General features: G+C 70.9%; 57 protein-coding genes, 1 rRNA gene and 1 riboswitch. Of the genes, 35 read left to right on the forward strand and 23 right to left on the reverse strand.

Annotated features, from left to right (window positions below):
- The 11 genes from rrf to AC07DO_RS35760 form a co-directional block, all read left to right on the forward strand.
- Positions 1-91 (forward strand): 5S ribosomal RNA (gene rrf / locus AC07DO_RS35710); the annotation flags it as partial.
- 151 nt (positions 92-242) lie between these two features.
- On the forward strand, positions 243-851 hold the full coding sequence (gene clsA, locus AC07DO_RS35715; RefSeq protein WP_479065931.1) for a cardiolipin synthase ClsA: 609 nt from the start codon (positions 243-245) through the stop codon (positions 849-851).
- A 117-nt stretch (positions 852-968) separates the two neighbouring features.
- The gene (locus AC07DO_RS35720) at positions 969-3,464 is read left to right on the forward strand and encodes a sugar phosphate nucleotidyltransferase (protein ID WP_479065932.1); all 2,496 of its coding nucleotides are present in this window, start codon (positions 969-971) and stop codon (positions 3,462-3,464) included.
- Positions 3,465-3,552: 88 nt separating this feature from the next.
- The gene (locus AC07DO_RS35725; protein WP_479065933.1) at positions 3,553-4,452 is read left to right on the forward strand and encodes a DUF881 domain-containing protein; all 900 of its coding nucleotides are present in this window, start codon (positions 3,553-3,555) and stop codon (positions 4,450-4,452) included.
- Positions 4,449-4,781, forward strand: coding sequence for a small basic family protein (locus AC07DO_RS35730; RefSeq protein WP_003988855.1), 333 nt, complete (start codon positions 4,449-4,451; stop codon positions 4,779-4,781). Before AC07DO_RS35725 ends, AC07DO_RS35730 begins: the two co-directional genes overlap by 4 nt.
- A 5-nt stretch (positions 4,782-4,786) precedes the next feature.
- Positions 4,787-5,629 (forward strand): DUF881 domain-containing protein, encoded by an 843-nt coding sequence (locus AC07DO_RS35735; RefSeq protein ID WP_479065934.1) that lies wholly within the window; start codon positions 4,787-4,789, stop codon positions 5,627-5,629.
- Between the two features lie 82 nt (positions 5,630-5,711).
- Positions 5,712-6,680 (forward strand): FHA domain-containing protein, encoded by a 969-nt coding sequence (locus tag AC07DO_RS35740; protein ID WP_479066419.1) that lies wholly within the window; start codon positions 5,712-5,714, stop codon positions 6,678-6,680.
- Between the two features lie 46 nt (positions 6,681-6,726).
- Positions 6,727-7,470, forward strand: coding sequence for a transcriptional regulator FtsR (gene ftsR / locus AC07DO_RS35745; protein ID WP_479065936.1), 744 nt, complete (start codon positions 6,727-6,729; stop codon positions 7,468-7,470).
- A gap of 74 nt (positions 7,471-7,544) precedes the next feature.
- A complete protein-coding gene (locus tag AC07DO_RS35750; protein WP_063795355.1) occupies positions 7,545-8,018 on the forward strand; it encodes a bifunctional nuclease family protein in 474 nt (157 codons plus the stop codon).
- A gap of 169 nt (positions 8,019-8,187) precedes the next feature.
- The gene (locus tag AC07DO_RS35755; protein WP_479065938.1) at positions 8,188-8,814 is read left to right on the forward strand and encodes a MerR family transcriptional regulator; all 627 of its coding nucleotides are present in this window, start codon (positions 8,188-8,190) and stop codon (positions 8,812-8,814) included.
- Positions 8,815-8,851: 37 nt separating this feature from the next.
- Positions 8,852-10,276 carry a DNA polymerase IV gene (locus AC07DO_RS35760; protein WP_479065940.1) on the forward strand — a complete coding sequence of 475 codons (1,425 nt, stop codon included), beginning with the start codon at positions 8,852-8,854 and terminating at the stop codon, positions 10,274-10,276.
- 6 nt (positions 10,277-10,282) lie between these two features.
- On the opposite strand, the gene AC07DO_RS35765 is transcribed toward AC07DO_RS35760, so the two are convergent.
- Positions 10,283-10,675 (reverse strand): PRC-barrel domain-containing protein, encoded by a 393-nt coding sequence (locus tag AC07DO_RS35765; RefSeq protein WP_479065942.1) that lies wholly within the window; start codon positions 10,673-10,675, stop codon positions 10,283-10,285.
- A 144-nt stretch (positions 10,676-10,819) separates the two neighbouring features.
- A riboswitch (glycine riboswitch) is annotated at positions 10,820-10,918 on the forward strand.
- Positions 10,919-11,105: 187 nt separating this feature from the next.
- Between AC07DO_RS35765 and gcvP the strand changes: the two genes are divergently transcribed.
- Entirely contained in the window at positions 11,106-13,994 is a 2,889-nt protein-coding gene (gene gcvP / locus AC07DO_RS35770) for an aminomethyl-transferring glycine dehydrogenase (RefSeq protein WP_479065944.1), read from the forward strand.
- Between the two features lie 131 nt (positions 13,995-14,125).
- Here gcvP and AC07DO_RS35775 read toward each other — a convergent pair whose 3' ends face one another.
- Complete coding sequence (locus tag AC07DO_RS35775; protein ID WP_356265958.1) at positions 14,126-14,332, reverse strand: DUF5999 family protein; 207 nt, start codon at positions 14,330-14,332, stop codon at positions 14,126-14,128.
- Positions 14,333-14,641: 309 nt separating this feature from the next.
- Positions 14,642-15,226: a hypothetical protein gene (locus AC07DO_RS35780; protein ID WP_479065946.1), complete on the reverse strand. Its 585-nt coding sequence runs from the start codon at positions 15,224-15,226 to the stop codon at positions 14,642-14,644.
- 483 nt (positions 15,227-15,709) lie between these two features.
- On the opposite strand from AC07DO_RS35780, the gene AC07DO_RS35785 reads away from it, so the two are divergent.
- Entirely contained in the window at positions 15,710-17,230 is a 1,521-nt protein-coding gene (locus tag AC07DO_RS35785) for a glutamate-cysteine ligase family protein (protein ID WP_479065948.1), read from the forward strand.
- Positions 17,231-17,258: 28 nt separating this feature from the next.
- On the opposite strand, the gene AC07DO_RS35790 is transcribed toward AC07DO_RS35785, so the two are convergent.
- Positions 17,259-19,034: a substrate-binding and VWA domain-containing protein gene (locus tag AC07DO_RS35790; protein ID WP_479065950.1), complete on the reverse strand. Its 1,776-nt coding sequence runs from the start codon at positions 19,032-19,034 to the stop codon at positions 17,259-17,261.
- A 168-nt stretch (positions 19,035-19,202) separates the two neighbouring features.
- On the opposite strand from AC07DO_RS35790, the gene AC07DO_RS35795 reads away from it, so the two are divergent.
- Entirely contained in the window at positions 19,203-20,006 is an 804-nt protein-coding gene (locus tag AC07DO_RS35795; protein ID WP_479065952.1) for a CPBP family intramembrane glutamic endopeptidase, read from the forward strand.
- Between the two features lie 93 nt (positions 20,007-20,099).
- Here the strand turns inward: AC07DO_RS35795 and AC07DO_RS35800 are convergent, their stop codons facing one another.
- The 3 genes from AC07DO_RS35800 to AC07DO_RS35810 all read right to left on the reverse strand — a co-directional run bounded on the left by AC07DO_RS35800 (position 20,100) and on the right by AC07DO_RS35810 (position 22,511).
- Complete coding sequence (locus AC07DO_RS35800) at positions 20,100-20,921, reverse strand: PhzF family phenazine biosynthesis protein (RefSeq protein ID WP_479065954.1); 822 nt, start codon at positions 20,919-20,921, stop codon at positions 20,100-20,102.
- Positions 20,922-21,075: 154 nt separating this feature from the next.
- Positions 21,076-21,441: a darcynin family protein gene (locus tag AC07DO_RS35805; RefSeq protein WP_479065956.1), complete on the reverse strand. Its 366-nt coding sequence runs from the start codon at positions 21,439-21,441 to the stop codon at positions 21,076-21,078.
- A 107-nt stretch (positions 21,442-21,548) separates the two neighbouring features.
- Positions 21,549-22,511: an NAD(P)H-binding protein gene (locus AC07DO_RS35810; RefSeq protein ID WP_479065958.1), complete on the reverse strand. Its 963-nt coding sequence runs from the start codon at positions 22,509-22,511 to the stop codon at positions 21,549-21,551.
- Positions 22,512-22,617: 106 nt separating this feature from the next.
- Between AC07DO_RS35810 and AC07DO_RS35815 the strand changes: the two genes are divergently transcribed.
- Complete coding sequence (locus tag AC07DO_RS35815) at positions 22,618-23,595, forward strand: LysR family transcriptional regulator (protein WP_479065960.1); 978 nt, start codon at positions 22,618-22,620, stop codon at positions 23,593-23,595.
- A 198-nt stretch (positions 23,596-23,793) separates the two neighbouring features.
- The gene (locus AC07DO_RS35820) at positions 23,794-24,450 is read left to right on the forward strand and encodes a PadR family transcriptional regulator (protein WP_479065962.1); all 657 of its coding nucleotides are present in this window, start codon (positions 23,794-23,796) and stop codon (positions 24,448-24,450) included.
- Positions 24,451-24,600: 150 nt separating this feature from the next.
- Here AC07DO_RS35820 and AC07DO_RS35825 read toward each other — a convergent pair whose 3' ends face one another.
- Positions 24,601-25,029 (reverse strand): type II toxin-antitoxin system Rv0910 family toxin, encoded by a 429-nt coding sequence (locus AC07DO_RS35825; RefSeq protein ID WP_479065964.1) that lies wholly within the window; start codon positions 25,027-25,029, stop codon positions 24,601-24,603.
- Positions 25,030-25,371: 342 nt separating this feature from the next.
- On the opposite strand from AC07DO_RS35825, the gene AC07DO_RS35830 reads away from it, so the two are divergent.
- Positions 25,372-26,283 (forward strand): putative protein N(5)-glutamine methyltransferase, encoded by a 912-nt coding sequence (locus tag AC07DO_RS35830; RefSeq protein ID WP_479065966.1) that lies wholly within the window; start codon positions 25,372-25,374, stop codon positions 26,281-26,283.
- Here AC07DO_RS35830 and AC07DO_RS35835 read toward each other — a convergent pair.
- Entirely contained in the window at positions 26,280-26,468 is a 189-nt protein-coding gene (locus AC07DO_RS35835) for a hypothetical protein (RefSeq protein WP_190537747.1), read from the reverse strand. The genes AC07DO_RS35830 and AC07DO_RS35835 overlap by 4 nt on opposite strands.
- A gap of 219 nt (positions 26,469-26,687) precedes the next feature.
- Between AC07DO_RS35835 and AC07DO_RS35840 the strand changes: the two genes are divergently transcribed.
- The 3 genes from AC07DO_RS35840 (at position 26,688) to AC07DO_RS35850 (ending at position 29,645) form a co-directional block, all read left to right on the forward strand.
- Positions 26,688-27,260: a peptidase gene (locus AC07DO_RS35840; RefSeq protein ID WP_479065968.1), complete on the forward strand. Its 573-nt coding sequence runs from the start codon at positions 26,688-26,690 to the stop codon at positions 27,258-27,260.
- A gap of 98 nt (positions 27,261-27,358) precedes the next feature.
- Positions 27,359-28,363 (forward strand): EamA family transporter, encoded by a 1,005-nt coding sequence (locus AC07DO_RS35845; RefSeq protein ID WP_479065970.1) that lies wholly within the window; start codon positions 27,359-27,361, stop codon positions 28,361-28,363.
- A 151-nt stretch (positions 28,364-28,514) separates the two neighbouring features.
- Positions 28,515-29,645, forward strand: a complete 1,131-nt coding sequence (locus AC07DO_RS35850) for a DMT family transporter (protein ID WP_479065972.1) — start codon at positions 28,515-28,517, stop codon at positions 29,643-29,645.
- A gap of 538 nt (positions 29,646-30,183) precedes the next feature.
- On the opposite strand, the gene AC07DO_RS35855 is transcribed toward AC07DO_RS35850, so the two are convergent.
- A complete protein-coding gene (locus AC07DO_RS35855; RefSeq protein ID WP_479065973.1) occupies positions 30,184-30,825 on the reverse strand; it encodes an FMN-binding negative transcriptional regulator in 642 nt (213 codons plus the stop codon).
- The gene (locus AC07DO_RS35860; protein ID WP_479065975.1) at positions 30,825-31,532 is read right to left on the reverse strand and encodes a pyridoxamine 5'-phosphate oxidase family protein; all 708 of its coding nucleotides are present in this window, start codon (positions 31,530-31,532) and stop codon (positions 30,825-30,827) included. The genes AC07DO_RS35855 and AC07DO_RS35860 overlap by 1 nt, the downstream gene beginning before the upstream one ends.
- Positions 31,533-31,651: 119 nt before the next feature.
- Between AC07DO_RS35860 and AC07DO_RS35865 the strand changes: the two genes are divergently transcribed.
- Positions 31,652-32,983, forward strand: coding sequence for an aminotransferase class I/II-fold pyridoxal phosphate-dependent enzyme (locus AC07DO_RS35865; RefSeq protein WP_479065977.1), 1,332 nt, complete (start codon positions 31,652-31,654; stop codon positions 32,981-32,983).
- A gap of 61 nt (positions 32,984-33,044) precedes the next feature.
- On the opposite strand, the gene AC07DO_RS35870 is transcribed toward AC07DO_RS35865, so the two are convergent.
- Positions 33,045-34,118 carry a DMT family transporter gene (locus AC07DO_RS35870; RefSeq protein ID WP_479065979.1) on the reverse strand — a complete coding sequence of 358 codons (1,074 nt, stop codon included), beginning with the start codon at positions 34,116-34,118 and terminating at the stop codon, positions 33,045-33,047.
- 38 nt (positions 34,119-34,156) lie between these two features.
- Here AC07DO_RS35870 and AC07DO_RS35875 point away from each other — a divergent pair, with 38 nt between their 5' ends.
- Entirely contained in the window at positions 34,157-35,059 is a 903-nt protein-coding gene (locus AC07DO_RS35875) for a LysR family transcriptional regulator (protein ID WP_479065981.1), read from the forward strand.
- Positions 35,060-35,121: 62 nt separating this feature from the next.
- Here AC07DO_RS35875 and AC07DO_RS35880 read toward each other — a convergent pair whose 3' ends face one another.
- The gene (locus AC07DO_RS35880; RefSeq protein WP_479065983.1) at positions 35,122-35,922 is read right to left on the reverse strand and encodes a bestrophin-like domain; all 801 of its coding nucleotides are present in this window, start codon (positions 35,920-35,922) and stop codon (positions 35,122-35,124) included.
- A 160-nt stretch (positions 35,923-36,082) separates the two neighbouring features.
- Entirely contained in the window at positions 36,083-36,559 is a 477-nt protein-coding gene (locus AC07DO_RS35885; protein WP_479065985.1) for a pyridoxamine 5'-phosphate oxidase family protein, read from the reverse strand.
- Between the two features lie 136 nt (positions 36,560-36,695).
- Here AC07DO_RS35885 and AC07DO_RS35890 point away from each other — a divergent pair, with 136 nt between their 5' ends.
- Positions 36,696-37,349, forward strand: a complete 654-nt coding sequence (locus AC07DO_RS35890) for a cysteine hydrolase family protein (RefSeq protein ID WP_479065987.1) — start codon at positions 36,696-36,698, stop codon at positions 37,347-37,349.
- Here AC07DO_RS35890 and AC07DO_RS35895 read toward each other — a convergent pair.
- On the reverse strand, positions 37,336-37,761 hold the full coding sequence (locus AC07DO_RS35895) for a Rieske (2Fe-2S) protein (RefSeq protein ID WP_479065989.1): 426 nt from the start codon (positions 37,759-37,761) through the stop codon (positions 37,336-37,338). The genes AC07DO_RS35890 and AC07DO_RS35895 overlap by 14 nt on opposite strands.
- A 53-nt stretch (positions 37,762-37,814) precedes the next feature.
- On the opposite strand from AC07DO_RS35895, the gene AC07DO_RS35900 reads away from it, so the two are divergent.
- The 6 genes from AC07DO_RS35900 (at position 37,815) to ung (ending at position 43,229) form a co-directional block, all read left to right on the forward strand.
- The gene (locus AC07DO_RS35900) at positions 37,815-38,603 is read left to right on the forward strand and encodes a HipA family kinase (protein ID WP_479065991.1); all 789 of its coding nucleotides are present in this window, start codon (positions 37,815-37,817) and stop codon (positions 38,601-38,603) included.
- Positions 38,600-38,998 carry a DUF3037 domain-containing protein gene (locus tag AC07DO_RS35905; RefSeq protein WP_479065993.1) on the forward strand — a complete coding sequence of 133 codons (399 nt, stop codon included), beginning with the start codon at positions 38,600-38,602 and terminating at the stop codon, positions 38,996-38,998. The genes AC07DO_RS35900 and AC07DO_RS35905 overlap by 4 nt, the downstream gene beginning before the upstream one ends.
- Positions 38,999-39,180: 182 nt before the next feature.
- Entirely contained in the window at positions 39,181-39,942 is a 762-nt protein-coding gene (gene fabG, locus AC07DO_RS35910; RefSeq protein ID WP_479065995.1) for a 3-oxoacyl-ACP reductase FabG, read from the forward strand.
- Positions 39,943-39,965: 23 nt separating this feature from the next.
- Positions 39,966-40,721, forward strand: coding sequence for an SDR family oxidoreductase (locus tag AC07DO_RS35915; RefSeq protein WP_479065997.1), 756 nt, complete (start codon positions 39,966-39,968; stop codon positions 40,719-40,721).
- 208 nt (positions 40,722-40,929) lie between these two features.
- Positions 40,930-42,465, forward strand: coding sequence for an ABC transporter substrate-binding protein (locus AC07DO_RS35920; RefSeq protein WP_479066421.1), 1,536 nt, complete (start codon positions 40,930-40,932; stop codon positions 42,463-42,465).
- Between the two features lie 80 nt (positions 42,466-42,545).
- The gene (ung, locus tag AC07DO_RS35925; protein ID WP_479065999.1) at positions 42,546-43,229 is read left to right on the forward strand and encodes a uracil-DNA glycosylase; all 684 of its coding nucleotides are present in this window, start codon (positions 42,546-42,548) and stop codon (positions 43,227-43,229) included.
- 2 nt (positions 43,230-43,231) lie between these two features.
- Here ung and AC07DO_RS35930 read toward each other — a convergent pair whose 3' ends face one another.
- On the reverse strand, positions 43,232-43,642 hold the full coding sequence (locus AC07DO_RS35930) for a DUF3224 domain-containing protein (protein ID WP_479066001.1): 411 nt from the start codon (positions 43,640-43,642) through the stop codon (positions 43,232-43,234).
- A 100-nt stretch (positions 43,643-43,742) separates the two neighbouring features.
- On the opposite strand from AC07DO_RS35930, the gene AC07DO_RS35935 reads away from it, so the two are divergent.
- Entirely contained in the window at positions 43,743-44,705 is a 963-nt protein-coding gene (locus AC07DO_RS35935; protein WP_479066003.1) for a helix-turn-helix transcriptional regulator, read from the forward strand.
- 97 nt (positions 44,706-44,802) lie between these two features.
- Positions 44,803-45,291, forward strand: coding sequence for a hypothetical protein (locus AC07DO_RS35940; protein WP_479066005.1), 489 nt, complete (start codon positions 44,803-44,805; stop codon positions 45,289-45,291).
- An 18-nt stretch (positions 45,292-45,309) separates the two neighbouring features.
- Here AC07DO_RS35940 and AC07DO_RS35945 read toward each other — a convergent pair whose 3' ends face one another.
- Together AC07DO_RS35945 and AC07DO_RS35950 are read right to left on the reverse strand one after the other, a co-directional pair.
- Positions 45,310-45,825, reverse strand: a complete 516-nt coding sequence (locus AC07DO_RS35945) for a hypothetical protein (protein WP_479066006.1) — start codon at positions 45,823-45,825, stop codon at positions 45,310-45,312.
- A gap of 179 nt (positions 45,826-46,004) precedes the next feature.
- Complete coding sequence (locus AC07DO_RS35950) at positions 46,005-46,598, reverse strand: TetR/AcrR family transcriptional regulator (RefSeq protein WP_479066008.1); 594 nt, start codon at positions 46,596-46,598, stop codon at positions 46,005-46,007.
- Positions 46,599-46,680: 82 nt separating this feature from the next.
- On the opposite strand from AC07DO_RS35950, the gene AC07DO_RS35955 reads away from it, so the two are divergent.
- Positions 46,681-47,901 (forward strand): FAD-dependent monooxygenase, encoded by a 1,221-nt coding sequence (locus AC07DO_RS35955; RefSeq protein ID WP_479066010.1) that lies wholly within the window; start codon positions 46,681-46,683, stop codon positions 47,899-47,901.
- 49 nt (positions 47,902-47,950) lie between these two features.
- Positions 47,951-48,859 carry a Gfo/Idh/MocA family protein gene (locus AC07DO_RS35960; RefSeq protein WP_479066012.1) on the forward strand — a complete coding sequence of 303 codons (909 nt, stop codon included), beginning with the start codon at positions 47,951-47,953 and terminating at the stop codon, positions 48,857-48,859.
- On the opposite strand, the gene lnt is transcribed toward AC07DO_RS35960, so the two are convergent.
- The 4 genes from lnt to AC07DO_RS35980 all read right to left on the reverse strand — a co-directional run bounded on the left by lnt (position 48,780) and on the right by AC07DO_RS35980 (position 52,519).
- Complete coding sequence (lnt, locus tag AC07DO_RS35965; protein ID WP_479066014.1) at positions 48,780-50,726, reverse strand: apolipoprotein N-acyltransferase; 1,947 nt, start codon at positions 50,724-50,726, stop codon at positions 48,780-48,782. The genes AC07DO_RS35960 and lnt overlap by 80 nt on opposite strands.
- 105 nt (positions 50,727-50,831) lie before the next feature.
- Positions 50,832-51,374 carry a nuclear transport factor 2 family protein gene (locus tag AC07DO_RS35970; RefSeq protein WP_479066016.1) on the reverse strand — a complete coding sequence of 181 codons (543 nt, stop codon included), beginning with the start codon at positions 51,372-51,374 and terminating at the stop codon, positions 50,832-50,834.
- A 76-nt stretch (positions 51,375-51,450) separates the two neighbouring features.
- Positions 51,451-51,600 carry a hypothetical protein gene (locus AC07DO_RS35975; RefSeq protein WP_479066018.1) on the reverse strand — a complete coding sequence of 50 codons (150 nt, stop codon included), beginning with the start codon at positions 51,598-51,600 and terminating at the stop codon, positions 51,451-51,453.
- Positions 51,601-51,673: 73 nt separating this feature from the next.
- The gene (locus tag AC07DO_RS35980) at positions 51,674-52,519 is read right to left on the reverse strand and encodes an AraC family transcriptional regulator (protein WP_479066423.1); all 846 of its coding nucleotides are present in this window, start codon (positions 52,517-52,519) and stop codon (positions 51,674-51,676) included.
- Positions 52,520-52,689: 170 nt separating this feature from the next.
- On the opposite strand from AC07DO_RS35980, the gene AC07DO_RS35985 reads away from it, so the two are divergent.
- On the forward strand, positions 52,690-53,484 hold the full coding sequence (locus tag AC07DO_RS35985) for an alpha/beta fold hydrolase (RefSeq protein WP_479066020.1): 795 nt from the start codon (positions 52,690-52,692) through the stop codon (positions 53,482-53,484).
- On the opposite strand, the gene AC07DO_RS35990 is transcribed toward AC07DO_RS35985, so the two are convergent.
- Positions 53,481-53,921, reverse strand: coding sequence for a VOC family protein (locus AC07DO_RS35990; RefSeq protein WP_479066022.1), 441 nt, complete (start codon positions 53,919-53,921; stop codon positions 53,481-53,483). The genes AC07DO_RS35985 and AC07DO_RS35990 overlap by 4 nt on opposite strands.
- Before the next feature lie 486 nt (positions 53,922-54,407).
- On the opposite strand from AC07DO_RS35990, the gene AC07DO_RS35995 reads away from it, so the two are divergent.
- Positions 54,408-54,563, forward strand: coding sequence for a hypothetical protein (locus tag AC07DO_RS35995; protein WP_479066024.1), 156 nt, complete (start codon positions 54,408-54,410; stop codon positions 54,561-54,563).
- Positions 54,564-54,639 lie beyond the last annotated feature (76 nt).

Consider the following 54,639-nt stretch of genomic DNA (forward strand, 5'->3'; position numbering starts at 1 on the left):
GCCCGGTTACATTCCGAACCCGGAAGCTAAGCCTCACAGCGCCGATGGTACTGCAGGGGGGACCCTGTGGGAGAGTAGGACGCCGCCGAACTTTTCTTATAGCCGTGGTCCCTGGATTCAATTCCAGGGACCACGGCTTTTTTGTTTTCCCGGCGTCCTGCCACCCCTCTGCACCCCCGAGGTGCCACTGAGGGTAAGGTCAGGAGGCATCATTGGTTCTTTTCCCCACAGGAGGCCCCCGGGTGGAGGTCCAGGAGACGCGTGTCCAGACGGACCGTGTCCTCACCATCCCGAACATCCTCAGCATGGCGCGCCTCGCCGGCGTGCCCCTCTTCCTGTGGCTGATCCTCAGGCCCGAGTTCGGGGGACCCAACAGCGACGGATGGGCGCTGCTGGTCCTGGCGCTGAGCGGAGTCAGTGACTACCTCGACGGCAAGCTCGCGCGCCGCTGGAACCAGATCAGCAACCTGGGCCGGCTCCTCGACCCCGCGGCCGACCGGCTCTATATCCTCTCCACCCTGGTCGGACTCACCTGGCGGGAGATTCTTCCGCTCTGGCTGACCGCGGCACTGCTGCTGCGTGAGATGGTCCTCCTGGTGATGGTCGGGATCCTCAGGCACCACGGCTATCCGCCACCGCAGGTGAACTTCCTGGGCAAGGCCGCGACCTTCAACCTGATGTACGCCTTTCCACTACTGCTCCTCAGTGATGGAAGCGGTCCGCTCGCCACACTCGCTGCTATTTTCGGATGGGCGTTCGCAGGTTGGGGTACAAGTCTGTACTGGTGGGCAGGGATCCTGTATGTGGTTCAGGTCCGCCGACTTGTCAAGGTGGACAAGCCAGCCGATTGAGCTCGCCGTTATGGCGGCCGCAGAGGCTCCAAGGCTCTCATCCGAGCAATGATGGCAAGCCCATCCCGGTGAGCTGTGTCGGCTGGTTCGTCGTCTAATGAGGAGGACGTTTCCGACATGAAGGCCGTCGTGATGGCCGGCGGTGAGGGCACCCGCCTTCGCCCCATGACCTCGAGCATGCCCAAGCCGCTCCTTCCCGTGGCCAACCGGCCGATCATGGAGCACGTGCTGCGCCTGCTGAAGAGGCACGGGCTCACCGAGACCGTAGTGACAGTGCAGTTCTTGGCGTCGCTCGTCAAGAACTACTTCGGCGACGGCGAAGAGCTGGGAATGGAGCTCACCTATGCCAACGAGGAAAAACCGCTCGGGACCGCGGGCAGCGTGAAGAACGCCGAGGAAGCGCTGAAGGACGACGCCTTCCTCGTGATCTCCGGCGACGCGCTCACCGATTTCGACCTCAGCGAGCTCATTTCCTTCCACAAGGAAAAGGGCGCGCTCGTCACCGTGTGTCTCACGCGCGTACCCAACCCGCTGGAATTCGGCATCACCATCGTCGACGAAGAAGGCAAGGTCGAGCGCTTCCTGGAGAAGCCGACCTGGGGGCAGGTCTTCTCCGACACGGTGAACACGGGCATCTACGTGATGGAGCCCGAAGTATTCGACTACGTCGACCCCGATGTGCCGGTCGACTGGTCCGGGGACGTCTTCCCGCAGCTCATGAAGGAAGGCAAGCCGGTCTACGGCTACGTCGCCGAGGGCTACTGGGAGGACGTCGGTACGCACGAGAGCTACGTCAAGGCGCAGGCCGACGTGCTCGAGGGCAAGGTCGACGTCGAACTCGACGGCTTCGAGATCTCCCCCGGTGTATGGGTGGCCGAAGGGGCCGAGGTGCACCCCGACGCCGTACTGCGCGGTCCGCTGTACGTCGGCGACTACGCCAAGATCGAAGCAGATGCCGAAATCCGCGAGCACACCGTCATCGGCTCGAACGTCGTGGTGAAGAGCGGCGCGTTCCTGCACAAGGCCGTCGTGCACGACAACGTCTACATCGGGCAGCACAGCAATCTCCGTGGCTGTGTCGTCGGCAAGAACACCGACATCATGCGCGCCGCGAGAATCGAGGACGGCGCGGTCATCGGGGACGAGTGCCTGGTCGGTGAAGAATCGATCGTCCAGGGCAACGTCAGGGTGTATCCGTTCAAGACGATCGAGGCCGGCGCGTTCGTCAACACCTCGGTCATCTGGGAGTCCCGGGGCCAGGCGCACCTGTTCGGCGCGCGTGGAGTCTCCGGAATCCTGAACGTGGAGATCACGCCCGAGCTCGCCGTGCGCCTCGCGGGGGCGTACGCGACGACCCTGAAGAAGGGCTCCACCGTCACCACCGCGCGTGACCACTCGCGTGGTGCGCGTGCGCTGAAGCGTGCGGTGATCTCGGCGCTGCAGGCCAGCGCCATCGACGTACGGGACCTGGAGAACGTGCCGCTGCCGGTCGCGCGGCAGCAGACGGCCCGGGGCAGCGCCGGAGGGATCATGATCCGGACGACGCCCGGTGTGCCGGACTCCGTCGACATCATGTTCTTCGACGGGAACGGAGCCGACCTGTCACAGGGGAGCCAGCGCAAGCTCGACCGGGTCTACGCGCGCCAGGAGTACCGGCGGGCCTTCCCGGGCGAGATCGGTGACCTGCACTTCCCGTCCAGCGTCTTCGACTCGTACACCGGGTCGCTGCTGCGGAACGTGGACACCACCGGTGTCGCCGAGTCGGGGCTGAAGGTCGTCGTCGACGCGTCCAACGGAAGCTCCGGACTCGTACTGCCGAGCCTCCTCGGGAAGCTCGGAGTGGACGCGCTGACGATCAACCCGGGGCTCGACGAGTCGCGGCCCACCGAGACGGCCGACGCCCGCAGGTCCGGGCTCGTACGGCTCGGGGAGATCGTGGCGTCAGCGCGGGCAGCCTTCGGCGTGCGGTTCGACCCCGTGGGCGAGCGCCTCTCGCTCGTGGACGAGAAGGGGCGGATCGTCGAGGACGACAGGGCCCTGCTGGTCATGCTCGACCTGGTGGCCGCCGAGCGGCGGAGCGGGCGGGTGGCGCTGCCGGTGACCACCACGCGTATCGCCGAGCAGGTCGCCGCGTACCACGGCACTCAGGTGGACTGGACGACCACGTCGCCCGACGACCTGACGAGGGTGGGGCGGGGCGACTCGACCATCTTCGGCGGCGACGGGCGCGGCGGGTTCATCGTGCCCGAGTTCAGTGGCGTCTTCGACGGAACCGCCGCATTCGTGCGGCTCGTCGGGCTGGTCGCGCGGACGCAGCTCACGCTCAGTCAGATCGACGCGCGGATCCCGCGGGCGCACGTGCTGAAGCGTGATCTCGCTACGCCGTGGGCGGTCAAGGGACTCGTGATGCGGCGTGTGGTCGAGGCCGCCGGTGACCGGTCCGTGGACACCACCGACGGCGTGCGGGTCGTGGAGGCCGACGGGCGTTGGGTGCTGGTACTGCCCGACCCGGCCGAGGCCGTCACGCACCTGTGGGCCGAGGGCCCCGACGACGCGTCCGCGCAGGCGCTGCTCGACGAGTGGGCCACAGTGGTGGACAGCGCCGGTCGCTGACCTTCCCGGGCGCCGGGCAGCAGCCGCAACAGGTGCTGCCCGGCGCGCCGGTGGGGCCATTCGGAGGTAACGCCCGCGACGTGCGACGATGTGCGGCATGCCGCAGCAGCCCCCCGTTCGGAGCACCCCCTCGCGCCCCCGGCGCCCGGACGCCTCCATGTCGCTGCTCACCACCGTCATGGACCACAGTCTGGACGAGGGGTACGCGGAGGCGGCGGCCCGCAAGAAGGCCAGAGGGGACAGTGGTGTGCCGCGTCCGCTGCGGGCCAAACTGGGCCTCGCGGCCGGTCTGGTGCTGGCGGCCCTGGTGGTCACGGTGGGCGCCGCGCAGGCGCGCATAGAGGCACCTGTGGTGGCCAAGGAGCGCGAAGAGCTCATCGATCGCGTCGAAGAGGCGACGGCGGGCGCCGACGCGCTCGAGGACGACGTGGACAAACTCCGCGACGATGTCGGAGAGCGTCAGGAAGCCGCGCTGAAGAGGCACGGCGGCAGCCAGGGCGAGTTGGTGGGGCTCCTCTCGGGCGCCACGGAAGTCCACGGACCCGGCGTGCAGCTCGTCGTGAACGACAAGAAAGAAGCGGAACAGGGCGGCGGCGGTCCGCGCGAGAGTGCCGGTTTCTCCGACACGGGGCGTGTACGTGACCGGGACATGCAGCGTGTCGTCAACGGCCTGTGGCAGTCCGGCGCCGAAGCGATTTCCATCAACGACCAGCGTCTCACCGCGCTGTCGGCGATCAGGGCCGCCGGCGACGCGATACTGGTCGACAACCGGCCGCTGGTGCCGCCGTATACGGTGCTCGCGGTGGGAGACGGCAAACGCTTGAGCACCCGGTTCCAGAACAGCCGCGACGGTCAGTACCTGCATGCTCTGCAGGAGAACTTCGGCATCCGGACCGGCATCTCCGTGTCGGACGAGCTCCGGCTGCCGGCAGCGCCGAGCGTGACCGTACGAACAGCAGAGCCGAAGGCAGGAAAGGGCACATCGTGATCGCCGTACTGGGCCTCGTCGTGGGAGTCGTGGCCGGATTGTTGGTTCGGCCCGAGGTTCCGGCGGTGGTCGAGCCGTACCTTCCGATCGCCGTGGTCGCGGCTCTCGACGCCGTGTTCGGAGGGCTGCGGGCCATGCTCGACGGGATCTTCGACGACAAGGTGTTCGTGGTGTCGTTCCTGTCGAACGTGGTGGTGGCCGCACTCATCGTGTTCCTGGGCGACAAACTGGGCGTGGGCGCCCAGCTGTCCACCGGTGTGGTGGTCGTCCTCGGCATCCGGATCTTCTCCAACGCCGCGGCGATCCGTCGGCACGTCTTCAGGGCGTGACGCCGATGAGTGCCGACGAGAGCCCCGACTACAACCGGCGCAAGGAACTCCCCGCGGAGGTCCCCCACGTGCCCGGTGCCGGCGCGCCCGAGACGCCCGCGTCCGAGTCCCCGGGGAAACCGCAGCTCACCGGCCGTCAGCGGCTGGCTCAGGGCCTGTGGCCGCCCCGCGTGACCCGGCCCCAACTCATCGTCGCCCTGCTGCTGTTCGTGCTCGGCCTCGGCCTGGCCATCCAGGTGCGGTCCAACAACGACAGCAGCGCGCTGCGGGGCGCACGGCAAGAAGATCTCGTACGCATCCTCGATGAACTGGATGACCGAACTGAGCGTCTGGAAGAGGAGAAGCGTCGCCTCGAAGAGCAGCGGACCGGGCTGGAGAACAGCTCGGACCAGGCCGAGGAGGCCCGCAAGCAGACGGTCGAGCGGGAACGGCAACTCGGCATCCTGGCAGGCACGGTGGCGGCCCAGGGGCCCGGCATCCAGCTGACCATCGAGGACACGAAGGGGGCGATCGAGGCGGACATGCTGCTCGACGCCATTCAGGAGCTGCGCGCCGCGGGGGCGGAGGCGATCCAGATCAACGACGTGCGCGTCGTCGCCGACACGTATCTGTCGGACGCCGGCGGCGGTGGCGTCCGTGTGGACGGCCACAAGGTCGGTGAGCCGTACCTCTTCAAGGTGATCGGCAAGCCGCAGGATCTGGAACCTGCGCTGAACATCCCGGGAGGCGTGGTGCAGACTCTGGAGAAGGAGCAGGCCACAGTCACTGTGGAACGCTCGGAGAAGATCGTTGTGGACGCCTTGCGACCTGCGAAGCGGCCTGACTACGCTCGGTCGTCCTCCCAGTGACGGGCGGACGCATGGGTGTCGTCGGGCGGGGGCATGAGGTTGCGGGGGGTCGGCGCACCGGAACTACGGTGCGTGGTGGAAACTGTTTGGTGGTCACGGACGTTGTGAGGATGTCTGGCTCACCGACGAATGCCGGTGTGTGCAATCAGGGTTCGTCCTGCCCCACGGGCGGGTCTGTTTCGGTCAAGGGGAATCGCCCGTGAAGTTGTTTGCGAAGTTGTTCGGCAAGAGCGCACGTGAGGACAGCGGCAATCCGGCCACTGCCCGGCACCGTGCCCCGCGCCATGGAGATGCCGAGGAGCAGGGCGCCGGGCGCCCGATGTTCCGCGATCAGGTCGCTGGTCCAGGTGGTGACAATTCGGGCGGACAGGGCGCGTCGTCTGTTGACCCTGCCGGTCCCGGCCGCATAGGTTTCGGGGAACCTTCAACCTCAGGTACGGGTGGAGGGTTCACCCCCGGCCCGTACGGATCGAATGCCCCCGCGGGGCAGCCACGGCAGGAGGACCCGTCCATGGCCCTGGTGTGTACGAGGTGCGGGAACCGCAACGCCGAGGCGAGCCGGTTCTGCTCCAACTGCGGTGCGCCGCTGCGGGCCGGAGCCACTCCGGAGCGCGCGTCCGAGACCACCTCGACGATCTCGATCTCGGGTCTGGAGGCCTACGACGCCGAGGTGACGGGCCAGAACCCGTCTCCCGCGCTCTCCCCGGAGGCGCAGGCGGCCGTCGACGCCCTGCCGCTCGGCTCGGCGCTCCTCGTGGTGCGCCGCGGTCCGAACTCGGGAAGCCGCTTCCTGCTGGACGGCGAGCTGACCACGGCCGGCCGTCACCCGCAGAGCGACATCTTCCTCGACGACGTGACCGTGTCGCGTCGCCACGTGGAGTTCCGTCGGGTCCAGGACGGTTCCTTCACCGTCGCGGACGTGGGCAGCCTCAACGGCACGTACGTCAACCGGGAGCGGATCGACTCGGTCTCGCTCTCGAACGGCGACGAGGTGCAGATCGGCAAGTACCGGCTGGTCTTCTACGCGAGCCAGCGGGCCGTCGGCCTCTGACCCTCCCCCAGGCACCGTCTGGGGGTACAACCCCCAGGGAAGGTCCATGCTTCAAACACCGAGGGGCGGTGCCGGGAACGGCACCGCCGCAGCGGACCGTCGGCTGATGAGCATCGGTACCGTGCTGAACGAACTGCGCGACGAATTCCCCGAGGTCACGATCTCGAAGATCCGCTTCCTCGAGGCCGAGGGGCTCATCGAGCCGCAGCGCACGCCTTCCGGCTACCGGAAGTTCAGCCCGGAGGATGTCGAACGGCTCGGTCACGTCCTGCGGATGCAGCGGGACCACTATCTGCCGCTCAAGGTCATCCGTGAGCACCTCGAGGCGCTGGAGCGCGGTGAGAGGCCCCCGCTGCCGTCCCTGGGGCGTCAGCGGGAGGACGGCGACGGTCAGGGCCAGGACGAGGCCGAGGGGCCTACGGCGGCCCGTGTGGGCCGTGACGAACTGCTGGCCGCGGCCGAGATCGATGAAGGACAGCTGCATGAGTGGGAGGCGTACGGCCTGGTCGCGCCGTTGCCGGACGGCGGGTACGACGCGGAGGCCGTCACGGTCGCCTCACTCGTGGTCGAGCTCGGCCGGTTCGGTATCGAGCCCCGCCACCTGCGGGCCATGAAGGCCGCCGCGGAGCGGGAGGCCGGCCTCGTCGACGCGGTGGTCGCGCCGCTGCGCAGGCACCGCAACCCGCAGACCAGGGCCCATGCCGAGGCCCGTACCAAGGAGCTGGCGGGTCTCACGGGAAGGCTGCATTCGGCGCTCGTGCAGACCGCGCTCGGCATCAGATTGCCCTGACTCGGCCGCACCCGGCCGGTACTCGACGGGTGCCCGACTACCCAAACCTGCCAGCCACGTCCTAGGGTTGCTGTGTGAACGAGCTCGACGTCGTAGGTGTCCGGGTCGAAATGCCCTCCAACCAGCCGATCGTGCTCCTGCGTGAAGTGGGAGGCGATCGGTACCTCCCCATCTGGATCGGACCAGGTGAGGCGACCGCCATCGCCTTCGCGCAGCAGGGCATGGCACCTGCACGGCCGCTGACCCACGACCTTTTCAAGGACGTGCTGGAGGCGGTCGGCCAGGAGCTCTCCGAAGTGCGCATCACCGACCTGCGGGAAGGTGTCTTCTACGCGGAGCTGGTCTTCGCCAGCGGTGTCGAGGTGAGTGCGCGGCCGTCCGACGCCATAGCGCTTGCGCTGCGGACCGGCACGCCGATCTTCGGGAGCGACGGCGTGCTGGACGACGCCGGCATCGCCATTCCGGACGAGCAGGAGGACGAGGTGGAGAAGTTCCGCGAGTTCCTCGACCAGATCTCGCCCGAGGACTTCGGTACCAACAGCCAGTGAGCCGTGTCCGGAGGTCCGGTTTCGGACCATTCGGATAGCCTTTCCCCGGTTGAGGTACGGGAAACCACTCTCAGGGTGATTATCACTCGGCGTGCCGAGTGTGGCGATCGTTGACGAGCCCCTGGCGACTGCCTACCGTCGAGAAGGCAGGTCAAGGAGGGAGGTCGGCGTGAGAAGCAGCGGCGACGGTACGGCGATGGGCGGTCCGTACCCGTTCCACGGCGGTGCGGTCGATCACTCTCCGAACCGACCGATGGCGGTCCAGGGGAGCGGGGACGCCATGTCCGAGGACGTGGAACAAGCAGAGCACGTCGGCTACCGCGGCCCCACCGCGTGCGCGGCCGCGGGCATCACCTACCGGCAGCTGGACTACTGGGCCCGTACCGGCCTGGTCGAGCCCAGTGTGCGTGCGGCCGGGGGCTCCGGGACGCAGCGGCTCTACAGCTTCCGCGACGTCGTCGTCCTCAAGATCGTGAAACGGTTCCTCGACACAGGTGTGTCTCTGCAGAACATCCGCACCACCGTCCAGCACCTGCGGGAGCGCGGGTTCCGCGACCTCGAGCGCATGACGCTGATGAGCGACGGCGCGACCGTGTACGAGTGCACGACGTCCAGCGAGGTCCACGAACTGCTCCAGGGCGGGCAGGGGGTCTTCGGGATCGCCGTGGGAGTTGTCTGGCGCGACGTCGAGGCCGCCTTGTCCCAGCTGCACGGCGAGCGCATCGACACCGGGGAGACGCTCATCGGGCACAACCCCGCCGACGAGCTGGCCAGAAGGCGCAACAGGGCTGTCTGAGGCCGCGTTGTCAGTGGCGTAGGGCAGCATCAGAGGTGTGAGAAGCGCGCCGACGATCCTGCATCTGGACATGGATGCCTTCTACGCGTCCGCAGAGCAGGCCGCGAAGCCCAGTCTGCGTGGGAAAGCCGTGATCGTGGGCGGTCTCGGGCCGCGGGGTGTGGTGGCGACCGCTTCCTACGAGGCGCGGAAATTCGGTGTGCACTCGGCGATGCCCATGGGGCAGGCGCGCAGGCTGGCGCCCAACGCCGCCTATCTCGTGCCGCGCTTCGGGTTGTACCGCGAGATCAGCGAACAGGTCATGGAACTGCTGCGGGGGCTGTCGCCGCTGGTGGAGCCGCTCAGCCTGGACGAGGCCTTCGTGGACCTGGAGGCGGGTGGCGTCGCGGATTCCGCCGAGTCGGCCAGGGCGGTGGGGGAGCGGTTGCGGGCGGACATCAGAGCGGTGACGGGGCTCTCCGCGTCGGTGGGACTCGCTGCGTCCAAGATGCTGGCGAAGATCGCCTCGGAGGAGGCCAAGCCGGACGGGCTCAGGCTCATAGCGCCGGGGACGGAGCGTGCGCTCCTCGGGCCGATGTCGGTGCGGACGCTGCCCGGGGTGGGGCCCGCCACGGGGGACCACCTGCGGCGGGCCGGGATCCTCACGGTCGCCGAGATCGCGGAGGCGGGTGAGGACGAGCTCGTACGGCTCCTGGGCAAGGCCCACGGAGGCTCTCTGTACGCGATGGCGCTCGCGCGGGACGAGCGGCCCGTCGTGGCGGAGCGGGAGTCGAAGTCGGTCAGTGTCGAGGACACGTACGACGTGGACATCCACGACCGGGTGCGGGTCAGGGCGGAGGTCGCGCGGCTCGCCGAGCGGTGTGTGCAGCGGCTGCGGGCGGCGGGGCACTCGGGGCGGACCATCGTGCTCAAGGTGCGGCGGTTCGACTTCTCCACGCTGACGCGGTCCGAGACGCTGCGCGGGCCCACGGACGACCCAGGGGTGGTCCAGGAGGCCGCGGCGCGGCTTCTGGAGGCCGTGGACACCACAGGGGGCGTCCGGCTCCTGGGAGTGGGCGTCACGGGCCTCGCGGACTACACGCAGGAAGATCTCTTCGCGCAGGCCCAGGCGGAGGCGCAGGCGCAGACCGCGAGCGCGGAGGGAGTGTCCCTGGCGAAGAGCGGGGAGGCCGGGCCGGGGGAGGCGGTGGGGCCGGTGGGTCCGGAGCCGGAGCGTGCCGAGGAACCGGTGGCGCCGGCGCAGCGGCGTTGGGTCGCCGGGCACGATGTGCGGCATGCCCAGTACGGGCACGGGTGGGTGCAGGGAAGCGGCCTCGGGCGGGTGACGGTGCGCTTCGAGACGCCGCTGTCGGCGCCGGGGCGGGTGCGGACGTTCCGTACGGACGACCCGGAGCTGGCGCCCGCGGAGCCGCTGCCGCTGGTCGCCGCGCCGGCGCCGGCCGCACGGCCCGTTTCCGGCTGAGGTGCGTCAGGGGCTCTCCGTGCCCGCGACGCGGCCGAAGTCCTGGTCCGGGGGTGGCACGGAGGAGGGCGGGGGCTGTGGGGGTGTCGTGTCCAGGCCGTAGTGGTGGTAGAGCTGGAGTTCCTGCTCGGGGGAGAGGTGGCGCCCCACTCCGAAGTCCGGGGCGTCCTTGATCAGGTCGCGGTCGAAAGGGATGCGCAGGGTGCCGTCCTCGACGAGTTCGCTGGGTTCCAGGGGGACGAAGGCGTCCCGGCTGAAGAGACCGGTGCGTATGGCGGCCCACTCCGGGGCGCCGGTCGCATCGTCGAGGTAGACCTCGTCGACCGTGCCGATCTTCGCCCCGTTCCGGTCGAACGCCTTGCGGCCGATCAGGTTGCGCGGATCGATATCGGTCTGCACGGGCCCTCCAGCTGGTCGCGGCTTGTCGAAAACGGGCGTAACTCATCCTTAATCATTCGTAGTCACTACGAAAGAGCACTTCGGGGCAGGCGGCCACTCGAGGGATCGGGCATGGTCCTCGCTGGTACGCTGGCGCCTGGCCGCTGACCCCGTGCGGGAGAGCTCTCCGGATCACACATCCGGAGGCGCCGAAGGAGCAAATCCTCCCCGGAATCTCTCAGGCACCCGTACCGCACGGACGAGGTCACTCTGGAAAGCAGGGCGGGCGTCGGGCGGGCACGTTCGGAACCCTTCCTCACCGACGGTGAAAGCAGATCTGTCGCGAGACGGGCCTGTGAAGCTCTCAGGTTGACATGACAGAGGGGGAGGCCGTCCGGGTACCCGCGCCGTGGTACCCCTCGCAGGTCGTGCAGACCAGGAGGCCTCCGCAATGACTGCCACCAATCGCATCCCGCTCTCCGAGCTCGAGCAGGGCATCCCCTTCGAGCAGCGGCACATAGGGCCCGATGCGGAAGCGCGGGCCAAGATGCTCGCCCAGGTCGGGTACGGCTCGCTCGACGAGCTGACGGCCGCCGCGGTACCGGATGTGATCAAGAACGCCGAGGCGCTGAACCTGCCCGGCGCGCGCACCGAGGCCGAGGTGCTGGCCGAGCTGCGCTCCCTCGCCGACCGCAACCAGGTCCTCGACTCCATGATCGGACTCGGGTACTACGGGACGTTCACGCCGCCGGTCATCCTGCGGAACGTGATGGAGAACCCGGCCTGGTACACGGCCTACACGCCGTACCAGCCCGAGATCTCGCAGGGCCGTCTCGAGGCGCTGCTCAACTTCCAGACGATGGTCGCCGAGCTGACCGGTCTGCCCACCTCCGGGGCCTCGCTCCTCGACGAGGGCACCGCCGCCGCCGAGGCCATGGCGCTGTCGCGGCGCATGGGCAAGGTCAAGAACGGCGTCTTCGTCGTCGACGCCGACGCGCTGCCCCAGACCGTCGCCGTCATCCAGACCCGCGCCGAGCCGACCGGTGTCGAGATCGTCGTCGCCGATCTGAGCCAGGGCATCCCGGCCGAGGTCGCCGAGCGCGGGGTCGTGGGCGTGCTCGTCCAGTACCCGGGCGCCTCCGGTGTCGTACGGGACATCAAGCCGCTGATCGACGAGGCCCACGAGCTCGGCGCGGTCGTCACCGTCGCCGCCGACCTGCTCGCGCTGACCCTGCTCACCTCGCCCGGCGAGCTCGGCGCCGACATCGCCGTCGGCACGACGCAGCGCTTCGGCGTGCCGATGGGCTTCGGCGGCCCGCACGCCGGCTACATGGCGGTCCGTGAGAAGTTCGCCCGCAGCCTCCCCGGCCGCCTCGTCGGCGTCTCCGTCGACGCCGACGGCAACAAGGCCTACCGCCTCGCCCTCCAGACCCGCGAGCAGCACATCCGGCGCGAGAAGGCCACCAGCAACATCTGTACCGCACAGGTGCTGCTCGCCGTCATGGCCGGAATGTACGCCGTGTACCACGGGCCCGAGGGCCTGAAGTCCATCGCGCGCCGCACGCACCGGTACGCGACGCTCCTCGCGGCCGGGCTCACCGCCGGTGGCGTCGAGGTCGTCCACGGTGCGTACTTCGACACGCTGACCGTGCGCGTCGAGGGCAAGGCCGAGCAGCTCGTCTCCGCCGCCCGCGAAGCCGGCGTGAACATCCACCGGGTCGACGCCGACCACGTCTCCCTCTCCTGTGACGAGACCACGACGCGCGCCCAACTGGCCGCCGTCTGGGGTGCGTTCGGAGTGGACGCCGACATCGAGGCGCTGGACGCCGCCACCGCGGACACGCTGCCCGCGGGCCTGCTGCGCGGCGACGACTACCTGACGCACCCCGTCTTCCACCAGCACCGCTCCGAGACCGCGATGCTGCGCTACCTGCGCAAGCTCGCCGACCGCGACTACGCGCTCGACCGCGGCATGATCCCGCTGGGCTCCTGCACCATGAAGCTCAACGCGACCACCGAGATGGAGCCGGTCACCTGGCCCGAATTCGGCCAGCTGCACCCCTTCGCCCCCGCCCAGCAGGCCCAGGGCTACCTCACGCTCATCCGCGAGCTGGAGGAGCGTCTCGCCGAGGTCACCGGGTACGACAAGGTCTCCCTGCAGCCCAACGCCGGATCGCAGGGCGAGCTCGCCGGGCTCCTCGCGGTCCGCGGCTACCACCGCGCCAACGGCGACGCGCAGCGCACCGTCTGCCTCATCCCGTCCTCCGCGCACGGCACCAACGCCGCGAGCGCCGTCATGGCGGGCATGAAGGTCGTCGTCGTGAAGACCGCCGACGACGGCGAGATCGACGTCGAGGACCTGCGCGCCAAGATCGAGAAGCACCGTGACGAGCTGTCCGTGCTGATGATCACCTACCCCTCGACGCACGGTGTCTTCGAGGAGCACGTCGCCGACATCTGCGCGTCGGTGCACGAGGCGGGCGGCCAGGTGTACGTCGACGGCGCCAACCTCAACGCCCTGGTGGGCCTCGCCAAGCCGGGCCACTTCGGCGGCGACGTCTCGCACCTCAACCTGCACAAGACGTTCTGCATCCCGCACGGCGGCGGCGGCCCCGGCGTCGGCCCGGTCGGTGTCCGCGAGCACCTCGCGCCGTACCTGCCCAACCACCCGCTGCAGCCCGCCGCGGGCCCCGAGACCGGCGTCGGTCCGATCTCCGCGGCGCCGTGGGGCTCCGCCGGGATCCTCCCGATCTCCTGGTCGTACGTCCGCCTCATGGGCGGCGAGGGCCTCAAGCGCGCCACGCAGGTCGCGGTGCTCTCCGCCAACTACATCGCCAAGCGCCTGGAGCCGCACTACCCGGTGCTCTACACCGGTCCCGCGGGCCTCGTCGCGCACGAGTGCATCGTGGACCTGCGGCCGCTCAGCAAGGCGACCGGCGTCAGCGTCGACGACATCGCCAAGCGCCTCATCGACTACGGCTTCCACGCGCCGACCATGTCGTTCCCCGTCGCCGGCACGCTGATGATCGAGCCGACGGAGAGCGAGGACCTGAACGAGATCGACCGGTTCTGCGAGGCGATGATCGCCATCCGCCGTGAGATCGAGAAGGTCGGCTCGGGCGAGTGGGCCGCCGACGACAACCCGCTGCGGAACGCCCCGCACACCGCCGCCGCGCTGAGCGGCGAGTGGGAGCACGGCTACAGCCGCGAGGAGGCCGTCTTCCCGGCCGGAGTCGTCGCGGCGGACAAGTACTGGCCGCCGGTGCGCCGCATCGACCAGGCGTACGGCGACCGGAACCTGGTCTGCTCCTGCCCGCCGCTGGATGCGTACGAGGACTGATGCGGGCGCCCGCTTCGAGCGGGCATGCGTCGGGGCCGGTTCGGAGAGTTTCCTCCGGGCCGGCCCCTCGTCGTTCCGTGGTGCTCTGGCGCTGTGCGCGGTGCCGTGCGGTCGTGCGGATGTGCCGGCGGTCAGGCGGCCGTCATGATCTGATCGGTGCCCAGCGGTCGGTGCGGGGCGATGATCTGGCCGTCCGGCAGCAGCTCACCGGTGTCCTCGAAGAGCAGGACGCCGTTGCACAGCAGGCTCCAGCCCTGCTCCGGGTGGCTGGCCGCGAGGAGCGCGGCTTCCCGGTCGGCGGAGTCGGCTGTCGGGCACGGTGGTTGGTGCTGGCACATGGAAGGGTTCTTTCGCTGCGATGTGATGGCTGTGACGTCGGTCCTGTGGCTCGATGCGGTATTCATAACCGCCCCCCGTTGTAGTCGGTCCGATCCCAGTGTTGCCCTACGAGCGTCAATCCGCAGGGATTTTGCCGCAGCGGCTCCTACTGCTTAATGACGTATCACCCGCCCGGACGGTTCAGCCCAACTTCCCTGTCCCTTCGGGTGGTTCGGGGTGGCCTGACCGGGCTAGTCCACTCGCGGCCGGTGGGCAGCGCTGTGCCCCGCGGCCGGTGGGCGGCGGGGCACAGGAGCGTGACGGCGCTGTCAGGCGGGTGAGCTCAGCAGCGGTGCCGGTGTCAGGCGGTGGTTGAGCATCGGCAGGAGCTCGGCGACGCGGTGCGGGCGGTGTGCCGCGATGCCGGGCGGGGCGGGCGCGAGCGGCACGAGCAGATCGGAGGCGGCCAGTGAGCCCTCGGCGCCGTCGTCCGTGCAGTCACGGTGGAGCCAGAGCGTGAGCATATACAGCTCGGGTACGGAGAGCAGCCGCGGTTGGCACGGCATCGGCATGGCCTCCGCGTGCCGCAGGGCGCGCTCCGTCGACGTGATGTAGGGCCCTTCGAAGAAGTGGGAGAACGCCCATCCGTCCGGCGTGAGGACCGTGTCGGCGGCGGCGACGGACCGCTCGGCGCAGCGGATGAGGAAGCGCCAGCCGGCCAGCCGGGTGGGCGAAGTGGCCTGCGGGGTGATGTGGTCCAACACGTGGACCGGCAGCGGGAGTTCGGGGCTTGCGGGTCCCTGTGCGGTACGCAGGGACGGTGTGCGGGCCTCACGCACGGCGGTGGGGGAACCGAGTGCGGTGAGGACGCAGCGAAGGGCGGGCGCGGGAGCCGGGGGGACATGCAGCGGCATGGTGGGTCGCCTCTCTCATTCGACAGGCACAGTGGAGCGGGGGCAGGTGCGTGACGGCGCTGTCAGCTCTGGGTCAGAGGGGCGGGGGCTGGGGCCGCGAGCGCCAACTCTCTGCCTAGATTGCGGAGTTTATACGAGCCGTGTTCGAGCGGTGTTTCGTCTAGACGAACCGTATATTGCGAGCAAGGACTTATCGCGCCGTCCTTGTGCGGGCCTTTACACCGATTTTGTACGGGCCCCGACGTCATGACCTCGTATTCCCTGTTCCGCGCGGTCGGCCAAATTCTGCCGGTGCTTTTGACCAGACGCTTCGGAACGGAATCTTCACCGTGCCGCATGCCTGGTGAATGTGCCCGACTCGCGGCGCGTCGAGCGTACTGGTCGGCGGCCCCTCGCGGGGCGTTATCGATCACATTGCCTGGGCATCATCCCCCGTACACAGCGGCCGGATCGTTGGCTGCCCGTTCGAGGAGGGACGCTTCGATGGGGGAGAAGGTCGTGGCGGGCACGTTCGACCTGGCCGACAGGCACCACTACCGAGGCAAGCTCCGAGAGTGTCTCGCGGGGCTGGAGCGGATGCTGGAGGAGGGGCGATTCGACAGGCCCAAGAATCTGATGGGCATGGAGATCGAGCTGAATCTCGCCGGGCCCGACGGACTGCCGAGAATGTTGAATGCGCAGGTACTCGAGCGCATCGCGAGTCGGGATTTCCAGACGGAACTCGGAATGTTCAATCTCGAAGTCAACATCGCCCCGCACCGGCTCGGCGGACGCGTTCTCGACCGGCTCGCGGAGGAACTGCGCACGGGCCTCAACTATGCACACAGGAAAGCGGCCGAGCTCTCCGCCGGCATTGTCATGATCGGAATTCTGCCGACCCTGAACCGCGCCGATCTGGTCTCCGCGAACCTCTCCGACGTCGATCGGTACGCCCTCCTGAACGACCAGATCGTGGCGGCACGCGGCGAGCACTTCGCGCTGGACATCCAGGGCGTGGAGCGGCTGACCTGCACCTCGACGTCGATCGCGCCCGAAGCGGCCTGTACCTCCGTGCAGTTGCACCTCCAGGTCACACCCGGCCGGTTCGCCGACGTGTGGAACGCGGCGCAGGCCATCGCCGCCGCACAGATCGCCGTCGGCGCCAACGCGCCCTTCCTGTTCGGGCATGAGTTGTGGCGCGAGTCGCGCCCGCCGCTGTTCCTGCAGTCCACGGATACGCGGCCGCCCGAGCTGCAGGCCCAGGGCGTGCGGCCGCGCACCTGGTTCGGGGAGCGCTGGATCACCGAGCCGCTCGAGCTCTTCGAGGAGAACCTGCGGTACTTCCCCGCGCTGCTGCCCCTGATGGAGGAGGAGGACCCGCTGGGCGTCCTCGACGCGGGCGGCGTGCCGCGGCTCGGCGAACTCGTCCTGCACAACGGCACCGTGTACCGCTGGAACCGCCCGGTGTACGGCATCGCCGACGGCGTCCCGCACCTGCGGGTGGAGAACCGCGTCCTGCCCGCGGGCCCCACCATCACCGACGTGATCGCCAACGCCGCCTTCTACTACGGGCTCGTGCGGGCGCTCGCGGAGGAGGCACGGCCCGTGTGGTCCCGGCTGCCCTTCGAGACCGCCGCCCGCAACTTCGACATCGCGTGCCGCCACGGCATCGACGCCACCCTGCAGTGGCCGCGGCGCGGCAGGCTCGGCGGCACCACCGAGGTGGCGGCCGTCCACCTCGTACGCGACGAACTGCTGCCGCTCGCCGCGGCGGGCCTGAACGCGTGGGGTGTGGAGCCCGCCGACCGCGACCTGTACCTCGGGGTGATCGAGGAACGGTGCAGACGGCGGGTCAACGGAGCGTCCTGGCAGGCGACGACGTACCACCGGGCCCGGGACGGCGGCATGTCCAGGGAGGAGGCGCTGGCCGCGACCACCAAGCGGTACAGCGAGCTGATGCACACCGGGGAGCCGGTGCACACGTGGCCGGTGGGGCTGCGGGAGCCCGCGGTGCCGCGCCGCTGAGCTCCGGCAGGCGGGCCGGTCGGGACGGTCAGCCCTGGTTGCTGCCCGCCTCCATGATCGCCTTGAGGATGACCGCGTGGATCTGGGCCGGGTCGTCGACCTGGTGCCCGGAGCCGCCGGTCGCCTCCGCGATCTGCTGGACCTCGTCCTTGTCCGCCTCGGGGCCGACCGCGATGGCGATGATCGGCACCGGGTGCGCACGGTCGGAGATCTCCTCCAGCTGCGCGATCAGGGAGCTGCGCGAGATGCTGCCCGGGTCCTGGTTGGCGCCGTCGGTCAGGATCACCAGGGCGTTGAACTTGCCGCGCGCGTACGTCGACCGGGCTTCCTTGTAGGCGGCGAGCGTCGTGTCGTACAGGCCCGTGGCGCCGCCCGGCACGGGCTGCAGGCTGCTGAAGGCGTCGGACAGCTCGTCGCGGTGGGTCGCGCCGCCCTTGCGGTCGCCCAGGCGCCGGGTCGGCTCCAGTTCGCGGTAGTCGCGGGCGCCGTCGAGCCGGGTGGCGAACTCCCACAGACCGATCTCGTCCTCGTCGGTGAAGCCTGCGAGGGCACGCAGCAGCGACGCCTTGGTGACCTCCATACGGGACTGGTCGCGGCCGGGCACGAACTGCCGCATGGACTCCGAGGCGTCGACGACGGTGCTCAGCCGCGCGCTCTGGACGGTGATCGTCCACATGCCGAGGGTCTCCTGGAGCTTCTTGTCCGACGGCGGGTCCGTGGCCTCGTCCGCGTACGGCTGCGGGGCGCGGCCGCCCGCGGCGGTGATCAGCCTGTCGGACGGCCGGCCGGGGTCGGTCCTGAAACCGTGCTCGGCCAGGATCCGCCGGCCGTCGTCATCGCTGAACATCGTCATGAAGCGCAGGGCCGCGCGGCTCGTGTCGGTGGACATGCGGCCGTCCTCGACGAGCGTGTACGGGTAGTCGAGCCGGGGTGAGCCGTCCTTGGGGTAGAAGAGGTCGAGGCTGTTCTCCTCGCCCGCCGACGCGTTGTGCGCGTAGGCGGCCTGCTCGGAGAGGATCAGGGCCTGGTTGCGGCGCGGGTTGCCCTGTTCGGCGCCGGAGCCGTCGCGGGCCAGCGTGTCCAGGAGGCGGCCGTCGCTGCCGGTGGTGCGGGCCGCGAGGGCCTTGGCCAGTGCGGCGGCCCGGGTGCCGCCCTCCTTGCCGCCCTGCTTCTTCGCGGACCCACCCATCTTGGCGAGGGCGAGCAGACCGCTCGCGCTGCGCGCGGGATCGGCCGCGCCGAGGCGCAGCTTGTCGCCCTTCGTCGCGGCCGTGGTCAACTCCGGCCAGCTGTACGTCTTCTTCGGCCAGCCCAGCGACTCGGCGGCGGACGGCACCATGCCGATACCGACGGGCGAGGAGGCTATGTTGCCCGCGGGGGAGATCTTGCTCTGCTTGCCCCCGAGGCCGACGCGCTGCACCCACACATCGGAGTCCGGCACCCACACGTCGTACGCCGGGTCACTCCTGCCCGTGCGCAGTTCGGCCGTCACCTTGTACGAGTCGCGTGCCGTCACCCGCACGTCGATGCAGTGCCCGTCCGAGGTGATCTCCTGCTCGCGGGCCTGGTCGGCCGCCTCGCGCAGGGCCGGGGACACCGCCGGCGCGGCGACGACGTCGAGGCGTACCGCGTCGTCGCCGCACGAGTCGGCGAACGAGAGCAGTCCGGTACGGACCGCGGCCGCCGCGCCTCCCGCCACCACCAGGACGAGGGCCGTGGCGATGGCGACCGTGCGTCCGCGCGACCGCGGCCGGGGGCCGGGCGTTGCCGTCCCACGCTCATCGGGCAAGCTGTGACGTCCCATGGCGGTGGTGCCTCTCCTTGAACGATGAAGCAAGGAAAGAGGGGAGCTGTGCGCCTGGAATCGGCGTCCGCCCCCCTCGGCCTGTCGCGCACGATCTTCGTAACTTCTTTCGAGACCCTAGCGGGGCGAGGATGGGGATGAGGCGGGATTACTCAACTGGAGGCGTAAGTGCAAGCGGAGCCGGGGCCGATGGCCGGTTCTTTTCCTGTGGACGGTCCTTCGCGGCGGACCCTGAGGGATGAGACGCTGCTCGTCCTGGCCCTCTCGCTCGGCGCGAGCGGGGTGTCCGCGCTGATCAGCTTTGTCGGGTCGGTCACCAAACCGGGGGGACTCAAGGACCAGGCGGCCACGCTGAACGCGTCGGCCGCGCCGGGCCGGCCGTGGCTTGATCTCGCATGGCAACTGTTCGGCATCACGACCGCGTTGGTGCCGGTGGCGCTCGTGGCGCACTTCCTGCTGCGTGAGCGGGCGGGGCTGGCGACGATCGGTTTCGACCGGACGCGGCCCTGGCCGGACCTGGGGCGCGGCGCAGCGATCGCCGCGGTGATCGGCAGCACCGGGATCGCCTTCTACCTGGCGGCCCGCGGGCTCGGCTTCAATCTCACCGTGGTGCCCGAGGCGCTCCCCGACGTGTGGTGGAAGTACCCGGTCCTCGTGCTGTCCGCGGTGCAGAACGCGGTGCTCGAGGAAGTCATCGTCGTCGGATATCTGCTGCGCAGGCTCGGGCAGTTGGGGTGGACGCCAATGGCGGCGCTGGTGGGCAGTTCGGTGCTCCGGGGCTCGTACCACCTCTACCAGGGCATCGGCGGGTTCGTCGGGAACCTCGCGATGGGTGTGGTGTTCGTCCTGCTCTATCGCAGGTGGGGGAGGGTCGGCCCGCTGGTCGTGGCCCACTCCCTGCTCGACATCGGCGCGTTCGTCGGCTACGCGCTGCTCGCGGGGAAGGTGGAGTGGCTGCCCACGCCTGCGTAGCGCATCGGTGGGCAGCTCTCCGTTCCCTCGCGCGGGCGTCGGCGGTGCCGGGTTCGGCCGTGTGGGCCTCGGCCGTGGCGGCTTCGCTTCGGGTCAGGCGAACAGTTCGCCCTCGATGACCGTGACCGCGTGGCCGGTCAGGAGGGTGCGGTCGCCCCGCAGCCGGGTGCGGACCAGGCCGGTGCGGGCCGAGGCCTGGAGACCGGTCAGTTCGGTGCGGCCGAGGCGTTCGGACCAGAAGGGGGCGAGGGCGGTGTGCGCGCTGCCCGTCACCGGGTCCTCGTCGATGCCGACGCGCGGGAAGAAGCAGCGGGACACGAAGTCGTAGCCGCGGGCGGGGTCCTCGGCCCCGGCCGTGGCGATGATGCCGCGCTCGGAGTGGCGGACGAGGGCCTTGTGGTCGGGCGTGAGCGACCTGACCGTCTTCTCGTCGGCGAGCTCGACCAGCAGGTCGCCGGTGTTCCGGCCCGTGTCGTACGCGAGGAGGGGCTCGGCGCCCAAAGCTTCCGCGATGCCGTCGGGGAGTTCGGCGGCGGTGAGCGGGGCGGTCGGGAAGTCGAGGGTGAGGGTGCCGTCCTCGTGCGCGGTGGCGGCGAGGATGCCGCTGCGGGTGGTGAAGCGGACGGTGCCGGAGGCGGCGCCGGTGGTGTGCAGGACGTGCGCTGTGGCCAAAGTGGCATGGCCGCAGAGGTCGACCTCGGTGGCGGGGGTGAACCACCGCAGCGCCCAGTCGGCGTCCCCGCCCGGCGGCAACGGATGGGCGAAGGCGGTCTCGGCGTGGTTGACCTCCTTGGCCACGTTCTGCAGCCAGGCGTCGTCGGGGAAGTCGTCGAGGAGCAGGACTCCGGCCGGGTTGCCGGCGAAGGGGCGGTCCGTGAAGGCGTCGACGACGCGGAAGCGGTGAGAAGTCGGCATGCGCTTCACGGTAGAGGGCTGGGGAGCGCGCCGGGTAAGGCCAATTCGGTATGGCTGGACTGGTTGGGGCGGGCGATTGGCCTGCTGTCGCGGCGGGCGCGTGCCGCGAGGCTGCTCGGGGGCTCGCTCGCGGCACGCGCCCGGAGGGGCGGGGTCAGGTGGTGATGGTGGCCACGGGCTCGACGCCGTAGGTGTGTGCGTAGCCGTTCTCGGTGCCGACGAGGAGGTCGACCACCACGAAGTAGCGGTCCCAGAAGGGGGTTTCCCGGAGCGCGTCGATCAGGACCTGGTAGGCGCCGTGGCTGTCCGCCTCCCACACCCAGACGTCGGTGACGCGCGCGGAGTAGAACTCCGTGTCGTAGAAGCGGGACCGGACCCCGGACGTCCTCTCCTTGATCACGGGGACGATCTCGGTGTTGAAGGCCTCGATCCGCTGTTCGACGGTCATGGCCAGCCATTCGGGGTTGGTCTTGACGAGCATGAACGCCGTGACCGGCGTCTCTGTTGCGGTGCTGGGCATGGGGTGCCTTTCTTAGGGGTGGTTCGGGGCGGAGTGGTTCGAGACGGAGTGGGTCGGGACGGAGCGGGTCGGAGGCGGGCCGAGTCGGGCGGCGGGCCGGGTCGGTTTCAGGCGCGTACGGCGGGCTTGAGCACCCGGGCGCACCACTGCTCGAAGGTTGTGGCTGTGGCTGTGGCTGTGGCTGTGGTCGTGGCCCCGGCCCTGGCCGTGGTCGAGGTCGGGCTTGTGGTCGCGGGGGAGGAGTGCGCGTCGGTGCGCGGAACGCCCGCGTCCAGCCCTTCGTCCTTGGCCCGCTTCATGTCCACGACGCCTTGGGCGAACTCCTTGTCGAGGCCGTAGCCGACGAGGGCGGCGAGCAACTCCTCGTAGGACTGGCGCTCGTAGCGGACGGGCCGGCCGAGCTGCTCGGACATGATGCGGGCCAGGTCGGTGGGGGACAGGTCCTGCGGGCCGAGGACGGGGACGCTGCCGACGCCGGTCCAGGTCCGGTCCAGGAGCAGGGACGCGGCCGCGGCGGCGATGTCGGCGACGGCCACCAGAGGTGCCTTGCGGTCCGCGTCGAGACAGTCGACGAAGACGCCGTTCTCCCGGATCGAGTCGGCCTCCTCCAGGAAGTTCTCGAAGAACGACGGGTTGGCGAGGGCCCGGTAGGCGACTCCGGAGGAAGCGATGAGGTCGTCCATGGCGAGGGAGGCGGTCACGAGCCCGGCGCGGTCGGCGACGGGGGTGCCGCGGCCGAGCGCGGAGACGCCGACGACGTGACCGACGCCGTGCGTGGCCAGTGCCTTCGCGGCGGGACGGGTGAAACCGCTGAAGGCTGCCTCCGGGGTCAGGGAGGAGTCCGGGGGGACGAGCCAGAAGACGGCGTCCGCGCCCTCGAAGGCGCGGTCGACGGTTCCGGGGTCGCCGTGCGAGCCGGTGATCACCTCGACGCGTTCACGTACGTCGTCGGGGAGCCGTGCCGGATCGCGCACGACCACGCGGAGGTCTTCCGGGGCCGGATCGGAGTCGAGGAGCCGGGTGAGCAGAGCGCTGCCGATGTTCCCGGTGGGTGCGGTGATGACGATCATGAGGGCTTCCTGGTCGGTGCCTGTTCGGGACGTCACCATCCTGCGAACGCGCCAGGTGTTGCCACAATGGGCACTTCGGCACGCAATCATTGTCTGAGGTGGAATAATGCAGGTCAAAGGAACGGGGCCGGTTCTCGACGCCAATCTCGCCATCGCGCTGGACGCCCTCCTGGCGGAGGAGAGCGTCACGAAGGCCGCCGCTCGTCTGCACACGTCGCCCGCCGCCATGAGCCGTACGCTCGGCCGCCTCCGGCGCATCCTCCGCGACCCGCTCCTGGTCCGCGCGGGGCAGGTCATGGTCCCCACCCCCCGCGCGCTTGCCCTGCGCGAGGAGGCCGCCGGAGTGGTGCGGCGCATCACGGCGCTGCTCACGCCCGAGACTCCCGTCGACCCGGCCACCTTGAGCAGCACCTTCACCGTCCAGGCCGCCGATCTGATCGGCGCCGCGCTGGCGCCCGCCCTGCTGCGGCTGTCCCGTGAGGAGGCGCCGGGGGTCTCCCTGCGGATGCGGGCCGAGGAGCTGGAGGCGGGACCGGCGCTCCGTGACGGCCGCGTCGACCTGGAGATCGGGGCCATCGACCATGTCGACCCCGAGACGCGGGTGGAGGAACTGGTGACCCTGCGGATGGCGGCGGCCGTACGCCCGGACCACCCCCTCACCCGCAAGCCGCTGACGCCGGCCCGGCTCGCCGCGGCCGAGCACGTGGTGGTCAGCCGCCGCGGCCGCTTCTCGGGCCCGATGGATGCCGCACTCGCCGAACACGGCCTGCAGCGGCGCGTGAGCGCGGTCCTGCCCAGCCACTTGGCCGCGTTGACCCTCGCGGCCGTCAGCGACGTCGTCTGCCTCGTCCCCGCTGTGCCCGCCGGCGAGGCTCCGTCACCCGTCACCGCGCCCGCGTCCGTCCTGGGGCTGCGCGTGCTGGACATCCCGCTGCCCTTGCCGCCGCTGACCATCGGCATGGCCTGGCATCCCCGTCACACGGCTGACGGAGCGCATCAGTGGCTGCGGCGGGCGGTGCGCCAGACCTTTCGTACGACCACGCCTGCCGGGGCGCCGGGACAGGGGCCAGAGCTGGACGCGTGATGACCGTGCTGATCGCGGCCGACGAGGCGTGACCGCGCCGTCACGCTTGCCGTGGCCGCGCGTCAAGCGCTTGCCCAGTCGTCGGCTCACCCGCCAACCTCCGGCATCGGGTTGTCAGCCGAACTGTTTCGATATATCGTTGAGGCATCGCGACAGGTTCGCGACTGATACGAAAGATCGACGACAGGAGTGATCACCATGCGTACCCATGGTTTTGAACACGAGCACGGACGCGGCCACGGACACGGCCGCCGCGGCGGCCCCGAGGGCCGTGAGGGCTTCGGCCGCGAAGGTTTCGGCGGATTCGGCGGCTATGAGGGGCGGCGCGGCGCGTTCGGTCCGTTCGGTCCCGGCTTCGGCGGGCCCGGTGGTCCCTGGGGCGGCCGCGGCGGACGCGGAGGAGGCCCGCGCGGAAGGGCGAGGCGTGGCGACGTACGCGCGTCGATCCTGGCCCTGCTGAAGGACCGGCCCATGCACGGCTACGAAATGATCCAGGAGATCGCCGAGCGCAGCGGCGGGGCGTGGAAGCCCAGCCCCGGTTCGGTCTACCCGACCCTTCAGCTGCTGGAGGACGAGGGCCTGATCAGCAGTGCGAGCGAAGGCGGCAAGAAGCTCTTCTCGCTCACCGACGCAGGGCGCGAGGCGGCCGAAGAAGGTCCCGAGGCGCCGTGGGAAGAGGCCGGTCGCGGTGTCGACTGGGACACGCTGAACGAGATCCGGCAGGCCGGCTTCGGTCTGATGGAGGCGTTCGGGCAGGTCTGGAAGACCGGCAGCAAGGAGCAGCGCGAGAAGGCGCTGACGGTCATCAACGACGCACGCAAGAAGCTGTACCTGATCCTCGCCGATGAGGACTGACGTGGTCGGGGCCGACGGCCCCCGCCACAGATGAGGCGCCCCGCACGCATCGTGTGGGGCGCCTCTTGGTTGTGCGAGGGGCGACGCCGGGGTCTTGGCCGCTGGGGTCTTGATGGGCTCGAGCGTGTTCTGTGCGCCGGGTTCTGGAAGTCAGGTCACCAAGCCGTCCAGCTTGCGCAGCGATTCGTTGAGGGCGGCGGTCGCCGAGTCCTTCAGCTTGCCCGCCATCAGGGAGACCGCGGCACCGGTGAACTCGCCCTCGATGCGGACCACCGTCGCCGAACCCTCGGGGGAGAGGGAGTAGCGGGTGCCGACAGTGACGCCCATCGGGCCCTTTCCCGCGATGGCCAGGGTGCGGGCGGTCTCCAGTTCGCCGATGGTCCAGTCGACCTCGGCGGGGAAGCCCATCAGCTTCATGTTCTCCACGAAGGTGCCGCCCACTTCCAGCGTCGTGGGGCCGCCCCGGGGGAAGCTCGTGTGCGTGGCGTTCCACTCGCCGTAGGAGGAGAAGTCGGTGAGCTGGGCCCAGATCTTCTCGGCGGGTGCCTCGATCCTTGCCTCCGCGCTGACTTCGGCCATGCGACCACCCCTTCCCGTCGGGCGCTGCGACGGCCGCAGCTACGGTGTCGCGGAACGTAGCCGCAGGCCCCTGAACATTCAATACTGATGAACCGTCAGCTCTCGTGGTGAGCGTGGCCGGTGAGTGTGGCCACGGCCGTGACCTCGTATGTTCTGGTCGGTCAGGGGGTGAGGTACTGTTCCCTCTGCCCTGTGACGGACGCAGGCGGCGCGCTTGGGAGGTGAGACCCATTACCGCAGTAGCAGGTCGGGTGCTCCCCCCTCACGACCGCACGGTTCACCCGGCGTACCGGCGCAGGTGACCGAGGGAGCCCCATCGGGTTCCCGAAAGGTATTCCTCACATGTCGGTCTCTGCTTTCTCCACGTCACACCACTCCTCCGTCACGAGTACGCTGCGCGCCGCCGGCTGCGTCTTCGCCGAGGACGAGGCGGAGTTGATCCTCTCCACCGCGCGTACCCCCTCCGAAGCGGCCGCCATGGTCGAGCGCCGCGCGGCCGGTCTGCCGCTCGAACACGTCCTCGGGTGGGCGGAGTTCCTGGGGCTGCGGATAGTCGTGGACCCGGGAGTGTTCGTACCGCGCCGCCGCACCGAGCTCCTCGTCGGACTGGCCGCGGAACTCGCCGGTCGCGCGGCCGTCGTCGTCGATCTGTGCTGCGGGTCGGGCGCTCTCGGGGCCGCGCTCGCCGCGGGTCTCGACGAAGTCGAGCTGTACGCGGCCGACATCGACCCCACGGCGGTCCGCTGCGCCCGCCGCAACGTCGCCGACGTCGAAGGCGAGGTCTACGAAGGGGACCTCTACGACCCGCTGCCCGTCGCGCTGCGGGGGCGCGTCGACATCCTCCTCGCGAACGTCCCGTACGTCCCCTCCGAAGAGGTGGGCCTGCTGCCCGCAGAGGCCCGCGTCCACGAGGCGCGCGTGGCGCTCGACGGAGGCGCGGACGGACTCGACGTGCTGCGCCGGGTGACCGAGGAGGCGCCCGGGTGGCTGGCGCCCGGCGGGCACCTCCTCTTCGAGACGAGCGAGGGGCAGGTGCCCGCGGCCGTCGACGCCGTCGAACGGGCCGGCTTGGCGGCGCGCGTGGTGAGCGACGAGGAGAGGTGCGCGACGGTGGTCATCGGGACGTGGCTGGGGCGCAAGCCTGGGGAGCTCGGGGCGGACGGGCTTGGAGTGGACGGGTTCCGGGCGGGCGGGTTCCGGGCGGGCGGGCCCGGCGCGGGCGGGCTCGGCGGCGGGGGTGCGTACCGGAACTAGCCGACCCGTCGTATGACCGCCGCGTCGAACAGGTCCGACGCCCTCGGGAACGGGCTTTCGTCGTGGCAGTGCCAGGCGTCCCAGAAGAGGTCGGCGGGCAGCGCGTCGTCGGGGGCGTACACCCGGTAGACGTACTGCCTGCCGTCGACCGCAGGCAGGGCGACCATCCAGCACCTGCTTTCCATGCTTATGGGACGAACGGGGCGGTGTGATGGTTGCGCGCCGGATACGGGCGCCCGGCGCGCGAGGTGGTGGGGGCAAGGCGGCGCGCGAACGTCCGCGCGGATCGTTGGATCTCATCCGTAAGGAGGACAACCAACGCCCGCTTGCCCAACCTGTGTCGGACGCGAAGATGCTTCCCGCCGCCGATGCATATGCCCCTGGGGGTTGATGTGGTGGGAGATGTGCATAGCCGTACCCCGTCGGGCGCCGAGCCCGGCCCGACCCGAGAAGAACTCGACTCCGGACTCACCGCGGAGCTGGCGTCAGTGGTGTCCGGGGCGCGTCGCCGCGCCGTCCGCGACGGGGACCGGCAGATCGACACCGCGCACCTGCTGCACTCCCTCCTGGAGACCGACCCCGAGGTGCGTGCCGTCTTCGAGAGCGGTGCGCAGGCCGTACGGATCCTCGGCTATCTCGTGCAGCGCAGCATCGGCTACGGACTGCAGTGGCAGGGCACCGTCGAGGACTCCGGTGCCGTCCCGGTCGTGACGCCCGTGCGCGAGACCGGGTGGTCCCCGGCCGCCACCAGCGCCATGGAAGTGGCCCTGGGGCGCGCCGAACGGCGCGGCGAACCACGCGCCCTCGGCATCGACCTGCTCGCGGGGCTCGTCGCCGACCCGGAGTGCCGGGCCGTCGAGGTCCTCGCACGAGCGCGTGTCGACGTTCCGGCGCTGCTGTCCCGCATAGAGGCGGGGTGCAGGCAGTACGCCGCCGAGGGCGGTCACGGGCACGGGTACGTCGGAGGCCAGGGGTAGGGACAGGCGGCGTACTGCGGAGCGTGCGGCGGTGTCCGCCGATTGAGACAGGGGTCTAACGGCGTGACGCTCATGACGTCGACTGTCATGATGTGCCGGTGCAAGCGTCTGAGGGGATACGGGTAAAGCCCGGCAGGGGCGTCGGTCTTGGACTCGCCCTGCTGTCGGCGGTCGCGTTCGGCGGTTCCGGTGTCGCGGCGAAACCGCTGATCGAGGCGGGTCTCGACCCTCTGCACGTGGTGTGGCTGCGGGTGGCGGGCGCCGCCCTGGTCATGCTGCCCGTGGCCTGGCGCCACCGCGGACTGCTGCGGAGCAGGCCCGCGCTGCTCGCCGGTTTCGGCCTCCTCGCCGTCGCGGGCGTCCAGGCCTGCTACTTCGCGGCGCTCTCCCGCATCCCCGTCGGTGTCGCCCTGCTGATCGAGTACCTCGCGCCCGCGCTCGTCCTCGGGTGGGTGCGCTTCGTGCAGCGTCGCCCGGTGACGCGGGCCGCCGCGCTCGGCGTGGTCCTCGCCGTGGGCGGTCTCGCCTGTGTCGTCGAGGTGTGGGCGGGGCTGAGCTTCGACGCCGTCGGACTCCTGCTCGCGCTCGGCGCCGCCTGCTGCCAGGTCGGCTACTTCGTCCTGTCCGACCAGGGCAGCGACGCGGGCGCCGACGCCCCCGACCCGCTCGGCGTCATCGCGTACGGGCTGCTCGTCGGCACCGTCGTACTCACCGTCGTCGCACGGCCGTGGGGCATGGACTGGTCGGTACTCGCCGGTAGCGCGGACCTCGACGGCTCCGCGGTACCGGCCTGGGGCCTCCTCGCCTGGATCGTGCTCATCGCGACGGTCGTCGCCTACGTCACCGGGGTGCTGTCCGTGCGCAGGCTCTCGCCCCAGGTGGCCGGTGTCGTGGCCTGCCTCGAAGCCGTCATCGCGACCGCCCTGGCCTGGGTCGTCCTGGGTGAGCACCTTTCGGCGCCGCAGGTCGTCGGCGGCGCGGTCGTGCTGGTGGGCGCGTTCATCGCCCAGTCGTCGGCGCCGGCCGAGCCCGCCGAGCCCGCCGAGCCGGGCGCCGTCCCAGCACCCGAAACGGGGTTGTCGTACAGCGGAAGCCGGTCCTAGGGTGCCGGTCATGCACGCACGCGCACTCGTTCTTCCGCCTCCCGCCGCTTAAGCGCGGGGCGCTCACGGATCTCGCCCGAGCCGGTGGCCGGGCGGAACGGTGCTGCCCGCAGACGGAGCCAGCCATTCCTCTCTGCTGCGGAGAAATCACGTGTCGAACTTCTTGCGCACGTCCGACGTGCCTTCTGTCCCGAACCCTGTCGGATCCGGTGCCGCCGGACCGAGCGCTGATGGCCTCGGCGTTGGTGGTCCCGGCACCGGTGGCCTTGGTGTCGGGCGTGGGCTCTTCTATCTGATCGTCGCCGGTGTCGCATGGGGGACCGCGGGTGCCGCCGCCGCGCTGGTCTTCCGGGCCAGCGACATGGGGCCCGTGAGCCTCTCCTTCTGGCGGTGCGCGGGCGGCTTCGTGCTGCTGCTCGCCGCACGTCGGGCCGCACGTCTGACGCGGCCGCGGGGCTCGACCGCGCGCCCGTCGACCGCGCGCCCCTCGACCGCGAACCCGTCGACTGCGCGTGCGGCGGCTGCCGAGCCGGTCCGCCGCCGGGTGCGCCGGATCCTCGCGACCGGCGTGGCCCTCGCGGTCTTCCAGACCGCCTACTTCGCCTCGGTCGAGGCGACCGGCCTCGCGGTCGGCACCGTCGTCACCATGGGCTCGGGCCCCGTCCTCATCGCCCTGGGTGCACGGCTGGCCCTGGGGGAGCGGCTCGGACGCGGCGGCGTCGTCGCCGTGTTGGGCGCTCTTACAGGTCTCGTCGTTCTCGTCCTCGGGGATGACGGCGGCGGGGGCGCGACCGTGCGGCCGGCCGGCGTGATCTGGGGGCTCGTCTCGGCGGCCGCGTACGCCGCGATGACGCTGCTGACGCGCTGGTGGGGGAGGAACGGTACGGCGGACTCGTCCGACACCACTGTCTGGGCGTTCGCCGTCGTCTCGCTCTGCCTGCTGCCGCTCGCCGCGGCCGAGGGCCTCGTCCCCCACAGCGCCGACCCCGCGCGCGTGGCGGCCTATTTGCTGTACATCGCCGCCGTGCCGACGGCGGTCGCGTACGCCCTCTACTTCGCCGGGGCTGCCGTCGTACGGTCCGCCACCGTCTCCGTGATCATGCTCCTGGAGCCAGTGGGTGCCGCCGTCATCGCGGTCGCGCTGCTCGGCGAGGACCTGACGGCGACGACGGTGGCAGGCACGGCCCTGATGCTGGCCGCGGTGACGGGCCTGGCGGCCGCGGAGGCGCGGGGCGCGGTGGCGGAACGGCGGGGTGCGGTGGCGGCGCGGCGGGAGGGGTAGGGGAGCGGGGGAGCGCGGGGCCTTGCGGGTGGGGAGGTTCGGGGTGGGATGGCGGCGTGGTGGGACGCGTAGGGGAGCGGTGGGTCTCGCGGGTGGGGGGGGCGGCGCGGGCTGTGGTGGCCGTGCGACGGGCGCGGTGGCGGTGCGGCGGAAGGCGTAGGGGGGCGGTGGGTCTCGCGGGTGGGGTGGTGCGGGCTGTGGTGGCCGTGCGACGGGCGCGGGGTGCGGTGGCCGTGCGACCGGGGCGGTGGGGTGCGGTGGCCTCGCGGTCGCGGAAGGGCGGGGTGCGGTGGTGGCGCGGTGGGGTGCCTGGAGGGGTGACGGGCCTTGCTGGGGTGGCGTGAGGCCTGCCGTTTGTTCTGACTGCTCCGGGTCCTCACCTGTGCCGGCTCTTCCGGCCTGCCCTTTGTCCCGTCTTCTCTGGCCCGCAGCCTGTCCCGCCTGTCCCGCTTGTCCCGCCGGCTTCGGGCACGCCGCCCCGTTCCGCCTGCTCCGGTTCGCTGGCCTCGGCGGGTCGGAGCAGGCGGGATCGAGCAGGCTAGGGGTTACGGCGCCGTGCCTGGTGTGCGCGGGCGGACGTGTCTCGCGGGCCCTGTCGTTCGGTGAGGCCCGCGGTGATGCGGTCCTGCACCTCCCCCGGCTTGTGGCTCGCGTACTTGAACTTCGCCCGTACGTCGCGCACCTCGAGGCAGAGCGCCCGGATGCCGGAGAGCATGCGGCCGTACGGAGCCTCGCCCACCGCCGCCCGCGCCGAGCCGCCCTCCGGCTGGAAGTGGCCGACCTGGCGGTTCAGGATGTCGGCCTTCTCCTCGGGATCGTCGACGACACGGGCGGTGCAGCGCAGCTGCACGGCGGCGTAGAAGCTGGTCGGTACGCCGTGCTCGGCCGGGACGTCGGGTGCGGCCTGCCAGGGGCCCGGCACGTACACGTAGTCGTCGACCACGCTCAGGAGCACCTGGCCGTCCGCCTCCAGGGCCGGCCACAGGGGGTTCGGGCGTGCCAGGTGCGTGAGGACCCGGCCGTGCGCGCCGTGTTCGGACTCGTACACGAAATGGAGCGGCTGGACATGGGGCGGCTCGCCCCGGAGCCCGTTCACGGCGAGTTGCCCGAAGTCGTGGGCGGCGAGCCACTGCTGCCACTCCGCGTCGGTGCGGGCGGCGTCCCAGGGGTGGATCAGCATCAGAGCTCGACGAGGTAGTCGGGCACCTTGATGCCGGGCGCCAGGTCCTCCGAGGGGATGAGGGCATCGTGTCCCTTGCGGAGTGGAACGACACCCGCCCAGTGGGGGAGTTGCGTGTCCTCAGGGTCGTCGTTCGGGCCGCCGGTGCGCGCCTTCGCCGACACCTCGTTCAGGTCGAGGCTGAGCACGGCGGTCGCCGCGAGTTCCTTGGTGTTGGCCGGACGGGAGTCGGCCGACCGGCCCGGCACCACGTGGTCGACCAGCGCGTCGAGCGCGAGCCGCTTCTCCTCGGGGTCCGTGACCTGGTGAGCGGTGCCGTGGATCACCACGGAGCGGTAGTTGATGGAGTGGTGGAAGGCCGACCGGGCCAGGACCAGGCCGTCGACGTGCGTGACGGTCAGACACACCTCCAGGCCCGGGTCCCGCTCATCGGACGTGGCACGCGCCATGCGCAGCGGCCGGGAACCGGTGGAACCGTGCACGTACAGGCGCTCGCCCACCCGTCCGTAGAGCGTCGGGAGCACGACGGGGGCGCCGTCGCGCACGAACCCGAGATGGCAGACGTAGGCCTCGTCGAGTATCGCGTGCACCGTCTCCCGGTCGTACGAGGCGCGATCCGCGGAGCGCGTGGGGATCGTGCGGTCGGTCGGTGCGTAGGCGGCGCTGTCCGGCGTAGTGGTGTCGGTGGTACCCGGCGTCGTCTGCATGGCTCTCCCTGTGCTGAACCTGTACTGATCTGCCCGCAGGCGGCGAGTTCCGGGCGACGCTGCGCGCTGCCCTGATCGCCGACTTGCGAGACATATTGCACTAGTGCATACTTTGCTTTGTGCTAGGAGAGTATCCGATCAGTGGGCGACGCGCAGCCGAGATTGCGGCCAGCGTGGAGCGTGCCGTGGGCGACGGCGACCTCGAACCCGGCCAACTGCTTCCGCCCATGCGTGAGTTGGCGACGCGCCTCGGTGTGAATCCCAATACCGTGGCGGCCGCCTACCGCACGCTGCGCGAACGAGGCGTCATCGAGACGGCGGGGCGGCGCGGCAGCCGGGTGCGTCCCAAGCCCGCCACCACGACACGTGAACTCCTCAGGGTGGACGCGCCGCCCGGCGTACGGGACGTCTCCATGGGCAATCCGGACCCGAAGCTGCTGCCGGCCCTCTCCGGAGCCTTCGTGGCGGCCGCGGCGCAGGGCGACGCGCAACCCGTCCTCTACGGGGAGAGCGCGGTGGACCCGGAGCTCGAACGGTACGCACGGGCGGCGTTCGCGGCCGACGGCGTCCCGCACGCCCCGCTCGCCGTCACCTCCGGATCGCTCGACGCCATCGAGCGCGTGCTGGCCGTGCACCTCAAGCCGGGCGACGGGGTCGCTGTCGAGGACCCGGGCTGGGGAAGCCTGCTCGACCTCGTCTCCGCCCTCGGCCTGCGTGCGATTCCGGTCGGCGTGGACGACGAGGGCCCGCTGCCCGCCGACATGGAACGGGCGCTCGCCACCGGGGCACGCGCCGCTGTGGTGACGGACCGCGCGCAGAACCCCACGGGTGCCGCTGTCACCGCTCCACGCGCGCGTGCCCTGCGGGAGGTGTTCGCCGCGCACGAGGACGTGCTGCTCATCGAGGACGACCACGGCCACGGCATCGTCGACCTCCCGCTGCACCCGCTGGCTGGATCGACCCGGAACTGGGCCCTCACCCGCTCGACCGCCAAGGCGTACGGCCCCGACCTGCGGCTCGCCGTGGTCACCGGTGACCCCGTCACGGTCGACCGGCTGCGCGGGCGCCAGCGGCTCGGACCGGGCTGGGTGAGCCGGCTGCTGCAGCGCGCCGTCGCGCGGCTCTGGGCCGAGGACGCGGTCGATCCCCGTGTGGTGGCGGCGTCCTACGGGCGGCGGCGCGAGGCGCTGATCGCGGCGCTCGCCGAGCGGGGCATCACCGCGTACGGACGCAGTGGCATGAACGCGTGGGTGCCGGTTCCCGACGAGACGGGGGCGGTCTCGCGGCTGCTGCACGCGGGGTGGGCCGTGGCTCCCGGGGCGAGGTTCCGGCTGAACGCGCCGCCCGCGGTGCGGATCACCGTGGCGGCGCTGGAGGACGAGGAGATCGTGGCGGTGGCGGACGCCGTCGCCTCCGCCACCGGGCCCGCTCCCGCGCGGCGTTACGACTGACGGGGCGTTGCGACGGGCGGGGCGCTACGACTGCCGAGGCGCTATGGCTGCTGCCGGAGCGCTATGGCCGAGGCGGGCGCTCGCCCGTCCCCGCCCCCTTGCCCCGGTTCGCCGACCCGCGAGGCCGGGACTGGGTGAGCGCCGCGCCCGCCAGGACGATCACCGCGCCGACCGGCGTCGACCAGCTCAGGGACTCGCCGAGCACCGCGACGCCCGCGCCGGTCGCGATGACCGGGATGAAGTACGTGACCATCTGGGCGGTGGTCGGGCCCACCTCGGCGACCAGTGCGTACTGCAACAGGAAGGCGAGCCCGGTGCCGAGGGCGCCCAGCGCCGCGATCGCCAGCAGCGGCACGACGGGAAAGTGCGACGGGAACGCGGTGAACAGCGGCGTCACCACGGCCAGTTCCGCGGTCGCGACCAGCAACTGCGCGCCGGAGAGCGACAGGTTGGAGTGCCCGGCGCCGGCCAGCGTGCGACGTACGTAGATCCAGCCGATCGGGTAGCTGAGCGAGGCGAGCAGCGCCATCGCCGTGCCGCCGAGATCGAGACCGCTGAAGCCCTGCCAGGCGCCGAGCGCGGTCAGCACTCCGAAGAACCCGAGGCCCAGACCCGCGACGCGGCGCCGCGTCGGACGGTCCTCGGTGAGCGCGACGAGCGAGAGCGCCATGCCCCACAGGGGCGACGTCGCGTTGCAGATCCCGGCGAGCGTCGAGGGGATCGACAGTTCCGCGTACGCGAAGAGCGAGAAGGGCAGGGCGTTGAGCAGCAACGCCGACACCGTCAGATGCAGCCAGATCCGCGGGGAGCGCGGCAGCCGCTCCCGCTTCACCACGAGCACGGCGGCGACGACGACGGTGCCGAACGCCAGCCGTCCCAGGGTGACCTGGAACGGCGCGTACCCCTCCGTGCCCACCTTGATCAAGAGGAAGCTGAAACCCCAGATCAGCGAGAGCACGCCGAAACGGATGCGCCAGTTGAGGGAGGATGCCGACGTTGTTGGAGTTGTCGTTGTGGAGGTCGTTACGGGTGTCGTTGCTGCGGGTGTCGTGGCTGATGGCGCTGCTGCTGATCGCGATGGCGCGGACGCGGTGGTCATGCGTCTCACGATGAACCCGGCGATCTCGTAGCACAAGCGAGATTTTGTGCGGGGTATCGCGTAGCATCGCTTACATGTTGAACCTGGAGCGCCTGCGTACGCTCGACGCCCTTGCCCGGCACGGATCCGTCAGCGGCGCGGCCGCCGGTCTGCACGTCACGACCTCCGCCGTCTCGCAGCAGATGACGAAGCTGGAGCGCGAGGTCGGCCAGCAACTGCTCGCCAAGAACGGCAGAGGCGTGCGCCTGACCGACGCGGGACGGCTGCTCGCGCAGCACGCGGCGCGGATCCTCTCGCAGGTCGAGCTCGCTCAGGCGGACCTGGAGGAACAGCGGGGCAAGGCGGTGGGCGAGCTGCGGATCTCCGCTTTCCCCACGGCCATGCGCGGCCTCATGCCCGCCACGCTGTCCGCGCTCCGCGTCGACCACCCCGGGCTGCGGGTGCGCTGCCAGGAGACGGAACCGACGCCGGCCGTCGCGGCCGTGGTGCGCGGCGACCTCGACATGGCGGTCGTCCTCGACTGGTACAACAAACCCCTGCCGATCCCGGAAGGCCTGGTCAAGACCCCCCTCCTCGATGACCCCGCCGACGTGGCCCTGCCCGCCGCGCACCCCCTCGCCGACCGCGCCGAAGTGGATCTGGAGGAGTTCGCGGACGACGAGTGGATCACCTGGGCGGCGGGCGAGTTCTGCCACGAGTGGCTGATGTTCACCCTGCGCGGCAAGGGCATCGAGCCGCGCATCGCGCACCGCGCGGAGGAGCACCACACCCAGCTCGCCCTGGTCGCCGCGGGCCTCGGCGTGTGCGTGGCCCCGCGGCTGGGCCGCGATCCGATGCCGGCGGGCGTGCGGACGGTCCCGGTGCGGCACCGGGTGCGGCGGCACGTGTACGTGGTGTGGCGGGCGGACGCGGACCGCCGCCCTTCGATCAGGGCGGCGGCGGAGGCGCTGAGGGGGGCGGGGGCCGGGTTGAGGTAGTTCCTCTTTCTCGGCCCGCTGAGGCTCGGTGTTCCGTGCCGTCAGGCCTTGTGCGCGGGGGATCAACCGGAGTGGCGGCTGCCCTTGTCGTCGCAGGGCAGTTCGGCGGCGGTGTGGTGAGCGAGGAAGTCGCGGGTGGCCTGGCGTTGCACCTCGGCGATGGCGTTGGGTTCGACGTTGATGATGCCGCCGAAGGGGCGGTCGACGTCTCGGATGATGCACAAGGTGGAGGTCAGGAGGGCGGTGATGACGGTCAGGGTGATGATCTGCCCGCGATTGTTGCGGCGGGGCAGACAGATCCCCAGGGCCGCCACGGTGATGACCAGGGTGGCGAGCAGGAACCACAGGATGGCGCTGGGGATGCTCGCCGTGGCCTGGGTCAGGCGTTCCTCCCGCTCGTCGGAGCGCTTGTGGTCGGCGGAGACCAGCATGCCGAAGACCGGCTTGCCCTCGACTTCGCGAAAGACACGGCGCAGATCGGTCGACCAGATGCTGGGGACCGGTGACCCCTTCCCGTCGGACATGGCGGGCCACTCCCGCTCGCGTACGGCACGGGCGTAGCAGACGGCGTCCGCCTGGACCTCGGCGCGCTGCTCGGCGGGAGCGTACTCGGCGGATTCCACGAGTTGGTCGACGGCTCGCGCCTCGCCGCGTGAGGCGACTTCGGCCTTGCCGTAGGAGCCGTTGGCGGTCACCAGGACGAAGGCGAGCAGCAGCACGGTCAGGGTGAGCAGCGGGCCGACCAGGTCTTTGACGGCCATGCCGGTGTCGTCGTCCTCGTGCATGATGCGGGGTCGCAGGAAGCGGTTGGCGGCCAGGCCCGCGAGCAGGGCCAGCACGGCGACGACGATGATCAAGACCACGAACGGCCACCTCCGGGTGGGGGACGGTCGCACCCCGAAGGTCGGGGCGCCGAGGTCCTGTCCTCCCAGGCCGCGTACGCCCCCTAACGGCAGAAACGTCTCTTCGCCTCCGAACGGGCGGTCCTCGTTGGGCCGGTGAGCCCCATGCCGGCCTCGGGCGCTACGCCCGGCCGAGGCCGGCCAGCTTTCGGAAGTCCCAGGACGCGACGGTGTCCGGGGTCAGGCGCAGCCACGCATGACGGCCGTCGTGCGGCATCTCGTCGAGGCCGAAGACCTTGCGTGCGAACAGTCGCTCCGGGGCGTCGAGTTCGGGGCACGGTTCGCCCGTGCGCGGAACCTCGCCCACGCACTCCACCGTGCCGGACAGCTCCACGCCGCGCAGCTCGCCGTACTCCTCGCCCGTATCGACCACCACCGCGATCCGCGGGTCCTTGCGCAGGTCGGCCCAGCGCTTGCTGCGGGTGACCGAGTACAGCCAGAGCGATGTGCCGTCCCACGCGAACCACAGCGTGCTGGCGTGCGGGGCGCCGTCCGGTGACACGGTCGCCACCCGGCAGGTGCGCTCCTCGGCGAGGAACGCGTCGAGCTCCTCCGGCGTCATCATGATCCGGCGACCCCGGCGCTGCGTGACGGCCATGTGCCCTCCCGTTCGGACGCACCTGACTGAGTGTCAGGAAGAATGTCGGGACAGCATGGACGCTCTTCCGTAGTGACGCAATGGCCGTTAGCCTCTCGCCGGCCGGTGTCCGGGACGTCCGCGACAAGGGGAAGCCATGCCGTCGTACGAAAAGCTCAGGGAGATCCTCGACCCCGCCACCACCGCCCTGCTGACCGTCGAATGCCAGCAGGGTGTCGTCGGCACCGAGAGCGCCCTGCCCGAGCTCGCCGCCGAAGCGAGGTCGTCGGGGGCTCTCGCCAACGTCGCACGGCTGGTGAACGCCGCGCACCAGTACGGCGTCCAGGTGCTGCACGCGGTGGCCGAGCGGCGGCCCGACGGGCGCGGGGCCGGCCACAACGCCCGGCTGTTCCGGGCCGCCGAGCGACTGCCCGTGCAGCAGCTCTCGGGCACCGCGGCCGTACGGATCGCGCCGCCGATCGAGGTGGCCGACGAGGACTTCGTCGTACGCCGCCTGCACGGCCTGTCACCCATCGCGGGCACCGACGTGGACCCGCTGCTCCGCAATCTCGGCTGCCGCACCCTGCTGGTCACCGGAGTCTCGGCCAATGTCGCGATCCCGAACGCCGTGTTCGACGCGGTGAACCTCGGCTACACCGCCGTCGTACCCGCCGACGCCATCGCGGGCGTCCCCTCCGACTACACACCGGCCATGATCCGCAACACCCTCGCACTCGTCGCCACCATCACGGCCACGCAGGACGTGCTGGCCGCCTGGAAACTCCCGGGCCGGCCGGTCAGGCCGTCCTGATCGAGCCGCCCGCCACGGTGATCGCGACGGCGGGCAGCGGCTTCGGCGCCGGCCCGCCCCGCACGCTGCCGTCGGCGATGTCGAACTTGCTGCCGTGGCAGGGGCAGTTGACAGTGCCGCCCTCGACGCTCGTCACCGGGCACCCCTTGTGGGTGCAGAGGCTGGAGAACGCCTTGAACTCGCCCTTCGTGGGCTGGGTGACCACCACCTCCGCGTCCTTGAAGATCTTGCCGCCGCCCACGGGGATGTCGGACGTTTCGGCGAGCACGCCGCCTCCGTCACCTCCCGCGTCGCCGGCGCCGCTCTCCCCGCCCCCACAGGCGGTGAGCGCGGCGGCCAGGCCCGCGGCGCCGATCGTGGCCACGACCGTGCGGCGGCTGGGCTCGGAGAGCGTCTCTTCGTAAGTCGTCATGGCCAGTGGTACGGGGCCGCGGACCACTCCGTTCAACTCTGTAATCTGGGCCAATGCTCAGCCACGTCACCGCGGTCCGTTACGTCACACCCTTGCGGGAAGGCGGATCACTGCCCGGGCTCGTCGAGACCGACGACCACGGAACGTACGGAACGTACGTCCTCAAGTTCACCGGCGCGGGACAGGGCCGCAAGACACTCGTCGCCGAGGTGATCTGCGGTGAGCTGGCCCGCAGGCTCGGCCTGCGGATGCCGCGGCTCACGGGGATCGTGCTCGACCCGGTCCTCGGCCTCGGCGAGCCCGACGAACGGGTGCAGGCGCTGCTCAAGGCGAGCGGCGGACTCAATCTCGGCATGGAGTTCCTGTCGGGCGCCCTCGGTTTCGACCCGCTCGCCCACGCGGTGGACTCGGCCGAGGCGGGCCGCGTCATCTGGTTCGACGCGCTGATCAACAACGTGGACCGTTCCTGGCGCAATCCGAACCTGCTCGTGTGGCACGGCGACCTGTGGCTGATCGACCACGGCGCGAGCATGATCTGGCACCACAACTGGCGCACAGCCGAGACCGCGGCCGCCAAGTCCTACGACGCGTCGGACCACGTCCTCGCCCCCTACGGCCCCGACATCGCGACGGCCGCCGCCGACCTCGCCCCCCTAGTCACCGAGGAGCTGCTCACCGAGGTCGCCGCAGAGGTGCCCGAGGAGTGGCTGGCGGACGAGCCGGGCTTCGACGGCCCCGACGACGTGCGCCGCGCCTACGTGGCGGCCCTCCTGCCGCGCGCCAAGACCATCCACGAGCGGATCACCCTGCCGGGTGCCGGACCGAAGGGCGCCACCCAGTGACCGAGCGGACCGGGCCCGTACGGGACGTCTTCGAGTACGCGCTGGTGCGCGTCGTGCCGCGCGTGGAGCGCGGCGAGCAGTTCAACGCGGGCGTCGTGCTCTACTGCCGCGCCAAGTCCTACGTCGCCGCCCGCACGCACCTGGACGAGGCGAAGCTCCTCGCCCTGGACCCGGCCGCCGACGCGGCCGGGATCCGCGCAGCGCTGGGCGCCGTCGAGCGGATCTGCGAGGGCGGCGAGGCCGCGGGCCAGGCCGAGCGCGACGACGCGGGACGGCGCTTCCGCTGGCTGATCGCGCCGCGCTCCACGGTGCTCCAGCCGGGGCCGGTGCACACCGGTCTCACGGCGGATCCCGAGGCCGAGGTGAACCGGCTCCTCGACCTGTTGGTGAAGTAAAGAGTCACACCTCTCCTGTAGGCCGTTGACACCCGGTGCCAGGGCTTCTAGCGTCTCGTCCAGCTGAAGGTACTAAGCGGTCGCTCACCATCGGGGCGTACCGTTGGAGCCCCACTCCGTGGAGCCCCACTCCGTAAAGCTCCATCCCGTAGAGCCGCATCCCAAGGGCGAGGAGAACCAGAATGTCCACCACAGAGCAGCGCGTCGCTGTCGTGACCGGCGCGGCGCGAGGCATCGGCGCGGCGACCGCCGTACGGCTCGCAGCCGAGGGCCGCGCCGTGGCCGTCATCGACCTCGACGAGGCCGCCTGCAAGGACACCGTCGCGCAGATCACCGCGGCCGGTGGCAAGGCGATCGCGGTCGGCTGCGACGTGTCCGACGAGGCCCAGGTCGAGGCCGCCGTCGCCCGTATCGCCGAGGAGCTCGGCGCGCCGACGATCCTCGTCAACAACGCCGGCGTGCTCCGCGACAACCTCCTCTTCAAGATGAGCGCGAGCGACTGGGACACGGTCATGAACGTGCACCTGCGCGGCGCCTTCCTGATGTCGAAGGCCTGCCAGAAGCACATGGTGGACGCCAAGTTCGGCCGCATCGTCAACCTCTCCTCGTCCTCGGCGCTCGGCAACCGCGGCCAGGTCAACTACGCCGCCGCCAAGGCCGGCCTCCAGGGCTTCACCAAGACCCTCGCCAAGGAGCTCGGCAAGTTCGGCGTCACCGCCAACTCCGTCGCCCCGGGCTTCATCGTCACCGAGATGACGAAGTCCACCGCCGAACGCGTCGGCATGGGCTTCGAGGACTTCCAGGCCGCGGCCGCCACCCAGATCCCGGTCCAGCGCGTCGGCCGCCCCGAGGACATCGCCAACGCCATCGCCTTCTTCACGGGTGACGCGGCCGGGTTTGTTTCCGGACAGGTCATGTACGTGGCCGGCGGCCCGCTCAACTGACCTGAAAGGCGGAGACAGGGATCATGGCTGTGCAGGACAGCGGAAAGGCCGCGCTCGTCACGGGAGCGAGCCGCGGCATCGGATACGGCATCGCCGAGGCGCTGGTCGCCCGCGGCGACCGGGTCTGCATCACGGGACGCAACGAGGACGCCCTCAAGGAGGCCGTCGAGAAGCTCGGCGCCGACCGCGTCATCGGAGTCGCCGGCAAGGCGCACGACGAGGCCCACCAGGCGGTCGCCGTCGAGCGCGCCATGGAGGCCTTCGGCCGCGTCGACTTCCTGATCAACAACGCCGGTACGAACCCGGTGTTCGGTCCGATGGCCGAGCTGGACCTCAACGTGGCCCGCAAGGTGTTCGAGACCAACGTCATCTCGGCGCTCGGCTTCGCCCAGCAGACCTGGAAGGCATGGCAGAGCGAGAACGGCGGCGCGATCGTGAACATCGCCTCCGTCGCCGGCGTCTCCGCGTCGCCGTTCATCGGCGCGTACGGGATGAGCAAGGCCGCCATGGTCAACCTCAGCCTGCAGCTCGCGCACGAGTTCGCCCCGAAGGTGCGCGTGAACTCGATCGCGCCCGCGGTCGTCAAGACCAAGTTCGCCCAGGCGCTGTACGAGGGCCGCGAGGCGGAGGCGGCGGCCTCCTACCCGCTCGGCAGGCTCGGGGTGCCGGAGGACATCGGGGGCGCGGCCGCGTTCCTCACGTCCGCCCAGTCCGACTGGATCACGGGCCAGACACTCGTGGTCGATGGCGGCATCTTCCTCAATGCGGGCGTCGGCTGACGAAGGCCGCACACCCGGCGGAGAAGCCCTTTCGGTGACGTTCTCCCGCATCAAGTGCCCTGTCGGCGCCGAGACTTGGCCCGGCGGGGCACTGCGATATTGTCTCCCGACCCCATGGCATGGCCGATCGAGGAGCGTGCGCGTGTTCAGTGAAGTTCCCCCTGCTAAGCGGATCAGGGGTCTGCGTCCGGTGGCGGCGATCGCGTCCATGTCGCTGCTCGCCGGCTGCGGGATGCTGTCGTCCGATGGGTCGGACGACGAGGAGCGGATCACCGTCGGCACGATGAGCGCGCCCAGCACCCTGGACCCGGCGAAGGCCTGGGACAGCTCCTGGGAGCTCTACAGAAACGTTTTCCAGACACTGCTCAGCTTCCCCTCGGGGGCCACCGAGCCGGAGCCCGACGCCGCCGAGTCCTGCAAGTTCAGCGACGCCTCCAGCACGGTCTACACCTGCGAGCTGCGCGAGGGCCTGAAGTTCTCCGACGGCGACACACTGGACGCGGCCGCCGTGAAGTACTCCTTCGACCGCATACGGACCATCAACGCCAAGGGCGGCCCCACCGGACTGCTCGGGTCGCTCGACAAGGTCGAGACGAAGGGGGACCTGACGGTCGTCTTCCGCCTCAAGAAGGCCGACGCGACCTTCCCCTTCGTGCTCGCGACCCCCGCCATGTCGGTCGTCGACCCCAAGGAGTATCCGGCGGACAAGCTCCGCGAGGGCACCGAGCTGACCGGCTCGGGCCCGTACACCCTGGACGCGTACACGCCGAACGACAAGGCCGAGCTGGTCAAGAACGACCACTACGAAGGCGCGGCCGACGTCAAGAACGACGCCGTGACCATCCGCTACTTCAAGAAGTCGTCGGCCATGGTCGACGCCCTCAAGGACAAGCAGATCGACGTGACCTTCCGAGGCCTGGCCTCCGAGGACATCGTCACCATGCAGGGCCGGGGCAGGCGCGAGCAGGACATCGAGCTCGTCGAGGGCTCGGGCACCGAGATCCGCTACCTGGTCTTCAACACCAAGGACCCGTGGGCGCGGAAACTGCCGGTCAGGCGGGCCGTCGCGCAGATCGTCGACCGCGGCGCCATCGCCCACAAGATCTACAAGGACACCGTCGAACCGCTGTACTCGATGGTCCCCAGGGGACTCACGGGCCACGCCACCGGGTTCTTCGACGACTACGGGAACCCGAGCGCCGCCAAGGCCAGGAAGATCCTCACCGACGCGGGCATCCACGAGCCGGTGCCGCTCACCCTCTGGTACGCCACCGACCGCTACGGCTCGGCGACCGAGCCGGAGTTCGCCGAGCTCAAGCGCCAGCTGGAGGGCTCCGGACTCTTCAAGATCGCCCTCAAGAGCCGCCCCTGGACCGAGTTCCAGGAGGGGTACAGCAACGGTGAGTACCCCGTCTTCGGCCGCGGCTGGTTCCCGGACTTCCCGGACGCGGACAACTTCATCGCGCCGTTCGTCGGCCCGAAGAACGTGCTCAACACGCCCTACCCGTCCAAGGAGATCACGGACCAGGTGCTGCCGCGCGAGCGCAGGGAGGCCGACCGGGGTGCCGTGGTCGACGAGTTCGAGCGGGCCCAGGAGATCCTCGTCGACGACGTCAGGCTGCTGCCGCTGTGGCAGGGCAAGCAGTACATCATGTCCAGCGAGGAGATCGCGGGCGGTGAGCGGGCCCTCGACCCGTCGGCGATCATGATGATGTGGGAGCTGCAGCGCAAGACCAGCTGGTGACCGATGGGGGGCGGGCCGGTTGTCAGTGGGCGCCGGTAGGTTCTGTGGTGAGAAGTGACCGCACACCGGAGGTTGTTGACGTGACCGACATCGCCATGCTGCCCGCGTCCTGGCGCGGAGTCCTCGGCGAGGAGCTCCAGAAGCCCTACTTCAAGGAGCTCACCGAGTTCGTCGAGGAGGAGCGGGCGAAGGGTCCCGTCTACCCTCCGCGCGACGAGGTCTTCGCCGCCCTCGACGCGACGCCGTACGACCAGGTCAAGGTCCTCGTCCTCGGCCAGGACCCCTACCACGGCGAGGGCCAGGGCCACGGCCTCTGCTTCTCCGTGCGGCCCGGCGTGAAGACCCCGCCGTCCCTGCGGAACATCTACAAGGAGATGAAGGGGGAGCTCGGCCACCCCGTGCCCGACAACGGCTATCTGATGCCGTGGGCTCGCCAGGGCGTCCTCCTGCTCAACGCGGTCCTCACCGTCCGCTCCGGCGAGGCCAACTCCCACAAGGGCAAGGGCTGGGAGAAGTTCACGGACGCGGTGATCCGGGCGGTGGCCGACCGCCCCGACCCCGCCGTCTTCGTCCTGTGGGGCAACTACGCGAAGAAGAAGCTCCCGCTCATCGACGAGGAGCGGCACATCGTCGTGCAGGGCGCCCACCCCTCGCCGCTGTCCGCGAAGAAGTTCTTCGGCTCGCGCCCGTTCACGCAGATCAACGAAGCGGTCGCGGCGCAGGGCCACGAGCCGATCGACTGGCGGATCCCGGACATCGGCTGACGTCAGTCCGGCAGGGCGTAGGCGAGGGAGTACGGGGTGGCGGGCCGGCCCTCGCGCGCCGTGAACGTACCGGTACCGGTGAGCCCGGCCAGCTCACCGGTCGCCGAGCCGGTCAGCACGGAGAAGGAGCACTCGATGACGCCGTCGGCTCCGAAGGAACCGCGCTGCTCCAGGACGAACGAGCCCTTGCGGCCGTCGAGCGTGCCGGCGACGAACTCGTAGCCGACGAAGGCGCCGGCCGTCTCGTTCGTGTACGCGATGGTGTACTCGCAGGAGGCGCCCGCCGCCTCGATTCCACCGGCGTAGTCGTTGGTGACGGCGGCGTGCGCGATACGGGCGCCGCCGTCCGCGCCGGCGACCGGCTTCTCGTCCCAGTGGGCGAAGGTGAAGGTGCCGCTGGTCTGGTGGGTCATGGGGTCCTCTCGACGGTGGGGCCCGGTCGGGCCGCTCCGAGGAAGATGCTGACAGCGGTACCTGACACCTTCTGTCAGGTACCGGGGCAGACTTGGCCGCATGCGCGCCGACCGGCTCCTGGCCCTCCTCCTGCTGCTCCAGAACCGCGGACGCATGTCCGCACCCGAGCTCGCCGAGGAGCTGGAGGTCTCGGTCAGGACCGTCTACCGGGACGCGGAGGCGCTGGCCGCCTCCGGAGTGCCCGTCTACGCCGAGCGCGGCCCCACGGGCGGCTTCCGGCTCCTCGACGGCTACCGCACCCGGCTGACGGGACTCACCGAGGGCGAGGCCGACTCCCTGGCCCTCGCCGGCATGCCGACGGCCGCCGCCGACCTGGGCCTCGGCGCGGAACTGGCCACGGCGCAGCTGAAGTTGGCCGCCGCGCTGCCCGCGGCGCTCGGTGAGCGCTCACGACGCGTCCAGGAACGCTTCCACCTCGACGCGGCCGCCTGGTTCCGCACCGCGGACCCGGCGCCGCTGCTCGACGTCGTCGCCGACGCCGTCTGGCGGCAGCGTGTCCTGCGGGCGCACTACCGGCGCTGGGGCGGTGAAGTCCGGCGCGACCTGCACCCGTTGGGCCTGGTCCTCAAGGCGGGCAACTGGTACCTGGCGGCGTCCGTCGACGGCGTCGTGCGGACGTACCGGGTGTCGCGGTTCCTGTCGGCGACCGTGGCGGACGATCCCAGCGACCGTCCCGACGGCTTCGACCTCGCGGCGTACTGGGAGGAGGCCTCGCGCGGCCTGGAGGCACGCGTGCTGCGGGGTACGGCGCGGCTCAGGGTGTCTCCGGCGGGGAGGCGGCTGCTGCCCGCGATGTTCGGGGCGGCGGGGGCGCGGGCCGCGGAGGGGGCGGGCGCGCCGGACGCGGACGGCTGGACGGAGGTGGAGCTCGACGTGGAGGAGCTGCCGGTGGCGGTGAGCGACATCCTGCGGCTCGGCCTCGAGGCGGAGGTCCTCGGGCCGCCCGAGCTCCGTGCCGAGGTGGCCAGGAGCGTCACCGGGCTGGCCCAGCGGTACGGGTGAGTGCCCCGCCCACGATCGTGCCTGACCGTGATTGTCAGTGGTGGCGGCTAGCGTCGTGAGAGGTGGGGGCGACGGCCGTACGACCACGGAGGACCCGGTGACGGAGCAGCAGGAGCAGACGGCGGAGGACGCGATGATGACGCGGATCGGGCAGGCGGTCATGCTGCATCACGGCGGCGACCGTGAGGAGGCTCAGGACCGCTTCCTCGGCCTGTGGGGAGAGATCGGCGAGAACGGCGACCCGCTGCACCGCTGCACGCTCGCGCACTACATGGCGGACACGCAGGCCGACCCGTCCGACGAACTGGCGTGGGACCTGCGGGCGTTGTCGGCGGCGGACGAGCTCACGGACGAGCGCCTGAACGAACACCACCAGTCGCTCGCGGTGCGCGGCTTCTATCCCTCGCTGCACCTGAACCTCGCCGCGGACTACGTGAAGCTGGGCCGTCCGGGGGCGGCCCGCAGCCATCTGCGCCGGGCGCGCGGCGGGGTGGGCGCGCTGGAGGACGACGGCTACGGCAGGGGCATCAGGGACGCCATCGCCCGCCTGGAGGGAGAGGTGGGGGAGGGGAGTGAGGAGGAGTGAGCGCGCGCCGTCGCTGGGTCAGCGGCCGTACGTGTCGCGGCAGATGACGGCTTCGGGGCTGTTCGGCCGCCACTTGCCGTAGGCCTCGCCGAGGGCGCAGACGTCGGTGACCGGGGCGGCGGGGGCTCCGGCGGGCGCGGGCCGGGTGGCTCCCGCGTCCGGGCGTGTGGCGGCCGGTCTGCGGGCGGGGGCGGCGGCCGCGGTGCCGGGAGGTGGTGCTGAGCGGTTCGTGCGGGAGGGTGGCGGGGCGGAGGGGCCGGCTTCGGCGGCGGTGTCCGCGCTTCCGTTCGCCTTCCGGGGGGACGGGCTGCGGGGTGGGTCCATGCGTTGCAGGGCCTCCCGCGCCGGGGCCTGCACGATCTTCGGCCGCTGCTTTCCGTCGGTGCGGGGCGCGGGATGCGGTGCGGTGGCCGCTGCCGGGCCGGGGGTCGAGGGCCGGTCGACGCGCGTGCAGCCGGTGACGGCGGCCGAGGTGGCCGCCGAGACGGCCACGGTGACGAGGAGTACGGCGGCAGTGGTCGTCGATCGATGCATCTGCGCAACTCTGCTGGGTGGGCGAGAGGTTGGCGCGGGAACGTGGTGAGGATGCCCCGCACGGGTGACGGGACCGAGGGGTGACGGGTCGCATGGGGAGAGGAGGGGCGGGTGGGAGGTCTCACGTGTGAGAGGACCTAGAGGTTGGAGGTCCCGCGAGTGAGAGAGCCGGTGCGCCCTTACCCGTCCAGCATCCCCCGCAGCAGTTCCGCCACGCTGCTCCGCAGCTCTTCCTCCGTCGGCGTCGCAGCGTGGTACGAACCCGCCACGCACGAGAACATCAGCCCGTCGCACCAGGCCACCAGGGAGAGCGTGTGGCGTTCCGGCGCGGTGGAGCCCGCGGCGCGCAGCAGGGACTCCAGGGGCTCCCGGAACTGGGCGCCCGCCGCGTCGTAGAAGGCCCGCAGTTCCGGCCTGCGAGTCGCTTCCATGGCCAACTCGTAGCGGGATACGAGGAGTTGGCGGTGGGCGCCGGTCAGGTACCGGTGCAGGGCCAGGGCCAGTCCGGCGGCCAGCTGCTCGCGTCCCGCCGACGGGTGCGGCATCTCGGCGGGGTTCAGCACCTCCGCCTCGCGCTCGGCCTGCCGTCGTACCGCGGCCTCCAGAAGGGCGAGCCGGGTCCGTGCGTGGTTGGACGTGGAGCCCTGGGGGAGGCCCGCCGCCTCGTCGACGGCGCGGTGGGTGAGGCCGCGCATGCCGCGTTCCGCGAGCAGGGCGAGGGCGGTGTCGGCGATGAGTTCGGTGCGGGGAGCCCCCGCGTTGCGTACGGGCATGGCGGAAACCCTATCTGGCGCACTACAGGTGTAGTACGGTCATGCCGATCGCTCACTACACCTGTAGTTCCGAGGGGGAGTCATGAACCAGGCTTGGAAGCCGCAGCACCACGCCGTCGTCATAGGCGGCGGCATCGGCGGGCTCGCCGCGGCCGTCGGGCTGCACGCGTCGGGCTGGCGGGTGACCGTCCTGGAGCGCGCGGCCTCCCTGGAACCCGTCGGCTCGGGCATCGGTCTCGCCCCCAACTCCCAGCGCGCCCTGGACGTCCTCGGCCTCGGCGACCGGGTCCGTGCGCTCGCCGCCTGGGAGGGCGACGGCGGCGTGCGCGCGCAGAACGGCCGGTGGCTGGTGCGTACGAGTGCCGCCGCGGCCGAGGGGACGTACGGCGGATCGCTCGTCATGCTGCACCGCGCGACCCTCGTCGACCTGCTGGTCTCCGCGCTGCCCGAGAAGTCGCTGCGCACCGGCGCGCGGGCCCGCCTCACGGACCCCGGCACCACGGACCGCCCGGCTGTCGTCACCACCGACGACGGCGACATCGAGGCGGACCTCGTCGTCGGTGCCGACGGCATCAACTCCGGCGTGCGCACGGCACTCTTCCCGGCCCACCCCGGGCCCGTGTACGCGGGCTTCACCGCCTGGCGCTTCGTCGTCCCGGCCCCGGACCGGCCCTTCACCCCGCACGAGACCTGGGGCCGCGGCGGCGTCTGGGGCACGCATCCGCTGAAGGACGGCAGGGTGTACGCGTACGCCACCGCCCGGCTGCCCGAGGGAGGCAGGGCGCCCGACAGCGAGAAGGCGGAGCTCCAGCGCCGCTTCGCCGACTGGCACGACCCGATCCCCGGCCTGATCGCCGCCGTCAGGACGGAGGACGTCCTGCGCAACGACGTCCGGCATCTGACGACGCCGCTCTCCGCGTACCACCGCGGTCGCGTGGCCCTCCTCGGCGACGCCGCGCACGCCATGGCGCCGAGCCTCGGCCAGGGCGGCAACCAGGCCATCGAGGACGCGGTGGTCCTCGCCCACCACGTGGCGCCGGGCGCCGACCTCGCCGCGGGCCTCGCGGCCTACAGCGCGGCCCGCGTCCCCCGCACCACCGACATCGTCCGGCGTGCCGCACGGGCCGCCCGCCTCACGCACCTCACCGGCGGCCCGCTCATCGGCGTACGCAACGCCCTCATCTCGACGGCGACGCGGCTCGGCCCCGACTTCGTCATGCGGAGCTTCTCCTCCATCGCCGACTGGCGTCCCCCGCAACCCCCGTATGCTGCGGGAACGACGACCGGAGCCGCCGAGCGGTGACAGGCCGGCGACCGTCGTCGGCAGGCAGACAGCAGACAGGAGAACAGTGGTGAAGATCGGCTGCATCGGACTCGGCGACATCGCGCAGAAGGCGTACCTGCCCGTCCTCACCACCCTCCCCGGGGTCGAACTGCACCTCCAGACGCGCACGCCCGCCACCCTCGCCCGGGTCGCCGGCGTCCACCACATCCCGGACTCCCGCTGCCACACCGACCTGGACGCCCTGCTCGCCCAGGACCTCGACGCCGCTTTCGTGCACGCGCCGACGGCCGTGCACCCGGAGATCGTCACCCGGCTCGTCGAGGCGGGCGTGCCGACGTACGTCGACAAGCCCATCGCGTACGAACTCGCCGACTCCGAGCGTCTCGTGGGCCTCGCGGAGGAGCGCGGCGTCAGCCTCGCGGTCGGCTTCAACCGCCGCTTCGCGCCCGGCTACGCGCAGTGCGTCGAGCACCCCCGCGACATGATCCTCATGCAGAAGAACCGTGTGGGGCTGCCCGAGGACCCGCGCACGCTCGTGCTCGACGACTTCATCCACGTCCTGGACACGCTGCGGTTCCTGGCACCGGGTCCGATCGACGACGTCACGGTGCGTTCCCGCGTCGAGGACGGGCTCATGCAGCACGTGGCCGTGCAGCTCGCGGGTGACGGGTTCGTCGCGATCGGGATGATGAACCGGCTGAGCGGCTCCACCGAGGAGATCCTCGAAGTCTCCGGCCAGGACACCAAGCGGCAGGTGATCAACCTCGCCGAGATCGTCGACCACAAGGGCCAGCCCAGTGTGCGGCGGCGCGGTGACTGGGTGCCGGTGGCCCGTCAGCGGGGCATCGAGCAGGTCGTGCTGTCCTTCCTGGATGCCGTACGAGCGGGCAAGCCGCTCAGCGCCCGGGACGCGCTGGCGACCCATGAGCTGTGCGAGCGTGTGGTTCGCGCGGCTCAGGAGCAGGCCCGGGGGTAGTCCCGGGGGTAGTGGCCCTGGGAGCTGTCCCGCGGGCGGTCCGCCTGAGGGGTCGTAGCGATCGCACGCGTCGCAGGCCCTCGGTCAGGCCCAGCGTGAGGAGCACGAGCAGCGCGGCGTGCACGGGCCAGTCGCCCCACTTGACGTACGCCGTCTCGCCGGTGGCCAGCGGTACGTCGTACAGGGCCGCAGTGCTCGCGGAGGTGCCGATCGTGCTGCCGACACGCGAACCCTCCGGCCCGTACACCGCGGAGACGCCGGTGAGCGTGGCGTGCACCATGGGGCGGCCCGTCTCCGCGGCCCGTACCGCCGCGAGCGACGCGTGCTGCCGGGGCGCCCAGCTGTGCTGGAACGAGGACGTGGCGGACTGGGCGAGCAGCAGCTGGGCCCCGTCCTGGGTGAGCCGACGGCTCATGTCGGGAAACGCGGACTCGAAGCAGACGAGGGGCCCGACGCGGAGATCTTGGGCGTGATCGTGACTGTGACCGTGTCGGACGTCTCGGCCGGTGTGCATCACCACCTGGTGGTCGCCGCGCCTGCGGTCCTCGCCCGCGGCCTTGCCGACGGACGTCGCCCACCCGAGCAGGGAGCGTGCCGGAACGTATTCGCCGAAGGGCACGAGCCGCATCTTGTCGTAGCGGTCGCCGGTCGGTCCGTCCGGGCCCACCAGGACGGAGCTCTTGAATATCCCGGGCCGGTCGGAGCGGCGCGCGTCGACGTTCACCAGGATGTCCGCGCCCACCTCACGGGAGAGCGCGGCTATGCGGCGGGCGACGTCCGGCCGGTCGGCCAGGTCGAACCCGACGCTGCTCTCGCCCCAGACGACGAGGTCCGGGTTCCGGCCCGCCAGGGTGCGGGTCAGCGCCTCCTCGCGGGCCAGCCGCTTGTCGGCGCTCGCGACCCCGTCCGCGATGATGCCGGGCTGGACGACGGCGACGCGGGTGTGCCCGGCTGGTTCGGGCCGGGGGGCCCACGCCCAGGCGGCCGCTGTGGCGATGGCCACGGTGAGGATGCCGGCGAGAGCGGGGAGGGGGGTGGCGGTGACGGCTGTGGTGGTGGCGGTGGGCGTACGTGGCGTGTTCGTTCGCGGAGTGTTCGTACGTCGGGTCGAGGACCGTGCCGCAGCCACCCCCGCGACGGCCAGCAGCACGACCGCCGTGTTCACGACCACGACGAACGCGCTGACCAGCCACACTCCACCCACCGAGGCGAGTCGCAGCGCGGGCGGCACCTGCCACTGGCTGGAGCCGAGCAGACCCCACGGCCCGCCCAGCCCCTCCCAGGACCTGACCAGTTCGACCATCAGCCACCCCGAGGGCAGCACCACGAGCGCGGCCGCGGCCCGCCCCGGCCCCGGCACACCGCCGAGCAGCCGCCGCACCAGCCAACCCCAGGGCGCCCACAGCAGGCCGAGCAGCGCGGCTATGACGACGGTGAACACGTGCAGGCTCGGCAGCAGCCAGTGGTGCACGGCCACCATGAAGCCGAGGCCGCCCAGCCAGCCGTCGAGCGCTGCCCGCCGGGCGGTCGGGGCCGACCGCGCCAGGAGCATCCACGGCACCAGAGCGACGTAAGCGAACCACCACAGTGCGGGGGCGGGAAAAGCGAGGGCGGGCAGCGCTCCCGCGGTGACGGCGATGCCGCCGCGCCACCAGCGGGACGCGAGCAGCCTGTCGGCACGCTGCCGATACCGCTCGCGTCGCTGGTTCCGCCCCTGCGGTTCGTCACGCTCGTACGGCTCGTCGCGCTCGTGCCGCTCGTCGCGCTCCTGCGGCTCGTTGCGCTTGTATGGCTCGTCGCGCTCCCGCGGCTCGTTGTGCTCGAACGCTTCGTCGCGCTCCCGCCGGTCGTCGCCGGACAGCTCCATGCAGCGCCTCCCTCGGTCCCCGATGCCCGGTCGTACGACCAGTGTGCGCGACGTAGACGATCTAGGACAGTGGGTCGTCGCGCACGCGGAGGACACCTGGCCGGCTCACGCCTCGGAGACGGCTTCCCGACGCTGGTCGGCCATCTGGCGCCATTTCTCCGTGACGACCACTTGGCGCAACCGCCAGCCACTGGGCGTACGAACGAGGGTGAAGGCGTAGCGGCCGCCACAGATGAAATCCGGCGCGGTCGCGGTCGTGGTAGCCGTGGCGGTCGCGGGCTCGGCGGTCGGTGCCGGGCCCGCCGTCGAGCCTGGGGGCTGCGCGAACCGCATCGGGTTCACGTAGTCGGCCTGGACGCGGGCGACGTCGTCGATGTCCTGTTCCAGCGTCCCGAACTCCAGCCTCCGGTTGGTGATCAGGTGCTGGCGCATCGGGAACATCCGCATGGTCGCGGACAACCACGCGGTGATCTCGTCGGCTCCTCCTTCGATGCCGCCCGCGGAGCGGTAGTCGGCGCGTCCGTCGGGCGCGAAGAGCTGTCGGTAGGCGGCCCAGTCGCCGTCGTCGACGGCCACGGCGTACTCGGTGATGAGGGCATCGACGGCCAACCGGTCGATCACGGCGGCGAGTTCCACGCGCTGCGTCATCGGCTCAGTGTTGGGCACGGGAGGTGGGGAGCCAAGGGGCGTGCAGGGATACGCAGGGATATACGGGAAGGGGCGGCTACGCGGCCTTCACGATCTCCGCGCGGACAGCGGCGGCCCACTCCGTCACCAACTGCTCGTACTCTCTGCGCTGTTCGGCGGAGAGCTTGCCACCTGCGCGCAGCCACAGGCCGCGGATCCGCTCGTTCAGCTCGTCGGAAGAGCGCACGGAACCATGGGATGGTGGGGTTAAGGGCATGGCGCCAAGCCTAGGGGATGGCTACGACAATCGGAACTGTCAGCTACCGCACACCTGCGCCACGTGACCGAGCGGACGCTGCCGCACGGCGGTCGACGTGCGGGCTTACGTGCTCGCCGCCGTGCGGCCATGCCCGATCGTCGACGGTCAGAAATGGCTCGACCACGACGGTGGCCGGGGTGGTGCCGGTGAAGGCCACGACGTCCCGGTGCAGATGGGACTGGTCGCAGTAGCCGCTGTCCGCCGCGACGTCGGCCGCGCTGTGGCCCGCGATCAGGCGGTGCACCGCATGGTCGAAGCGGGCCAGTCTGGCGGCTCGTTTGGGCGGCATGCCGGTGGCGGTCCGGAACCGGGACCACAGGCGCTTACGACTCCATCCGAGTTCGGTTGCCAGATGGTCGATCCGGGCGCGGCCCGCGCTGCCGACGATGCGCTGCCAGGCCCAGACCACCTCCGGGTCCACCGATGTACGGGCCGCGTGGCTGCGGCGGGCGAGCAGAGCGTCCATGAACGCGAACCGCCCTTCCCACGAGGGAATCCCACCGAGTTGCTCCCGCACCTGTGAGGCCTCACGGCCCCACAGGTCGTCCAGGGTCACGATCGCGCCGTCGGCCAGTTCGGCCACTTCTGCGGGGCAGGCACCCAGCACCGCGCCGGCGACCACGGGGGACAGCCGCACCTGCACGCACTCGACGTGTTCACCCCAGGCCCGGACTTCCCCTCCGGAGCCGAACCCCGGCCCGGCTACGAGACTTCCCAACTGCCGGTTGCCGGTGCCGTCGTACACGGTGGACGGGGTGGGGCCGAACTCCAGGATCAGCATCACGGCTGGATGCGGAACGAGTCGGAGGCCGCCGGGGAGTGTGCCGGGAACCCGGAACCCGGCCATGTCGACACCGGGCGTGCGACTGGGGCTGCGCGGGCGGGCCACATCCCACAGCGCGGAACTGCCACGTTCACCGGTGGACCCCATCGCCCCAGGCTACGCGAGCAGGCAGGGACCGTTCGAGGGAACATTCGTCCAAGCCGCCAAGGCGAACCAACAGCGACAGTTCAGCCATGACCACTCTTCCCAAGGACTCAGTCCTCCGCCTGGACGACGGCGACCTCTACATCCGTGAGGACGGCGAGCGGGACGCCCCCGTGCTCCTCCTCATCCACGGTTCGGCGGCTTCGAGCACCTCATGGAACGCACTGGTTCCACTCCTCTCCACCACTCATCGGGTCATCAGGGTCGATCTGCCGGGACACGGACGTTCGGCGCAGCCGGTCAGCGGCGACTACGCGATCCCCGAGCAGGCGCGCAGGCTCGGCACGGCCCTGGACCGAATGGGCGTCGAGCAGGCCACGCTCGTCGGTCACTCCAGCGGCGGCTACACGGCCACGGCACTGGGCGAGGTGCGGCCCGACCTGGTGCAGGCCTTCGTCCTCATCAGCACCGGCCCAGGCATGCACGCGTTCATCGCACCCGAATCCACGGCGGCGGCCCTCAACCAGTGGCCCCCGACCGACGAACAGATCCGCCGGTTCGCGAGCACGGGGTTCCGCGAGGGCTACGAGGTCCCGCAGGACCTCGTGGACGAACTGCGAAACATGAGCCACGACGCGCTCACCGCGGCCATGCGGGCATCCACGGCCTACCTGACCGACCAGCCACTCCCGAGCCGCCTGATCGTCCTCGGTAAGCCACTTCACGTGATCTTCGGCGCCGAGGACCGCAGATGGCTCCCTTCCTCCGTGGCGGACTACGAGGCGGTTCCGGGCGCGAGGGTGGATCTCCTGCACGGCACGGGCCACACACCCATCATCGAGGAACCGTCGCGGACAGCGGCACTCATCCTGGCCGGGCGCTAGCCGATCTGTTCGGCGAGGGCGACGATGATGCCCACGGGGCCGCGGAGGTAGCAGAGGCGGTAGCTGTTCTCGAACTGGACGACATCGCCGAGGAGTTCGGCGCCATGGGGACGCAGGCGGGCGATGGTGTCGTCGATGTCGTCGACGGCGAACATGACACGGTGCAGGCCCAGCGTGTTGGGCGACGGGTGGGGCGACGCGGCGGCGAGCGCCGCGGGGGCGTGGTACTTCGTCAGCTCCAGCCTGCCGTGGCCGTCCGGGACGCGCATCATCGCGATGTCGGTGCGTACGCCGTCGAGTCCGACGGTACGGTCCGCGACGAGGCCCTCGATCGCCGCCGTACCCTCCAGTTCCATGCCGATCTCGGTGAAGAAGGCGATGGCGGCGTCCAGGTCCTCGACGATGATGGCGACGTTGTCCATCCGCTGAAGCGACATGGTGGTACTCCTTCTGGGTCGTGTGGCCTGCCTGTGGCCACTGATACACCCAGGACGGAGCCGACACCGCAATCTCGACACCTCGGCACCTCGAAAAGCGCGGATAGATTCCAGGTCCGGCGACCACGCATCCGCGAGGTCGTCCGAACTGGCCGAGGAGTGCTGCGTGTGGCGTGTCGTCTTCCACGTGAACGCGTGGACGGCGTGCTGTTTCGCCGTCGCCGCGGGGGCGGCCGCTGTCGGGTTGGGAGTATGGCGGCGTATGTCGCCGCGCCAACAGTGTCGGGTGGCCCACATCCTCTGGTCGGTGTGTTTGGGACGGTGCTGGCGGCCACCGTGGTCCCGGACCGCCCCTTGGCGGACCGCCCCGGCTGGACACCGGAGGCTCCCGCCGCGGTGGCCGCCGAGGAGCACGAGCCGTAGGACGAGAAGCCCCTGGCCGATGTCGCGAGCGACACCGAGCAGCCCGCCGCGGACGAGCGCCGCGTGCCAACGCTGCAGGAGCTCCACGAAGCCTTCGCCGCGGTCGGCACGTCGCACGCTCGCCTCGCCGTGCCCGCCTCCCGGTTTGGCACCAACGGCGAGCAGCTGCGCGAGGTCCTCGACTCCCGATCACGCGAGACAGACATCTCAGGCCCCTAACACGTCAAGCCGCATCACGCAGAGAGGAGGGGAAGGCCACGTGCTCTTCGAACAGGTTGCCCGTCTGAAGACAGTG

It is taken from the genome of Streptomyces sp. NPDC045678 (genome assembly GCF_056432085.1).

What these genes read in the sequence shown, in the direction of transcription:
- AC07DO_RS35720 (WP_479065932.1), top strand. Translation starts at nt 969, where the DNA reads ATGAAGGCCGTCGTGATGGCCGGCGGTGAGGGCACCCGCCTTCGCCCC.
- AC07DO_RS35725 (WP_479065933.1), top strand. Translation starts at nt 3,553, where the DNA reads ATGTGCGGCATGCCGCAGCAGCCCCCCGTTCGGAGCACCCCCTCGCGC.
- AC07DO_RS35735 (WP_479065934.1), top strand. Translation starts at nt 4,787, where the DNA reads ATGAGTGCCGACGAGAGCCCCGACTACAACCGGCGCAAGGAACTCCCC.
- ftsR (WP_479065936.1), top strand. Translation starts at nt 6,727, where the DNA reads ATGCTTCAAACACCGAGGGGCGGTGCCGGGAACGGCACCGCCGCAGCG.
- gcvP (WP_479065944.1), top strand. Translation starts at nt 11,106, where the DNA reads ATGACTGCCACCAATCGCATCCCGCTCTCCGAGCTCGAGCAGGGCATC.
- AC07DO_RS35775 (WP_356265958.1), bottom strand. Translation starts at nt 14,332, where the DNA reads ATGTGCCAGCACCAACCACCGTGCCCGACAGCCGACTCCGCCGACCGG.
- AC07DO_RS35780 (WP_479065946.1), bottom strand. Translation starts at nt 15,226, where the DNA reads ATGCCGCTGCATGTCCCCCCGGCTCCCGCGCCCGCCCTTCGCTGCGTC.
- AC07DO_RS35785 (WP_479065948.1), top strand. Translation starts at nt 15,710, where the DNA reads ATGGGGGAGAAGGTCGTGGCGGGCACGTTCGACCTGGCCGACAGGCAC.
- AC07DO_RS35790 (WP_479065950.1), bottom strand. Translation starts at nt 19,034, where the DNA reads ATGGGACGTCACAGCTTGCCCGATGAGCGTGGGACGGCAACGCCCGGC.
- AC07DO_RS35800 (WP_479065954.1), bottom strand. Translation starts at nt 20,921, where the DNA reads ATGCCGACTTCTCACCGCTTCCGCGTCGTCGACGCCTTCACGGACCGC.
- AC07DO_RS35805 (WP_479065956.1), bottom strand. Translation starts at nt 21,441, where the DNA reads ATGCCCAGCACCGCAACAGAGACGCCGGTCACGGCGTTCATGCTCGTC.
- AC07DO_RS35810 (WP_479065958.1), bottom strand. Translation starts at nt 22,511, where the DNA reads ATGATCGTCATCACCGCACCCACCGGGAACATCGGCAGCGCTCTGCTC.
- AC07DO_RS35815 (WP_479065960.1), top strand. Translation starts at nt 22,618, where the DNA reads ATGCAGGTCAAAGGAACGGGGCCGGTTCTCGACGCCAATCTCGCCATC.
- AC07DO_RS35820 (WP_479065962.1), top strand. Translation starts at nt 23,794, where the DNA reads ATGCGTACCCATGGTTTTGAACACGAGCACGGACGCGGCCACGGACAC.
- AC07DO_RS35825 (WP_479065964.1), bottom strand. Translation starts at nt 25,029, where the DNA reads ATGGCCGAAGTCAGCGCGGAGGCAAGGATCGAGGCACCCGCCGAGAAG.
- AC07DO_RS35830 (WP_479065966.1), top strand. Translation starts at nt 25,372, where the DNA reads ATGTCGGTCTCTGCTTTCTCCACGTCACACCACTCCTCCGTCACGAGT.
- AC07DO_RS35835 (WP_190537747.1), bottom strand. Translation starts at nt 26,468, where the DNA reads ATGGAAAGCAGGTGCTGGATGGTCGCCCTGCCTGCGGTCGACGGCAGG.
- AC07DO_RS35855 (WP_479065973.1), bottom strand. Translation starts at nt 30,825, where the DNA reads ATGCTGATCCACCCCTGGGACGCCGCCCGCACCGACGCGGAGTGGCAG.
- AC07DO_RS35860 (WP_479065975.1), bottom strand. Translation starts at nt 31,532, where the DNA reads ATGCAGACGACGCCGGGTACCACCGACACCACTACGCCGGACAGCGCC.
- AC07DO_RS35875 (WP_479065981.1), top strand. Translation starts at nt 34,157, where the DNA reads ATGTTGAACCTGGAGCGCCTGCGTACGCTCGACGCCCTTGCCCGGCAC.
- AC07DO_RS35885 (WP_479065985.1), bottom strand. Translation starts at nt 36,559, where the DNA reads ATGGCCGTCACGCAGCGCCGGGGTCGCCGGATCATGATGACGCCGGAG.
- AC07DO_RS35890 (WP_479065987.1), top strand. Translation starts at nt 36,696, where the DNA reads ATGCCGTCGTACGAAAAGCTCAGGGAGATCCTCGACCCCGCCACCACC.
- AC07DO_RS35895 (WP_479065989.1), bottom strand. Translation starts at nt 37,761, where the DNA reads ATGACGACTTACGAAGAGACGCTCTCCGAGCCCAGCCGCCGCACGGTC.
- AC07DO_RS35900 (WP_479065991.1), top strand. Translation starts at nt 37,815, where the DNA reads ATGCTCAGCCACGTCACCGCGGTCCGTTACGTCACACCCTTGCGGGAA.
- fabG (WP_479065995.1), top strand. Translation starts at nt 39,181, where the DNA reads ATGTCCACCACAGAGCAGCGCGTCGCTGTCGTGACCGGCGCGGCGCGA.
- AC07DO_RS35915 (WP_479065997.1), top strand. Translation starts at nt 39,966, where the DNA reads ATGGCTGTGCAGGACAGCGGAAAGGCCGCGCTCGTCACGGGAGCGAGC.
- AC07DO_RS35920 (WP_479066421.1), top strand. Translation starts at nt 40,930, where the DNA reads ATGTCGCTGCTCGCCGGCTGCGGGATGCTGTCGTCCGATGGGTCGGAC.
- AC07DO_RS35930 (WP_479066001.1), bottom strand. Translation starts at nt 43,642, where the DNA reads ATGACCCACCAGACCAGCGGCACCTTCACCTTCGCCCACTGGGACGAG.
- AC07DO_RS35935 (WP_479066003.1), top strand. Translation starts at nt 43,743, where the DNA reads ATGCGCGCCGACCGGCTCCTGGCCCTCCTCCTGCTGCTCCAGAACCGC.
- AC07DO_RS35945 (WP_479066006.1), bottom strand. Translation starts at nt 45,825, where the DNA reads ATGCATCGATCGACGACCACTGCCGCCGTACTCCTCGTCACCGTGGCC.
- AC07DO_RS35950 (WP_479066008.1), bottom strand. Translation starts at nt 46,598, where the DNA reads ATGCCCGTACGCAACGCGGGGGCTCCCCGCACCGAACTCATCGCCGAC.
- AC07DO_RS35955 (WP_479066010.1), top strand. Translation starts at nt 46,681, where the DNA reads ATGAACCAGGCTTGGAAGCCGCAGCACCACGCCGTCGTCATAGGCGGC.
- lnt (WP_479066014.1), bottom strand. Translation starts at nt 50,726, where the DNA reads ATGGAGCTGTCCGGCGACGACCGGCGGGAGCGCGACGAAGCGTTCGAG.
- AC07DO_RS35970 (WP_479066016.1), bottom strand. Translation starts at nt 51,374, where the DNA reads ATGACGCAGCGCGTGGAACTCGCCGCCGTGATCGACCGGTTGGCCGTC.
- AC07DO_RS35980 (WP_479066423.1), bottom strand. Translation starts at nt 52,519, where the DNA reads ATGGCCGGGTTCCGGGTTCCCGGCACACTCCCCGGCGGCCTCCGACTC.
- AC07DO_RS35985 (WP_479066020.1), top strand. Translation starts at nt 52,690, where the DNA reads ATGACCACTCTTCCCAAGGACTCAGTCCTCCGCCTGGACGACGGCGAC.
- AC07DO_RS35990 (WP_479066022.1), bottom strand. Translation starts at nt 53,921, where the DNA reads ATGTCGCTTCAGCGGATGGACAACGTCGCCATCATCGTCGAGGACCTG.